The sequence below is a fragment of the Nocardia sp. NPDC005978 genome (genome assembly GCF_040614455.1).
Taxonomy (GTDB): domain Bacteria; phylum Actinomycetota; class Actinomycetes; order Mycobacteriales; family Mycobacteriaceae; genus Nocardia.
Window position 1 is genome coordinate 1 of sequence record NZ_JBEXUS010000029.1, and the last position, 55505, is coordinate 55505.

Consider the following 55505-nt stretch of genomic DNA (forward strand, 5'->3'; position numbering starts at 1 on the left):
CGTGCGCTCGCGCGCACCGGACCCGGCGCCGCCGGACCACTAGGCTGCTCACCGCAACCAAAGGAGTTCGGAATGACAACTTTCGATCGCGGTCCCTCGATGTTCCCGGCGTGGTTCGATCGGCTACAGGTCAAGTACATGAATCCGGCGATGCGCCGCGTCGCGCCCTACCTCCCGGGCTTCGCGGTCATCGAGCATCGCGGCCGCAAGTCGGGCCGGGCGTACGCGACGCCGGTCAACGCCTTCAAGTCCCGGGGCACCTTCGCGGTCGTGCTCGGTCACGGCATCACCGACTGGGCGCGCAACGCGGTCGCCGCGGGGGATACCACCGTGCGCTCGCAGTTCCGCACCATCCGGATCACCAACGCGCGGATCGTGGCCCCCGGCCAGGGCGGCGCGGAGCTCCCCAAGCCCGCCCGCCTCGCAGGCGGAAAGTTCAACATCTTCCTCGCCGACATCGCCTAGCCGCCGCGGCCCCGGCCGGTCAGAACGTCACGCCGTATTCGGCGAGCAGCGTGCGTGTGAACGCGGCCGCCGCGGGCGTGGAACGTCCGGTGGGTACGGCCAGCCCGAATTCCCATTCGATGGCCGGGGTCGTGTGGACGGTGTGCAGTTCGGGGAAGCGTTTCGCCGCCGATTCCGGCAGCAATGCGGGTCCGAGTCCACTGCGCACCAGGTCGGCGATCATCTCGAGCGCGGCGGCCTCGTACCGGAACTCGAGCCGCACATCGGCGTTCGCGAGCGCGTCGTTGATCACCTCGCTGATGATCCACTCCTGCGGCAGCGCGACGAAGCAGTCCCCGGCCAGCTCGGGCAGCGACACCGAGGCCCGCTGTTCCAGCCGGTGCCCGGGCGGGCACAGCAGCACCACGGCTTCGCGCGCCAGCGGAACCACGCGCACCCCGGGCGGCGGCTGCACGGGCCGGGCCACCAGCGCCAGGTCCAGCGATCCGTCGGCGATACTGGCCATCCGTTCCGCCGCGCGGGCGGCCGGTTGCGTCAGCCGCAGCCGCACCAGGGGATGTTCGTCGTGGAACCGGGCGAGCACGGCGGTCAGATCCACCGAGCCGTGCGAGAGCAGAATCGCGAAAGTGACCGAGCCGCTCAGATTGTCGCGATAGTCGACGACGGAGTCGGCCGCGCGGCGCGCGGCGTTCAGCACGATCCGGGCCTCCGGCAGCAGGGCGGCTCCGGCCGCGGTCAGCGAGATCCGCTGCCTGGAACGATCGAACAGCGCGGCGCCCAGATCGTTTTCGAGCTTGGCGATCGACGCCGACACCGCCGACTGCACCACGTGGACCTGTTTCGCGCCCTGCGAGAAGCTCAACTCGGTGGCGACGGCGACGAAGTACTCCAATTGCCGGAGTTCCATAGCGAGAGGCTACCAATTGTGGGGGTCGTCTCCGTGACATCCAGCGTCCGGCTCGCACGACCGGGCGGTATCGCCATCGTCGATGAGCCGAATCGCGTGCGTGCGTTGGACTCGCATCCGCGGCGGGCCGAGCCTGGGGTCGAGTAATTCGCTCAATGGTTATCGGGGCATCCTCCGGCAGCGCGGCCGACCTGAAGGCCCTGCTTCACGGGATGAGAAGTACATGATCAGCAAGCGTGCAATCTCGGTTCGTCAGCGCTCGATTCTCACGCTGGGGGCCTCGGCCACGGCACTCTCCCTGCTCTTTCTCGGCGCGCCGGCCGCTGTTGCCGATCCGCCGCTGGGCATCGACACCGGATCCGCGGGGCTCGGTGCGGTCCCGGGTTCGGCCGGTGTGGATGCCGGCCCGATCGGCGTCGGCGCGGTGACCGGCAGCGGCGACGTCCCGGGCACGGGCTCGGCGGCCACGGACACCGGCGGCGCACTCGCGCTCGGAACCGGCAGCGGCGCAGGCGGTTCGGAGGTCGTGGATGCGGGCAGCGCCGCGGCATCCGGTAGTGCCGGAGCTCTCGCGGCCGGTAGTTCGCAGGCCCTGGACGCGGGGAGCGCGGGTGCGGCGGGCAGCGCCGGTGCGGGTAGCGCGGCCGCGGCCGGCAGTACGGACGCGGGTAGCGCCGGTGCCGCGGGCAGTGCGGGCGCGGGCAGCTCGGCCGCTGAAACCGGTAGTGCCGCAGTGGCTCTGGGGCTCGGATCGGCCGGTGCGGGTGCGGGTGCCGCCGGTGCTGCCGGTGCGGGTGCCGCCGGTGCGGCGGGGGCCGGCGCCGTGGGAGCCGGTGCGGGTGTCGGCGGCGCGGCTCTCGGGAGTGCGGGTCTCGGCAGCGCCGGGGCGGGAAGCGCGGAATCCGGAAGCGCGGCGGTGGGCAGCGCCGGCATCGGCAGTGCCGCGGTGGGTAGCGCCGCTTTGGGCAGTGCCGGGGTCGGCAGCGCCGCCCTGGGCAGCGCGGCGGTCGGTAGTGCGGCACTCGGTAGTGCGGCGGCCGGCGGAGCCGCGGGCGGCACGGCGCTCGGAGGTGTGCTGCTGGGCCTCGGTGCCGGCGGCCCCGGCCGGAACGGTCAGACCGGCCCGGGTCAGAACAGCCCGGGTCAGGACCCGAACGGACAGAACCGGAACGGGCAACCGCGCGGCGTCGGTCCGGCTCCGATCCACACCGCACCGGGCACGTCCGGCCGCGATGGAACAACGCTCACCCCCGCCGAAACGGTCTATTCGCAACAGCCGGACACCGCCGGAACCCCCGGCGCGGCCGCCTATCCCGTCCCGCTCGGCCACCCCGAAACCGGTGCGGGCGGTCTGGTGACGTCCGATCGTGCCCTCCTGGCCGCTTTCGGCCTGCTCTCGCTCCTGGGTGCGGGCCTGCTGGTGTCGCACACCGTGCGCCGCCCGGCTCGCGCCGAGTCCTGACTCCGGCCCGGATACGCAGCGCATGTCCAAGGTTCGATCAGCCCTGTCCTGGGTCGTCGTCGCCCTGCTGCTGGCGGTGGGCGCTGTCCTGCTCACCGCCAACGGCGCCGTCGGGCAACGGAATCCGCCGCCCACGGCCATCGACGCCGGTTCGGGGACGCCGCCGCCCGCGGTGCCGCCGCTCGCGCGCTCGGCCCCCGTAACCCTGTCCATCCCGGCCCTGGGCCTGACCACCACGCTCGACGGTGTGGGCTTGACACCCGATGGCACGGTGCAGGATCCGGCCTCCTTCGACCGCCCGTCGTGGTACCGCCCCGGTGCGACCCCCGGCGAACGGGGATCGGCGGTCATCCTCGGCCACGTCGATTCCTATCGCGGTCCGGCGGTCTTCTTCCGCCTCGCCGACCTCCGCCCCGGCGATGCCATCGACGTCACCCGAACCGACGGCCGCACGGCCCATTTCGTGGTGACCCGCACCGAAACGGTGTCCAAGACCGATTTCCCCGCGCGGGCCGTCTACGCTGATCACGGCGTGCCCGAACTCCAATTGGTCACCTGCGGAGGCGAATTCGACATCGGCAACCGCTCGTACCTGTCCAACGTCATCATCTATTCCGCGCTGACCGACCCGCCAGCCGCCGCGACCCGCTCCGGGTAGCCGCGCCGCACACGCCGGGCGCACCGTCCGCTGCCGGACACGCGCCGCCCCCGCATACGCCGACGGCGTGGCCGCGGAATCCACGGCCACGCTGTCGAATTCGAGTGATCAGTGCGCCTGGACCGCACCCTGCTTCGGCAGTCCGAACACCACCGCAAACGACACCGCTGTCAGCGCGATCGCCACGCCGGTGACCGATCGAATCGCGGTCAGCGCCACCTCCGGCCCGTCCCCGAGCGCGAAGCCGCTGAAGAACACCGTGCCCAGCACCGCCACGCCCAGCGCCGCCGCACCCTGCTGGAAGGACTCCAACATGCCCGAGGCCGAACCGATCTCGTGATCCTGGAGCTCACCGACGATGATGCCGAACAGCGGCACGAAGATCATGCCCATGCCGAGGCCGTAGGCCAGCAGCGCCGGCGCGAGGGCCGCGGGAGTGGGCGCACCGTCGCCGCCGAACTGCGCGAACAGCGCCACGAGCCCGATCAGCATGCCCGCCAGTCCCAGGTGCAGTACCTTGCGCCCGAGCTTGGGGGCGAGCCCGGCGCTGACCCCGGAGCCCAGGAACGCCCCGACCGCCCACGGCGCCATGGTCAGGCTCGCCCGCAGCGCGCCGTATCCGAGGCCCAGCTGCAGGAACAGGCCGACCGCCAGCGAAAAGCCGCCCACCCCACCGAAGAACACGGTCACGAACCCGATACCCGACGTGTAGGAACGCTTGGCGAACACGCTCATCTCGATGAGCACGACCCGGCCGTCCCGCGCCCGCCGCACCTGGTCGAGCACGAACAGCCCCAGCACCGGAATCGAAGCGATCAGCGTCGCCACCATCCACCACGGCCAACCGGCTTCGCGACCCTCGACCAGCGGGTACAGCAGCATGCCCATGCCGAGGCCCGCGACGACGGCGCCCCGCAGATCCAGCGTCAGCCCCGGCAGCGGCGCGGCGGCGGGCAGCGTCCACACGGCCAGTGCCAGCGCCACCGCGCCGAGCGGCAGGTTCATCAGGAAGATCGAACGCCAGCCGGTGCCGAGGACGTCTGCGTCGATGAGCAGCCCGGCCACGATCGGACCCGCGATGGTGGCGATGCCGATCATCGGCCCGAAAGCCGCGTAGGCCTTACCGAATTCGCGCCCGAACAGATCGCGGATCAGCCCGAAGCACTGCGGCACCATCACCGCCGCGAACAGGCCCTGCGCTACCCGCCCGGCCAGCAGCATGTCGATCGATCCGGCGACGCCGCACAGCACCGAGGTGATCAGGAACCCGCTGAGCCCGATCAGCAGCACCCGCCGCCGCCCGAACATGTCCCCGAGCCGGCCGCCGGTCAGCAGTCCGATCGCCATCGCGAGGGTGTATCCCGCGCTGAGCCACTGCACGGTGGCGACCGAGCCGCCGATGTCGCCGCGGATCGCGGGCGCCGCCACGTTGACGATGGTGGCGTCGAGCAGATTGAGCAGCGTCGCGGCCAGGATCGCGATGAGCCCGATCCAGCGCCGCGGCATGGGTGCGTCCGAATCCGTTGTCGTCGTGCCTGTTTCGATCACTGGTTGATCGGTGGTGATTGTCACTGCGGTCTCCCTGACGACTGTCCGTTGCAGGAACGGAATGTTCGGTTCCGTTCAATTAGAACAGAATGATCCATTCCGTTCAAGTCGTATCGGGGGATAGTCCGTCCGGGTGCGCGGTCCACGAAAACGCGTAACCGATGTGTTACGCTTTTTCGGTGGACGAAGTAGCCGCCGCGATCGCCGATCCGGTGCGCCGGGAGATCCTGCTGCTGTTGCGCACGGACCGGCTCACCGCGGGGGAGATCGCCGAGAATTTCGCGATCAGCAGACCCGCGATCAGCCGGCACCTGCGGGTGCTGCGCGAATGCGGTCTCGTCCGCGACGAAGTGGCCGGGCGGCAGCGGTTCTACACCCTCGACGCCCATCCGCTGCGTGAGATCGCGGGCTGGATCGCGCAATTCGAGCGCCGCGACGCCTGGGAGCGGCACTTCGACGCGTTGGAGACCGAGGTGTACCGCACGCGCCGCGAGCATCGCGCCGCACCGGCGGACACCGGGACAGCAAGGGAGAACACCGCATGACCAATCCACCCGCCGGTCGCGTCGTGCCCACCGCGGCCGGTCGCGACCTGATTCTGCACCGGACCTTCCGCGCCCCGATCGAGGACGTGTGGGCGAGCATCACCGAATCCGACCGCACCGCCCGCTGGTACGGGCAGTGGAAGGGCGAACCCGGCGTCGGCCGGACGATCCAGGTGCAGATGGCTTTCGAGGAAGGCGCGGGCTGGTCCGACATGCGCATCGACGCCTGTGACCCGCCGCGCCGGCTCGCGCTCTACGCGGCCGACGACTACGGCGTCTGGAGCCTGGACCTGGAGCTGACCCAGCAGGACGAGATCACCACCCTGCGCTTCACCCACCACCTCGACGACAAGGCCGAAGTCGAGAACGTCGGCCCGGGCTGGGAGTACTACCTCGACGCCATGGTCTCGGCCTACAACGACGGCCCGCGGCCGAATTTCGACGACTACTACCCGGCCATGAAGGCGTACTACGAGGCCCAGGACTCGGGATCGGGCGCGAGCTGAATACCCGGTCTACGTTGCACGGTCATAGATGATCCGAATCAAGTTGCAGCACTTCTGATTTCGTCATACTTCCCGGTCCGCCGCTGGTACCGTCCGCCCCGGCGCCGCTCCCCCCGGCGCCGGAAGGAAGTAGACAATGACGAAGTCCCGCTTGGCCCTGGGCGCGGGTGTGTGCGCCGCGCTGGCCGGTTCGGCGCTGGCCGCCGGTTCCGCGCACGCCGCCATCGACAGCATCGCCGCGGTCGGGCCGACGCCGGGCGCGGCGTGCCGGGTCGGGGCGGCCTGCACGATCGTCGCGACCACCACCGGCTCCGACCGCTTCGCGACGGTGGAGTTCCTGGTCGGCGACGTGGTCGTGGGATCGGCTACGCCCGTGGCGGATACCTTCGGAAAGGTGACGGCCACGCTCCCGTGGAATCCGTCCGCGTCCGGCCTGTATCAGGTGGAAGTCCGCCAGAACGGCACCGACACCTCCATGTCCTACTACGTGAGCCCGGGCGAGAACGGCTGCTGGGCCGTGCCCGGTTCGAGCGGCACCGGGTCCGCCGGCTCGGGTTCGGGCGGCAGCGGGTCCTTCGGATCCGGTTCGGCCGGTTCGGGTTCGGCCGGTAGCGGTTCGGCGGGTTCGGGCTCCGGGGGGAGCGGATCGAGCACCGGATCGCTCTGCTGATCGGATGCCGGTGAGCCGGGCGCACCCCGTGGGCCCGGCTCTTCCCCCGCACTGTGCGATCAACCTCACTTGCGACCCCGACGCACCGGGCGGTATAGCCTTTGGCTATCCGAGTGATGATGCGCAGGAGGGGCGTTGGGTACAGATCAGACATTGCTGCATCGGTTCGTGATCTCCCAGATGACGGCGATGGGCTTGGATCGCGCTCGGCTGATTCGCGAATGCCGGGTGCCGGACTGGACTTTGACCGGCAACGGCGTTCACGTCGCGAGTGAGACCTTCTGGCGGCTGTGGGAGATCGGGGCGCGCTGGCTCGACGACCCGGATGTCGCGCTGCACGTGGCGAGTCGTTACGAGCTCAAGGCGACCGGACTGTACGACTACCTGTTCACCAGCGCGCCCACGCTCGGCGCGGGCCTGGCCACCTGCGGCCCGTACGTCAGCGCGGTGACCACCAACCATCGATTCGATCTGGTCGACGGCGGTGGGGGACCGATGCTGCGGCTCGACATGGTCGACGGGGGTGACGCGACGCGCGACTACACCCAGCTGTGGGGGCTTATCGCCGTGCTGACCCGCGCGCGGCACGTCGTCTCCGCGCCGCTGAACCCGGTGCGGGTCGCGCTGCGCCGTCCCGCACCGCGCCGGCTCGACACCTACCGGGAGGTGTTCGGCACCACCGCAATCGAATTCGGCGCCGACATCGACGCGATGACCTTCCGCCCCGCCGATATGGAGCGCCCGCTCACCACCGCCGATCCTGTGCTGGCGGCCGTGCTGCGCCCCCTGGCCGAGGCGCTGCCGCCGCCCCCGCCGCTGGAATCCGCGTGGCCCGAGCGCGTGGCCGTGGCGGTCGCTCAGGCCCTGGACGAGGGCGAGGTCTCGCTGGACGTGGTGGCGCGCAGACTGGCGACCAGTCCGCGCACGCTGCAGCGCCGGCTGGCCGACGCGGGCACGACCTGGCGACAGGAGCTGGACCGGGCGCGTTCGGCCCGGCTGGTGGCGGCCTCCACCGCGGGCCCGGTGAGCCGGGGCAGACAGGCGCAGCTGCTCGGCTACGCCGACGCGGCGTCCATGCGCCGGGCCTCGCTGCGCTGGGCCGTGGTGGCCCATGCGCACGCTCCCGCGCCGCCGCGCTAGGTCCGCAGATGGCTGGCGGCGATGCGCCAGAAGGTGGCGTGTTCCATCGTCGCGAAATCCCAATCCTCGATGAGCGCGTGTGAGGTGGCGACGATTCCGTGCACGTCGAAGTCTTCCCGGGTCGCCGTGCCCTTGGCTTCCAATGCCGCCACCACATAGGCAAGAGCACGTTCTCGGGAGTGTTGCACGTGGATCTCCTCGCAAGCGGTTCGACTCGGGTGTGCGTCCTGGACCGGCGGGCGGAAACATGCGGTGGCGGATGCCGATTCGCACCGCGTGGCGCGCCGTGGACATCCAGTGTTGCCCCGCAGTCGCTGCACGACCAGTCCAGAACGCGTCAGCATCGGGCAAACGCGTCACGGTCCGCCGAGACCGCCCGCGGGATGCGCCGGCGGCATGGTCGCCGCGCGCGAAATGCCGGTCCGCGCGGGAGCGCGCGGGCGGATCCGGCCCGGGGCAGTAGTGTGCCCTCCGTGGAAATCGAAAGCCGTTATTACGCATACGAAACCGATCTGTGGGAACGGCTGGCGGCCCTGCTGCCCACGGACCAGGACGCGGCGCGCTTTCGCGACTGCCGCGCGGCCGGTGAACAGGAAGCCGGTCTGACGCTGCTGACCAAGCGCCTGCTCGAAGATCAGGTGCCGGTCGCCGATATGGTGCGCGCCGAACTGGAGGTGCTCGCCGAGGAATGGGGTGAGCGCACGGCGCTGCATGCCGAGATCGCCTCGTGCGTCCGCGATTCCGGTGATGCGGGCGCGGTGCGCCTGGTGGCCGACGAGTGCGCGGCCCCGATCGATGCCGCCGCGCTCGGCCTCGGCGCGACGCCGCTGGCCGGCCTGCTGGTGATTCCGTGGATCCAGTGCAACCGCTGCGCCAGCCTGCTGTGCCGCGTCCACGACCGCGATCCCCGCGGCGGCCTGCGCCAGCTGGCCTCGCACTACATCATAGGCCATCGCCGCCAGGTGCCCACCGACGAGGCGGAGATCTACGCGGAGAACGACCTCTACAGCGCGTTCGAGTCGCTGCGGAACTGCACCCACCCCCGCTAGCGCGGCCCGCCGAAATTCGGTCGCGCCCGGTTCCCGGGCTCACCTAACGTCCCGGTATGAACGAAATGGACCGGGCGCACGGCGTCTCCCGGGTGGCGGTGCTGACCGGCGCCGGGATCTCGACCGGCCCTACGACGCCCTCGCCACCGCGGTGATCCGGGAGCCGATCGGTACCGCACTGCCGCGGATCTGCCGGGAGGTGGCGGCGCGCCGCACGGCGGCGGAGACGGCCGGCGCCTGAGGGTGGACGGTGTGGAACACGGAGTTTTCGATCTTGGCTCGGCGTGTGCCGTGCGCGGCTACAGTTTGGCGGTTCGCTACGGATCGACAAGAGGTGCACGGCAGTGAAGAGTTCGGCTCGGGTGCGGGTGCTCACCGCGGCGTGCGGCGCGGCCGCGGTGCTCACCGCGGTGACGCCGCCGGCCACGGCGCAGGCTCCGGACGGCAAGACCCTGGTGGTGATCGGCGATTCCTTCGCGGCCAACGGGGAGATCCTCGACCTGGTGAACACCGGGGCGGACACCGGCTGTGCGCATGTGCCGACCTCGTGGCCGACCCAGCTCACCCGGCGGCTGGAGCTGGCCCCGGACGACGTCCAGGACACCTCGTGCCAGGGCGGCACCATCGACACCTCGGGCTGGACGCTGGCGCATCAGGTGAAGCGGGCCATGGCCGACAACGCGTTCGGGGCGCGCACCCGCACGGTGGCGATTCAACTCGGCATGAACGACGCCTGGGGCGCGGAGAAACCGGTCGCGCTGTCGATGGCCTGCCTGAGTGATGTGCTCGCCGGTTGCGGTCGCGAGGCCGCCGCGCAGGGCCGCGCCCCGGACCTCGACGCGGTCACCGGCCGGGCCTACGCCGACCGGGTCCGCCAGGCGGTGACCTACATTCGCTACTACGCGCCGAACGCGCGGGTGGTTTTCGTGGGCTACCCCGAAATACATTCCCCCGGGCAAGAATCCGCTTGCGCGAGTGTGCTGGGTGTCGATGTGGTGCAGCCCCGAGCCGGGGCGGTCACCGGGTTTCTGGATCGGATCGACGCCGCCCAGCGCGAAGCGGCGGCGCTGCTGCAGGTGGATTTTCTCGATAGCCGATCGGTAACCACCGGTCACGGAGCATGCACCCCGGAGCCCTGGGTGGACGGCATCTTCGACCCGGGGACCGAACTGTTCGGATTCCCCTGGCACCCGACCGCGCAGGGCGATTCCGCGGTGGCCGGAGCCATGCAGGAGTTGATCTCCGAGGGCTGAACCCGAGCCCCCGTGGACGCCCGGAATTGTCGGTGGGTCGCCGTAGAGTTGCGGTTATGAGCAATTCGATGTGGCGGCGCGCCGAGAGCGATGAATTCAGTTGCGCGGCCGGTGGTTCGGATAGCACTGTGTTCGTCGTAAGAGATTCGCGTGCAGGGTCATGGGGAGTGACCCTCCGGGGGGAAGGAAGTAATGTCATGAACTGCAAAACGATTCGCGGAGACCATCGTGGGCCGAGGTTCGCCAAGGCCAGTTTCAGCTACGGTGGCGGCGACTGCGTCGAGGTCGCCTACCACGAAGGACAGATCGCGGTTCGCGATTCCAAGGACAGGCACAGCCCGACGCTGTGGTTCACGAAATCCGAATGGCGGGCGTTCACCTCGGGTGTCCGCGCCGGCGAATTCGATTTCGGCGACTGATGTGTGTTGGTGGTGTCGCAGCGAAATTCGCTGCGACACCACCACCCCCACATGCGGCCGACCCCTCGACGGCCGCTGGAAAATGGTCATTGGGTTGCGATGCGGTGGATTTCGTCCCGGAGTTCGGTGAGAAATTCGCGGGCATCATTGTCGAACAAAGCCATTCCCGTCAGCGCCGTCCAGCGGCGGCGATGGGCGTCGACCAGTTCGGGGCCACGGGTCACCAGGTTGCCCGCGATCGGCTCCGCGGAGGCGATCGCGTGGTCCTCGTTCTCGTAGATGACGAAACCGTGCGGGATCGTGGTGCTCGCCTCGATATCCTGCGGAATCACCCCGATCTCGACGGTATCGAGGGTTTCGATCGAGATGGTCCGGTCCAGCTGGGCGAGCAGCATGCGGTACGGTCCGGGCCGAAAACGCAGGGCCGCTTCGGTGATCAGGAATTCGAAGCGCTTGGCGGGGTCGTACAGCACCTGCTGGCGCTCGAGACGCGCGGCCAGCGCGGACGCCAGGGCGTCGGGCGCGTAGGGCGGATCGAAGGTGGCGAACACCCGGCGGGCGTAGTCGGCGGTCTGCAGCAGACCCGGCATGAGCGCGGGCTGAAAGTTGCGCACCACCCGTGCGTCCTGTTCGAAGGCCCGCACGTCGTCCTGCAGGTGCGGGCGGATCGCGAGCGACGCCGCCCAATCCTGCATCTCGGGCGTATGCGCGGCTTCGGTGAGCGCGCGTAGCGAATGCCGGCAATCATCCTGCGCGCCAACCGCTTCGGCCCAGTCGAGTACCTGGGGTAGCGGCGGCACCACCTGTCCCGCCTCGATCCGGGACAGCGTCGACTGGCTGATGCCGACGCGCTTGGCCAGCTCCCGCCCGGAAATCCCGGCCATGTCCCGCAGCCGCCGCAGCTCCGCCGCCAATTGCTGGCGCGGGCGCGACTGGTACGCAACCGAGTTCGCGGCGGATGCCGCGTCGGTCGCGCCCGGTGGCGGCTGATTCTCTGGGTTCATGATGATTCAGATCGAATCATCTCGATTCAGTCGCGTCAAGCCGGGGTGGGTAAATCGTGAATCATAGCGGAATCGCATGTCCGCCAAGGGGATTGCTGGTCCTTCCAAAAAATCCCCGGACCAGCTGAAATGTGACAATCTGCGCAATTGACCCGGTGATTCGGGTCATCGCCGACTTCGCCCGGGTCAGCGTGCATCACGTCGCCCGGGGCGTCGCGCTAGCCCGCCGATTTCGGTGATTCGAAGTCCGCGAAGTCGAATCCCGGCGACACGACGCAACTGACCAGAACCTCGTCCGCCGTTCCCGGCAGTGGTTCCGCGCTCTGCCACCACCCGGCCGGAACCAGCACCTGCGGTCGCTGCCCCGCCAGTACGTCACCCCCGAGCACGTGGTCCCGGAAGTCGTCCGGCCGGGAACCGTTGCCGCCGAGGGTGAGACGCAGCGGCAGGCCGGTGTGCCACAGCCACAGCTCGTCCGAGCGCACCCGATGCCACACCGATCGCTCGCCGGGGCCGAGCACGTAGTAGATGCCGGTGCCGGCGGCGCGCGCCCCCGGATAGCCGGACGGGGTGAACGAGTGTGCGCTGCGCCAGGTTTCCCGGAACCAGCCGCCCTCGGGGTGCGGCAGCAGATCCAGGGCGTCGACCAGGGGAGAACGGCGGTCCAGGCCGACATACGCGCCGGTGACATCGCGCCGGGCATAGCGAATTTCGGTGATCGCGGCACGTTCGACGGATCCGTCGGCGCGGACGAGCGCGGGATCGAGGACGGCGGCCACCATGGGTTCGCTCGCGTCCCGATGGGAGCCGTTCGCGATAGCCAGCAGGGTGGCTTCGTCCGGGGCGGTCCGCGACCGGCCCGCGGATTCCCGCACGGTGATCGGTCCGTCGGACGCCCGCAGTTCCGGCAGGCTCAGCAGCAGGAAGATCTGATCGCTCGGCATTGCCGCCAATTTACGCCGCGGAAGCTGAAGCGCCAGGATTCGAACCTGGACCGGCGAGGTCAGAGCTCGCCATGCTGCCGTTACACCACGCTTCATCGACAATCGGTATGCCCGGGAGGATTCGAACCTCCAACATCTTGCTTCGTAGACAAGCGCTCTATCCGTTTGAGCTACGGGCATGGGACCCCGGGCGAATGTCGTCGTTGACATCTACTCGGCACTGAGGTGCTCGGGGTGGGGGTGGGATGATTCCCGCTCGGCCGGGGCGGGTCTCGGAAAACGCAAGGGCCGCTTCGAGAATCCTCGAAGCGGCCCTGAGATGAGTTCGTGCACGGACCTCAGGTGCCACTCCGGATTCGGCGGCAGCCGGCTACGAAGAGCGTGCGCCCACGGACGCCGTCGAGCCGGATGATCTGCTGATTCCGCTGCTGTCGTGCCATTGCCTCACCCTCCTCGGAGGTCTCGTCGGTGCGTTGCCATCACGGTAGCAAGCGCGTATTCGGTTGGTAAACCGATTAATTGGGGCCCCGCCGTTCCGGTCAGGCGCGGGCCAGCTCGAGCAGGCGCCGCAGCGTGGTCAGCTGTTCCTCGAACGGGGTCTCCATCTTGGCCAGCAGGGTCGAGATCCCGGCCGCGCGATACCGCTCGATCCGCTCTGCGATCGCCTCGGGCGTCCCGACCAGATTGGTGTGACTGCCCAGCTCCAGCGGTACCGCCCGCCGGGCCTCGTCGCGATTGCCCGAGGCCCAGAGCTCGGCGACCCGCTGCACGGCCGGACCGAAACCCATGCGGCCGAACGCCTCGTTGTAGAAGTTCCGCCCGCCCGCGCCCATCGCCCCGATGGTGAACGCGTAGCCCTGGGCGTGACGTCGAATCCGTTGCGCGGCATCGGCGTCGGAGTCGGCGAACTCGACGGCGACCGGCGCGACGAGATCCAGATCGGCCAGGGTGCGCCCGGCGGATTCCGCGCCGGCGCGCAGCGGGTCCAGGAACACCTCGCCCGCTTCGGGAATGAACGCGTTGCCCAGCCAGCCGTCCGCGGCCGCGCCGGTGAGATGCAGGTTCGCCGGGCCCATGGCCGCCACGTAGATCGGTACCTCGCGCGGTGCGACCATCGGCCGCAGGGCGCGACCTGCGCTGTCGGGCAGCGGCAGGGTGTAGATCTCGCCGTCGTAGGCGAGCGGTTCGCCGCGGCTGATCAGGCGCACGATCTCGATGGTTTCGCGGGTGGTGCGCACCGGTTTGCGGAAGCGCACCCCGTGCCAGCCCTCCATGACCCGCGGCCCGGAGACGCCGATGCCGAGCCGGAACCGGCCCCCCGACAGCTCCTGCAGGCTCAGCGCCGAGGTGGCCAGCAGTGCGGGGGAGCGGGATCCGAGCTGAACCACGAAGGTGCCCAGCTCGATCGAATCGGTCTCGGCGGCGAGATAGGCCAGCCCGGTGAGCGCGTCGTAGCCCCAGACCTCCGGCACCCACAGCGAGGTGACGCCGAGCCGTTCGGCTTCCCGTGCGAAGTCCGCGGCGCCGGGCAGGCGGGGCTCGATGACGACGCCGACCCGAAGTGATTTCCGTATGGGATCCGATTCGACCATGGACTATGTTATAGATCATAGAAACTGTTGTTGGGAACCCCCGAGAGGCCGCAGCGTGCGCTACCGCGATCAACCGACCGTCGAAGTCTCCGAACGCGTCGCCTGCACGCCCGCCCGGGCCTGGGAGCTGCTCACCGACATCACGCTGTCGTCCCGGGTGTCCGAGGAACTCGCCACCGTGGAATGGCTCGGCGATGCGGACGCGGTGGCGCTGGGCGCGCGCTTTCGCGGTACGAACCGGCACGATGCTTTGGGTGCGTGGAGCACCGAGTGCGAGGTGATCGAGCTGGAGCCCGAGCGGCGCTGGGTGTGGGCGGTGCACGGCCCCGATGGCGTCAGCGCCACCTGGGGTTTCGAGGTTGACCCGGCCAATTCCGGTGTGATCGTGCGGCAGTGGGGCCGCATGGGCCCGGGTCCGTCCGGCCTGAACGTGGCCATCACCGCCATGCCGGACAAGGAGGCCCGGATCGTCGCCAATCGCCTGACCGAGTGGGAGCGCAACATGCGCGCCAACCTGGCGGCCGTGAAGGCGGCGGCGGAGGCGCGGGGGTAGTCATGGCCGAACGCGGCGCCACCAAACGCAGAATGCTGATCGGCGGTGTGGAACTGCTGCGCGAACGCGGCTCCGCCGGAGTCACGATCGACGCCGTCCTGTCCCGCACCGGTGCGCCCCGCGGGTCGGTCTACCACCACTTCCCGGGCGGCCGCCGCCAGCTCCTGAGCGAGAGTCTGGGCCTGTCGGGTGACGCGATCACCGCCCTGATCGAGTCGTCCGCGGCTGCCGGTCCCGGCGAGGCGTTGCGGGTGCTCCTGGAGTTCTGGCGAAAACTGCTCCGGGACAGCGACTTCCAAGCGGTCTGTCCCGCGGTGGCGGTGGCGGTCGGCGGCACCGAGGACGACCGCGCCCTGCACCCCGAGGTGGCCGCGATCCTGACTCGCTGGCGCACCGCCCTGGCCGCCTCGCTCCTGGCCGCCGGCGTCCCCGCCGCGCGAGCCGAAACCCTTGCGACCCTGACCCTCTCCGCTGTGGAGGGTGCGATAGTCCTGTCCCGGGTGGATCGCTCCCTGCGGCCCCTCGAACAGGTGGCCGCCGAACTGGAACCCCTGCTGCTCGCCGCGGTCCCGCACTCGGACCGGTGACGGCCACCCGAACTCGCCACGCTTTCCGGGTGTTCGATCGGGATTCGAATGCCCATGAATGTGATGTCTGTCCGATCGAAAGCCATTTTGGTAGAGCATGATTCGACATTCGTGCTTGTTGGCGCGCTTTCCCGAGCCTCGCTAGGCTGGTGTCGGTTGCCGGCCGGTATTTCGCAGCGAGGCAACACTCTTCATCCAGTACATCTCGATATTCGATGGGACGGTTCGATGAATTCAAGCACGCGCTCGGCCCTGTCACTGATAGCCGCTGTCGCCGGCGTCGCACTTACCGCCGCGGGTGCGCCCGCGGCTTCGGCCGCCCCGAACGACCCGGGGGCCGCGGTATGCACGATGAGTTACCCCGTTCCGGTGGAACCCTTCCAGACCCCGGCGTCCAGCGAGGTTTTCGCGACTTCCGGCAATGGTTCCGTCGACCTGAAGCTGCACACCGATGCGGGGACCGATTTCGCCTACGACCAGCAGTTCTCCGTCAACTGGGCGAACCTCGACACCGGCAGGAGCGGGGTGGCGAACACCTCCGCCCAGGTGAAAGGCCCCGACAACACGCTGACCATCTCCGGCGTGGAGACCAAGCCCGGCCGAATTCTGCTGAACCTGAACGTCTTCAATCACGGTGAGGGGCAGAACTACACCAACGGCGAATGCAGCGCCGAATACCAGGTGAGCTGAATCCTCGCCGGTCGCCGTTTCGGTCGTAGCGATCCGCGATATTCCATTCGGCCCGATGCGCCCGCGCACGATCCCGCGATTCGATCGGCCGCGCCGAGAATCGAGGGTGTGCGCGGCGCGCGGGGCGGGAGCCGGAGTCGTATGCTTCGGCTCTGCCCGTGGGGCGAAGAATTGCGGTGCGATGGAAGGAGTTCGGCCGGTGTCCGGAGGTTTGAGCACACTGACCGAGGATGCGAACGCGCGCTCGGCTCGGCTCGCCGCTGAAGCGGTATTCCGTCCCGTCTCGATCACCCCGCGGTCCCTGCCGGTGCGGCTGGTCGCGCGGGCGGATCCGCGCGACGCGGCTACCTCGACGCTGTCCACGGTGCGTCGGTGGCGGACCCCGCTCCTGCGAAGCCAGTGGGTAACCGTTGTGCCGGAATACGTTTCGGTCGATCCGGAGGTCTACGCCGACCTCGGCGCACCGGGTCGCGACGCACTGCTGGCGGTGGAGCTGTCCCGCGCGGAGCTGGGTTCCCGGTATCTCGAGGACTATCCGTCGCGGACCGCGACGTGGGATCGCTGGTTCGAACGCGCCGCCACCGGCCGCCCCGCGCTCGCGTTCTTCGCGGTGCTGGCCGGGGCGGCGCTGTGCATTCTCTTCGCGCCCGCTTCGTTCTCCGTGGTGGGGCTGCCCGGGTTCGTGCTGCTGGTCGCCGGGTACTGGGCGATGTCGGCGAGCGAGTCGCGTCGCGAGTACTTCCAGGCCGACGCGAACGCGGCCCGGTGGGTGGGTGGTGACGCGGTGCGCACGATGCTGCTGGCCCTGCACGCGGGCGAGCGGCCGCGGTCGCGGGCCGCGGCCGTCCATCGCCGGTGGTGGGGATTTCGCCCCACCGCCGCGCACCGGCTCGAATTGCTGGGCAGGAGTGTTCTTTCCGGCCGGTGAGGCCGTGACTCCCGGGTGGTTCGCTCAGCGATTCGATCCCGAGGCCGGTACGGTCCGGTCGGCATCGGCGGGCCGCGCCGCGTCCGGGTCGGAAGCGGCGCGGAGGTTCTCGCCCTCCACATCGATGCGCGGCAGGATCCGTTCGAGCCAGGCCGGCATCCACCACGCCTTGTCGCCGAGCAGCGCCATGGTGGTGGGCATGATGATCATGCGAACCAGGAAGGCGTCGAAGACGATGGCGACGGCCATCGACAGTCCCATCAGCTTCAGGAACGTCTCGGCCGAGAGCGTGAACCCGGCGAACACGGAGATCATGATCAGCGCGGCGGCCGTGATCACGCGTGCGCCGGCGCTGTATCCGGTGCGGATGGCGTCGATCGGGGTCGCGCCGTGGTGGTATTCCTCGCGCATGCGGCTCACCAGGAACACCTGGTAGTCCATGGCGAGACCGAAGACGATGCCGATGAGGAAGATCGGCATGAAGACCAGGATCGGCCCCCGGTCCTCGGGTTTGATCCAGCCCAGCCAGCCGTCCTGGAAGATCCCGACCGTGACGCCGAAGGTCGCCGCGATCGACAGCAGGAATCCGAGCGAGGCGATGAGCGGGATGATCACGGACCGGAAGACGATCATCAACAGGATGAACGCCAGGCCGACGACCACGAGTACGTACAGCGGCAGCTTGTCGGTGAGGGTCGAGGCGAAATCCGCGTTGATCGCGGCGGCGCCGCCGATCCCGACAAAGGTCCCGGTCGACTGCCCCACGTCCTTCGCCGCGGAACGCAGATCTTCCAGCAGCGCTTTGGTTTCCGGCGTCGACGGACCGCTCTGCGGGACGACGATGAACTGTGCCGCGTCCTGCGCGGCGTTCGGAATCGGGCCGACGACACCGCGATCGGCGATGTGCCCGAGGGTGGGGATGCGCTCACCGATGAGCTGGGTGGCCCGGGTCGCGTCGGCCGGGTTGTCCGCGCTCACCACGACGACCAGGGGTGAGGATTTGCCCGCGCCGAACGCGTCGCGCTCGATCTTGACCGCGGCCTTGTCCGACTGGGGCGTGATGTCCAGGCCGAGTTGGAGGCCGGTGATCGGCACCGCCGCCAGGGCGAGTGCCGCGACGGCGGCGATCAGGTAGGGGAGCGGCCGTTTGGTCAGTTCCACGCCCACGCGGTGCCCGACCGTGTGATCCGTGCTCTTCTCCGGTGTCCACAGCAGCGGGATTCGCGGTTTGAACACCGCCGACTTGAACAGCCCGAGCAGGGCGGGCAGGACGGTGAGCGCGACCAGCACCGCCAGCACCACCGTGATCGCGGCGCCCAGACCCATCTGGGTCAGGAAGGACATGCCCGTCAAGCCCAGCGCGACCAAGGCGATCACGACGGTGGTGCCGGCGAAGACGACGGCCGAGCCCGCGGTGCCGACCGCGACGCCGGCCGCGTGCGCTCGATCGGAGGTCCCGGTCGTCTCCTGGCGGTATCGCGAGATCACGAACAGCGAGTAGTCGATTCCCACGGCGAGCCCGATCATCGTGGCCAGGCCGGTCGTCGATGTGCCGAGCGTCAGGAACGAGGTGCCGATCGAGATGATCGCGGTCGACAGGGCGATGCCGATCATCGCGGAGCCCAGCGGCATGGCCGCGGCGAGCAGGGACGCGAACGTGATGATCATGACCACGATCGCGACGCAGATGCCGATCAACTCGGCGGGCGGCTCGGCGATGGGTTCGTTGGCGGCGCCGGCACTCTCGACGGTCAGGCCCGCGGCGCGGCCGATCTCCTTCGCCGCGGCCACGGTGTCGATCGATTCCTGGGTGACACCGCTGTCCGCGCCGTGCCGGACGGCGTCGAGGTCGAGTTTGATCAATGCCACGGTGCCGTCGGGGCTCAGGCCCGTGGCGGCCGCCTCACCGGTGGTCGGGTCGACGATCGCGGCGCGGGCCTGCGGGGTGAGCTGCGGTACCTCCCGCAGCTTCGCGACCATCTGCTCGATTGCGGCGTGATTGCCGCCGTCGTCCAGGCGCGCACCGTCGCTCGACCGAACGACGACGGTGGCCGGCTGCGCGGTCTCCTTCGCGGCGTCGGGGAACTTCTTCAGCAGCTCTTCCTGCGCGGCGACCGCCCTACTGTTCGGTAGCTCGAAATTGTCCTCGAACGGCTTCGACACCGCCGAGCTCACGATGCTCAGGGTGATCGCGGCGAGGATCCAGACGGCGAGAACCGCCCACCATCGCCGATAGGAGAACTTTCCCAGCCGATACAGCAGCGACGCCATCCGGTTCCTCCTGAGCACTGTCTCGCATTGCTGCGAGTGGTTAGCGGAAGTCAGTAGAAGAGCCTTCGGGTGACCCTACCCTTGGGTTCGCTGAATGTTCGCTGACGGGTGAGTCGGCTGCGGTCCGCGGCTGACCGTTGACATATGCAGGTAAACGCCTGCATTATTTGGCAGATGTTGGACACCACGGCGTTGCGCACCGCCTATGACCTGCTCCTGGAAGCCGCCTCCACCGCGGCTGACGCGCCGCACCTCCACACGCCCCCGCCGGGCGAATGGGATGCCGGCCGGATCCTGGCCCACGTCTGCCTCGTCACCGCGGGCACCATCGCGACGGTGGCGACCGTGGCGTCGGGGGAACACGCCACCTACGACAATCGACATGCCCTCGACACCTGGAGCATCGACCGCGTGGTCGACAGGGCAGGCGACCTCTCTGGCCTGCGCGAGCGGCTGCGCTGCCAGGCCGAAATCCTGTGCGGCTTCGGCGGATCCGCCCTGTCTGCCGCCGAGCTCGACACCCCCGTTCCGTTGCTCGGCCTCTCTGCGGGCGCCCTGCTCGCCGACACGGTCGTGCCGTTGCGCGGTTTGTTCGGAGGCTTGTCCGACGTCGAAATCCCCACGCACACAAGCCAATTGCTGGCTCTGATACCCGACCGAACGGCCGTGTGACGGCGTCGGCGGACCCGGCCGCGGGTATCGCTACATCCAGGTGCTGTCGCCGTAGACGACCGCGCTGGCCAGCCGCCCGGTGGTTTTGGAGACAACGGCCGTGTACTGGCGCAAGGTCGCGGGCCCCGCGCAGGCATTGACCACGATGTGGAAGTCGTCGATCTGCATTTCCGCCACCTGCCCCGGCTCCATATCGATCTCGGCGATCTTGATGGTCTCCACCGTGCCCGGAACCAGGGTCAATTCCGCGACGGGACCGAAGTTCGTCGGGTTGGCGTCGCCGCCCGGGCTGATCGCGTAGATGTCCGGCTCCGCTCCGAAGGAATCGCCGGTGAACGCGACCGCGCACCCCATGTGGTAGCCGATCCGCAGCTTCGCCGGGGAGTCGGTGTCGTTGCGGCCGTAGGCAACACTGCCGACGAACACCTCGCGGGTGGTGCCGACCATGTTCAACGGTGCGACCCGGGTAATGCGCTCCTCCCGGTTGCCGACCATGAGCGCACCGAGCGTCTTCTCGTGCGGGGCCATGCCGATGGTCTCCGCACCGGCGGGGGAGACGGTGAGCGCCGCAGCGGCTCCCACTACGAGTACGGCCTTCACGAGAGTCGTTGTCATGCTTGGCAGGTTAATAGCAGGGAGCTATGTTGACCGGCAGCGACATCGACTCCGAAGCGGGCGGCCGACTCTCGCGGCGGGATCTGTGGCTACTTCTCGCTGAACCGGCATGAACGACGCCGTCCTCGACCCTGCTGCCCCGATCGTTCCTCGTGTCGGTCCGTATCCGCGTGCGGGTTAGCGCGATCGGCGTCGCGCCGTACCCGGCCGCGGCTGGTCCGACCCGTTCCGTTCTGTGGTTCGGGACAAGAGTTTTGACCACGAGCACAAATGCCCGGTCAGCAGCGGGCATTTCCGTTGTGGATTTTGTTTGTTCCCCCGGCGGGATTCGAACTCGCACTGGACCGGGTCTGAGCCGGCGTCCTCTACCAATTGGGATACGGGGGATCGGGAAATCAAAAAGGCCGCTCCGTTGCGAATTCGCACGGGCGGCCCGAGGGGTCTACGGGGTAGACCTCAGGTACCGCTGCCGGGAAGGCGCAGGTGGAGGGTGTGCAACCGGACCAGGCCGGCGAGTCGCTGAGTCGATAGGTGGCTGAGCATGATTCCCGCCTTTCCGGAGTTGTTGGTGCGGTTGCTGTTTCGACGGTAGCACCGGCAGGTGGGGGAGGAAACCGATTATTCGGGTGGTGCGAAGTGTTGTTTCTTGTTGCGGGGGAGGGCGGGGATTGCGATGGTGAGGATATGGGTGGAGTGGGGCGGCATTTCGACGAGCGGCGGCATCTGCTGGGGTTCACCGAGCGAATTCTGGTGGTGTGCGCGGGGTGTGGCGGACGGGCGGTGAGCTCGCGGTGGCCGGGGACCGAGGCGGCGGGGACGTGGGCCGCGCATGAACCGCGGCGGCTCGCGTGTGCGCGGTGCGCGGTGATGGGGGAGTGGGACAAGGGGCGGGACGGGACCCGGCATTGGGGGCGGATGTGGGGGAACGCGCCCGTGGATATGCATTTCGGGCGGCCGCTGTGGTTGCAGACGCGGTGTGCGGGGCGGGTGCTCTGGGCGCTCAACGTCGAGCATGTCGAGGAGTTGGGTGCCTTCGTCGGGGCGCGGCTGCGGGAGCACGGGGCCGGGGGTTCCACCACCGCGATGCTGGCGAGTCTGCCGGGGTGGATCAAGGCGGCGGGCAATCGTGACAGTGTCCTGAAGGGGCTCGAGCGGCTGCGGGCGCTGGCGGAGGTCACCGCGCCGGAAGGCCGGCCCAGCGTCGGCTGAAGCGGCAGCACGGGATACGCCGCCGGTTGACCCCTGACCACGGTGTAGCGCGGGGTGAACGGCCCGGTCGGTGTCGGGCTCGGAGCGTTGCATGAATCCTCTCTTCGAATTCTTATTGACACTGTTTCATCTGTATGTGACAGTGTCATCATGCAGTGGACGATCGCGGAACTGGCCTCCGAAGCTGCTGCGGCGGTGGAACGCCTCGGCATCGAGGCGCCCAACGGCAAGGTGGGGGAGGTGCCGGACGTGCGCATGCTGCGCTACTACGGGTCGCTCGGACTACTCGATCGGCCCGCCGATGTACGGGGAAGGACGGCTTACTACGAGCGGAGGCATCTACTACAGGTAATCGCGGTCAAACGGTTGCAGGCCGACGGGGAGACGCTGGCTCAGGCGCAGCGCCGGCTCCTCGGGTGCACCGACGCCGAGCTCGAGACGATCGCTCGTCTAGATGAAGTCAAGCAGCGCAAGCGGTTCTGGGCTCAGGCCCCGGACCTGCACAGCGCCCCGGTCAGCGCCCCGGCGCCGGCCGAGATGTCCGTCGGCGTGCACCTGGCACCGGGTTGCACGGTCCTGTTCACTCCCGAACGCACCCTCGATGCGGCCGATCTGGCCGCCATCCGGGCCGCGGGCCGGGAACTTCTCCACACGCTCGAACGCCGCGGAATCGTTGCCGCAGAACGGAACACGCCATGACCGCCATTCCCACCGTCATCGACGAAGAACTGACCCGCATCGCCGGACCGCGCACCGGCGACGAACTCGTGACCGGCGTCCTGCGCGCCGCCGACGGCGCGAACGGCGGGCTGCCGCTGGTGGCCATGGACGTGCACGCGGCCGTCACCGGCCTGGTGGCCACGACGACCGTGCGCCAGGTGTTCCGCAATACGCTCGGAACCGGCATCGAGGCGGTGTACATCTTCCCGCTACCGGACCGCGCCGCCGTCACCTCGTTCACCGCGGATCTGGCCGGCCGCCGCATCGAGGGCGAACTCCAGGAGCGGCAGGCCGCGCGTGACGCGTACGACGCGGCGGTTTCCGTGGGCCATCGGGCCGCGCTCGCCGAGGAGGAGCGCCCCGGCGTCTTCACCACCACCGTCGGCAATCTGCAGCCGGGCGAGGAAGCCACGCTCACCCTGGTCCTGACCGGTCCGCTGCCGGTGGACGGCGGCGAAGCCACCCTGCGCTTCCCGCTGGTGGTCGCGCCCCGCTACATCCCCGGCACGCCGCTGGACGGCGCTCAGGCCGGTGCCGGCACCGCGCTGGACACCGGTGCGGTGCCCGATGCCAGCCGCATCTCGCCGCCGGTCCTGCTGCCGGGCCAATCCTCGCCCGTCGCACTGTCTTTGACCGCCACCATCGATCCGGCGGGCCTGGGTGCGGTGACGGTGCGCTCGAGCCTGCACGCCGTGGCCACCGAGTCCGAGGGCGGCACGACCGTCGTCCGCCTGCACCCCGGCGAGCGGCTGAACCGCGACGTGGTGCTGCGGCTGGCCCTCGCCGCCGAATCCGAACTCACCTGCGCGGCGGTGATCGCCGAGGACATCGTTCAGGTCACCCTGGTGCCCGAGCTGACCGCCACCCGCCGCGATCGCGACGTGGTCGTGCTGCTCGACCGCTCCGGCTCCATGGACGGCTGGAAGATGGTCGCCGCGCGCCGGGCCGCGGCCCGCGTGGTCGATACCCTCACCGACCGGGATCGCTTCGCGGTCCTGGCCTTCGACCACTACGTCGAGCGCCCGACCGGCCTGGCGACGGGACTCGTTCCGGCCCTGGACCGCAATCGATTCGCGGCCGTCGGCTGGCTGTCGGGACTCGAGGCCCGCGGCGGCACCGAGCTCGCCGGACCGCTCGAGCAATCGGCCGATCTCCTGCACGCGGACGAAGGCCGCGACCGCGTTCTCGTGCTCGTCACCGACGGCCAGATCGGCGACGAGGACCGCGTCCTGGCCCGAATCGGGCCACGCCTGAACGGAACCCGCGTCTTCACCCTCGGCATCGATCGCGCCGTCAACACGGGATTCCTGCAGCGCCTGGCCGCCACCGGCGCCGGCCGCTGCGAACTCGTGGAAACCGAGGATCGCCTCGACGAGGTCCTCACCGGAATTCACCGCCGCATCGCCCCGCCCGTCCTGACCGATGTCGTCGTGGAGATCGACGGCCGCCCCGTCACCGATCCGGCCCCCGCGCACAGCGATCTGTTCGAAGGCTCCCCGCTACTGCTCGGCGGCAGCGTCGGCGACGCGACCGGGGATGTCATCGTCCGCGCGAAAACGGCTACGGGCGAACCCTTCTCGACGAAGATCACCCCCGTCCGCACGGACGACAAGGCCGTCCGCGCGGTCTGGGCCCGAGCCCGCCTGCGCGACCTGGAAGACGCCTACGCGGCCGGAACCGGCGAGGTGACCCCGACGAACATCGTCGAGTTCTCGCTCGCCCACAGCGTATTGAGCCGCTTCACCGCGTTCATCGCCGTCGATCACAGCCGAAAGACGACCGGCGATCACACCACGGTCGTCCAGCCGGTCGAGGCGCCCGACGGCTGGGGGATGGAGGATGACGACGTAGACAAGCCCAGCTTCATGCGCGGCGTCGGCGCTCCCATGCCCGCCCACGCATACGAGGCGGCTTCCGATTCCGCCTACGGCGGGGCGCCCGCCTTCGCTCCCGGCTCCCCGGCTCCGGCGGGCCCCCCGCCGCCGATCCCCGCCCCCATGTCCGCGCCGCGCCCCATGAACCCGGCCGGTGCTCCGCCGCCCCCGCAGCCCTCCGCCCCGTGGGGGTCCCCGGCCGGAATGCCCCGCCCGGCACCGGGCTCGGCCCCGATGTTCGCCCGCCGCCGCGCCCGCAAGAGCTTCGCCCCGGCGTCCTCGGAAGCCACGCCCCAACTCGATGTCGTCCTCCCGTTCCTGGATCGCCTGCGCGCCCTCCTGGAAACTCCGGACGCCACGGCCGCGACGAACCTGGCCGATGAGCTGGCCTCCGCCGGTGCCCCCGCCGACCTGGTGAGCGCCCTGCACCGCCTGGCAGCGGCGATCACCGACACCGATGCCAAAGCAGTGACCGCGGCGATCGGCGAAATCCGAACCCTGCGAACGGAACTGGCCGCACCTCCGGTGCCCAAACCCCGCCGGGGCTTCTGGCACTGACCACGTCGCGAGTGCCCGCACCCACGGGGATGCGGGCACTTGCGACGAGTCATGAACGACCTGGCGACCGGACATGCACTCCGCACGAAGGATCGTCGCGGAGTCTTGTCGGAACAGAAGTCGGCGCAGACAGCCCGGTCGTGCTGATCATCAACCTCCGAGGCCGACCCAATCGTGCGAGTTGGTGCTGCGCGAGAGGGCGGCAATCCCGCCAGGACACAGCACCGCGGCGCGGGTGTATCGGTAAAAGTGGCCGGGGCGACATTATCTGGCCCGGCCGATGGCTCCGCGGACTTCCTCGGCCTAATCCGGTTGTGACACTGGCGTCTGTTATTGCCAGGTGCTCCGAGCCGGCGGTGTGGCCACGGAAGATCGCGCTGCGCACGCGGTCGCGGTTGGCCTCCGCGGCCGTCGCCCCGCGCGGGCGACGACGAGACCCGCGACCCGGGTCAGCGCGGTTGGCGGCTGCGCGGTGTCGTCAGCGGAACGGTCAACTCGGTGTGGGGCTGCGGGCGGAGGCCCGGGGCGGCCGTCAGCGGCCGGGGTCGCCGTCGCTGGAGGTCGACAAGCCGCTGGTGCACGAAATCGGTTATCAGCGACTGGATCTCGCGATGTACCGGTTCGTGCAGCAGGTCGTGGCCTGCGTCGGGGAACTCGTGGAACCGGGTGCCGTGCGAGCGGGAGGCCCAGCGGCGCACCGGCTCCATGGGGGCGATGCGGTCGTCCGCCCCGTGTAGCAGCAGGGTGGGCACGCGTGGGGCGGGTAATTCCATGATCACGTCGCGGGACGGTGTGCCGGTGAGTGCGAGGGCGCACAGCTGCCGGGCCGCATCCCCGCCCGCGTGCGTGGCGAGCAGCGCCACCCCCGCCCCGAGGGAGTGCCCGGCCAGCACCAGCGGCGTGTCCGGACGAGCCGTATGCGCCATGCCCAGAAACAGTTCGGCATTGGCGACCAGCACCGGGATCGGCGGCATCGTGTTCGGTTCGCCCTCGCTCAGCCCGTGCCCGGGATGGTCGAGCCCCCAGACCTCGATGCCGCCGTGGTTCATCGCCCGCGCGTATCGGTGGTACAGGGCGCTCGACTGCCCGATGCCGTGCAGGAAGACCATCACCGCGGCGGGATCGCCGTCGCAACGCCAGATTCGGTAGTTCATGCGGCCGCCCGCGCCGTCGAAAAACACTGTGAAACCTCCGCAGCGGAAAACTCATATGCCGGAATGCAGTCGAAATACGTTGGCGGGCGGCGCATTCCGGCATACGCCGGGCGCTACCGCATCGGCTCCGCCGCGCCGTTGGCTCCGCGGGACTCGCTCGCCCCGCCGACGACCCCGGACACGATCGCCATCAGCGCGTGCAGCGCGCGGTCGGCGGCCGGGACCGGATCGGGGGCGCTCGCCACGATCAGTCCCGCTTCGGTGATCGCGCTGAGCAGCAGTTGTGCCAGGACGGGGATGTCGATATCGGTCAGGCTCCCCGCCGCCCGTGCGGCTTCCAGTGGCGGAACCACCAGGCCCAGACCGTGCCGGATCTCGAACTCCCGCCACGCCTGTCTGCCCAGCACCGCCGGCCCGTCCGCGAGCGCGATCCGCACCATCTCCGGCCGCAGGCAGATGGTCAGGAACGTCCGCAGGGCGACCTCGATCAGGACGATCGGATCTTCCGAGTTCGCCGCGGCGGTCGCCGCGCCTATCTCCTCGCTGTTCTCCCGTTCCAACTGTTCGAGTACCACCAGGAACAATCCGCGCTTGTCGCCGTACTGGTATTGCAGCGCGCCGCGGGTGACGCCGGCCAGGGCGACGATCTGATCCGCGGACACGGCGGAGAAGCCGTGTTCCGCGAACAGCTGACGAGCGGCCCGTTCCAATGCGAGTCGTGTAGTGAGAGAACGCTTTTCGTGGCTACTGGTCATGCAGTCGAGTGAACTCCAAGATCATCCGGGTCAGCAACTCGGGCTGATCCTCCGGACTGGCGGTATAGGAGTCGTCGATCAGTTTCAGCGTCGCGTTCGGCAGGTCCGCGGCCAGGCGCTCGGCCAGCCGCACCGGGAACAACTTGTCCTCGCGCGCCCACGCCAGCAGCACCGGGATGTCGATCTTGTCGTACCGGGTGGCCGCGTCGAGGGTGTACTTGCGGTCGGCGGTCCGCAGGAATCGCCGCAGGTCCGCCCGGATGGCCGCCGAATTGCGGCTGGGCAGCAGGTAACTGTCGACGATCTCGTACGGCACCTGGTGTTTGGCCACCCAGCCCAGCGCCACCGGCAGCGGATGCAGCGCGCGGATGCGCAGCAACTCGGTCAGCGGCCGGATGGAGCCCGGGATCCGGGCCAGCGGCGGCAGCACGTTGAACGGCGGCGGCAGGAACCGTTCGTAGCAGTCCACCGAGGCGAGCACGACCCGCCCGATCCGCTCGGTGCTGCGGCTGAGCAGCACCTGCGTGATCGCGCCGCCGGTGTCGTTGGCCACCAGCGTGACGTCGTCGAGGTCGAGCCGCTCGAGGAAGGCCGCCATCAGATCGGCCAGTCCGGTCGGGGTCAGGTCGGCCTCGGGGACCGGAATCGAATGCGCGCCGAGCGGCCAATCCGGGGTCAGGCAGCGATATCCGGCCGCCACGATGTCCGGCACCACTTTTCGCCAGAGGTTGGCGTTGACCAGCAGCCCGTGGACGAACACCACGGGTGCGCCGGATCCGGCGTCGTAGTAGCGAACGCGGGCGCCGGGCAGGGCGATTTCCTCGGGGCGACCGAGCGATGCACTGAGCGTCATGGTTTCTCCGAACTGTCGGTGGGCGCGTTCATGGAAGTGTCGCTTGGGTTTTCACCGCGGCCGGTGCGCCACGTGCGCGGGTGCGCCGTCCGGCGAAGGCGCGCATGAGGGGCTCGTCGAGCCAGTGGAAGATCAGCGCCGCCGCGGCCGTCGAGGTAGCCAGGCTCAGCGCGGCGAATCCCAGCCAGCCCAGGACGCCGAATTGCTTTCCGCCGATGAACCATCGGGTGATCAGCACCATCACCGGGAACTGGATCAGATAGAAGGCGTAGGAGATCTTCCCGAACCACACCATGGTGCGCGTCGAGTTGAGCCCGCCGGCCCCGGCCAGATCCCGGGCGGCCAGCGTCGCCACGACCGCCACCATGGGCCCGATCAGCAGCGCCGACATCTTGTAGTTCACCGGCACCACCCAGGTCGCGAGATACGCGATCACGAGTGCGAGCAGCGGCAGCCGGATGTCGGTCAGCCGCCAGCGCCCTTCGAGCACCAGCCGGCCCGCCAGCACACCGAGGAAGAACTCCGGCAGCCGCGACAGCGGGAAGTAGTAACTCAGCCAGTATGCCTGCGGCACCGGGATATCCGCCTGCCGGAACCAGGCCTGCGAGGCGTGCAGTTCGTAGTACGGCGAATCCTCGACCGGAACCAGGCGCGGGGCGAAAGCGTTCTCGATGCCCTTGGGACCGGGCGTCCCGAGGTAGTAGACCGTGTGCAGCACGAGGATGAACGCCAGCAACCCGCCCACCCACCACCACAGCCGCGCGCTGCCGATCCGCAGAATCAGCGGCAGCAGCAGCGGAAAGCACAGGTAGAAAAGCATTTCCGAGCCCAGCGACCACGCCGGGACATTGAGCCCGCCGACGGTGGTCCACTTCGGCACCCAGGTGTGCACCAGCAGCAGGTTCGGCACCCAGACCACCGCGCGGTGCAGCGGCACGGACGCGGCGAGAATGAACACCGCGGCCGCGGCCAGATGCGTCGGATAGATCTTGAGCACGCGCCGCCAGTAGAACCTCGGCACCGAGCTGCCCGGCGTGAACGACCAGTAGATGATGAACCCGGACAGCACGAAGAAGAACGTGACCCCGGCCGCGCCCAGCTGCATCGGGATCACCTGGTGCAGTTGCCGGAACAGCTCGGACTTCTGGAAGGGGTACACCGGCAGGAACACCAGCGCGTGCAGGACGAACACCGCGAACGCCGCCCACCACCGTGCCCCGGTGAGCGACGGCAGCGACGGGCGCGCGCGGCCGGTCTCGGGCGGGGCGTGCGGCCGGGTGGCGGTGCTCTCGCCGCTCATGCTCAGCCCGCGATCATCTTCTGGAGCGCGGTCGCGACCACCGCGTCACCGCGCGTGGACGGATGCACGGGCGTGCCCATGAACTCGCTGGCGGGGTCGAGGATTCCGGCCAGCCAGGGTTCGGCCGTGCACAGGCCGTGGCCCGCGGTGACGGCCCGGGCGTCGAAGAATTCGACACCGAGCTGACGGGCGCCCTCGCGCTGGGCGGTGTCCACCCGATTCCACAGTTCGATCGCCGAACCCGCGCGCTGCTGCACGATCTGGCCGACGCCGAGCACGTTGATGCACCAGGTCTGCGAGCCCGGTGCGTTCATCTCCGGATAGCCGACGAAGATGATCCGGGCGTTGGGCGCGTAGTAGCGGACGTAGTCCACGACGGGCTTGACCCGCTTCACGTACTCGTCCGTGGTGAGTCCGCGGTAGTCGGTCGCGCGGCCTTCGGCGGCGGCTTCGGGCCCGCACCCGCGGATCACGTCGAGCACGCAGTTGAGCAGGGTCTGGCGCAGCTTCACCTGGTTGTCGCCCCAGGAGTCGTTGAGTCCGGTCTGGATCAGCACGGCCTCGGTGCGCGGCCCGAACGCGCCCTGCGCGTCGACCGTGCGCGCCTCGTGCACCAGGGTGTAGCCGGGTCCGCTCACCAGCGTCGCGCCGCGGCAGGACGCGTCGATGAAATCGTTTGTGCCCCACAGCCCCATGCCCTGCGCCAGCTGGGTGGGCCAGGAGGTGGGACCGTGCGAGCAGTCGGGCTGCGCGCCGGGCGCGGTGTTCTCCAGTGCGGCGGCGATATCGCCGTTCGCGGTGAACGAATCACCGAGGACCACAACGGATTTCCCGCCGTCCGCGGGCGCCGCCGTGGCGAGCGGCGCGGGTGCGGACAGCAGGGCCAGGGTGAGGGCGGTGGCGGTCAGCACACCGGGGAGGGTCGAATTCGTCATGCTCTTCCTTGTCGAGTGCACCGGAACAGGACCTCCGGTCGATCAGTAGCCGGCCCGCGGTTCGAACCCCGGATCGGGCAGGGCGGGCGGTTCGGCCTTGGGCGGCTGCGGCGCGGGTTTCTCCGGGGTCGCGGGTTGGTTCCGCGGCGCCGGCACGACGGTCGGAACCTGGGGCGCGACCGTCTGTGGTTCGGGCGCCGGGGGGATCGGCTCGGCCTCCGTCGCCGGGATGGAGGCCGGCGGCGTCACGGGCGCGGCCGACGATGTGGTCGTGGTCGTGGTCGTCGGCGCGGCCGTGCTGCTGACGGTCGTGGTCGCAGGACTTTCGGTGGTGTCCGACCCGCACCCGGTGATCCCGGCGGCGATTCCGCCGACGACGGCGGCGGCCAGGGTGATCCGCCCCGCCCGTGAATGAATGACGTGCTGTGGCATGGCGACTCCTGCGGTTAGAGTGCGGATTACGCGAGCAGTTCGTCCAAATTCGGCATGCGGCTGCCGATCTCGTCCCCGGTGAAGTCCCCGATCCAGCCGTCTTCGCGCTCGAAGAAGCGAATGGCGCAGAACTCCGGGCTCGCACCCATGTCGAACCAGTGCGTGGTGCCGGCGGGCACGGAGATCAGGTCACCGCGCTCGCAGACGACGGCGTAGACCTTGTCGCCGAGATGGAGGTAGAAACAGCCGCGGCCTTCGACGAAGAAGCGCACCTCGTCCTCGGCGTGGCGGTGCTCGTTCAGGAATTTCGCCCGCGCCGCGACCGCCTGCTCGCGCCACTGCGCACTGTCCGGGTCGGGCACCATCCGCACCACGTCGACGAGCCGATAGCCGCCCGCGGCGCAGACCTCGTCGATTTCGGTGCGATAGGCGGCGATGACTTCTTCCTGCCCGGCGTCCGCCGCGAGTTCGCGGGTCTGCCACTGCCGCAGCGTGATTCCGTACGGCGCGAGCAGTCCGGCGATCACCGCCGGGTCGGTGGTCCGTTCGAGCACGGAGTCGCGGTCGTCCTCCGGCATCACCTGCACGATCGTCATGGCCTTCGCTCCCTCGTCCGTAGGTGTAGTTCGCACAGCAATTCCAGGCACTCCATCCGGTTGCGGGCCGTCTCCAGATCCGGACCCCACACGGTCGCGCCGTGCCGCCGGATCAGGAAGGCGGGCGGGGCGTCCGGGTGCAGGGTCCCGGCCAGATCGGCGGCGATGCGCGGCACGTCGTCGTGATTGGTGAGGATGGGGACTTCGAACGGTCCCGGGCGGCGGGGCCCGAAACCCTTGATGATCTCGAAGTTCTCGAAGTCCACCCGCGGCCCGTACGACAGCCCGGCCACCAGGGTCGCGTGCGGCGGATGCGCGTGCACTACCGCGCCGCAGTCGGGCAGCGCCCGGTACAGCGCGGCGTGCAGGGATGCCTCTGCCGAGGGCCGCGGACCCCGATCCGAGACCGCGGCGGCGGTCTCGACATCGATGTGGACCAGGTCCCGGGCGGTGAGCGCGCCCTTGCTCAGTCCGCTGCCGGTGATGACGGCCCGGCCCGCCGCGCCCGGCAGGCGCACCGAGAGATTGCCGGAGGTGCCGTCCATCCACCCGCGCCGGTACAGCTCGCCCGCGGCTCGTGGCAGTCCGAAACCCAGTGCGGGCCACAGTGTTCTGTTCTCGGTCACCACGGCGGTGACCAGATCGCGCGGGGTGACGTCGAAAGCCGGGTTGAAGGCGTCTGTGCCCGTCGGGGCGATCTGGCGGCCCGCCAGGGACGTGACCTCCGCGGCGGCCCGCTCCTCGATCACGATATCGCCGCCGTCGCTGAGGGTTTCATCGACGGTGGACTCCGGCGCGACCACCAGGAACGGAATCCCGGCGCGTGCGGCGGCCAGGGCGAGCGGGTAGGTGCCGATCTTGTTGGCGACATCGCCGTGCGCGGTGATCCGATCGGCGCCGACCAGCACACAGTCGATCATGCCCGCGGCGACGGCGGTGGGGCCCGCCGAATCCACGCAGACGCGGTGCGGGATATCGGCTTCGGCGAGCTCCCACGCGGTGAGCCGCGACCCCTGCAGTAGCGGCCGGGTCTCGCCGGCCAGCACCGATTCGAGCCGGCCGCGCTGGGCGAGTTCTATGATCGTGCCGAGCGCGGTTCCGCCCGCCACGGTCGCCAGGCGTCCGGTGTTGCAGTGCGTCAGCACCCGAAGCCGTTGCCCGCGAGTCAGTTTCAGTACTTCATCGGCCGCGCGCACGGCCATGGTCCGGTTCACGCGCTCGTCCTCGTCGAGCAGTGCCAGGGCCTCCTGTAGCACCGCGCCGGGCCCCCGCTCCAGGTGCTCCGCCACCCGCCGCACGGCCCACGCCAGATTCACGGCCGTGGGCCGGGCGGCGGCGATGCGCCGGGCGTCGGCGGCCACCGCCGCCACGTCGGACCCGTGGGCGCGTGCGGACAGCGCCACCGCGAGCGCCCCGGCCGCCCCGATCGCCGGGGCGCCGCGAATGGTGAGGGTGCGGACCGCGGCGATCACCTCGTCGACCGTGCGCAGCTGCACGATCCGGTATTCGCCGGGCAGCGCCCGCTGGTCGACGGCGTGCACGACGCCGTCGATCCAGTCCAGTGACCGCTTCATCATCGTCCCGCCGCTACCGGTGATCCGCGCCGACGGTGAAGATCTCGAACTGGTACACGAAGGCGTAGTCGTCGAAGTACAGCTGCGCGCACAGCTCGTCCTCGCGGTGCAGCGACTGGAGCAGATCCGGCGCCGGGGTGTGCCGGGACAGGAAGTTGCGGTAGCAGATTCGCGCACCCGGCCGTGCCACCCGCACCACCTCCTTCATCAGGGTGGCGAACTGCTCGCGGTCGATGCAGCTGGTCACATCCGAGAGCGAGAACTTGTCGATCGACCCGTCCGGCAGTGCGCGCAGCCGGTCCATGAGATCGCCGCGCACGACGTTCACCTTGGTGGTGGCCGTCCGGATGGCCTCGACGTTCTCGCGAAGCAGGTAGTGCGGCAGCACATCCCGGCGCGGATAGCGGCCGTGGAACATGAACGACACCCAATCGTTCTCGCCGGCGAGATGGTTCTCGAAGGTGTGGTCGAGCCGCTCCAATACATAGTCGCCGCACGACTTCTCGTCGGTGACGACGTTGTAGGAGTCGTCGTTGAGCACCGCCTTGAGCGTGCGCTCGGTGAAGCCGTGGCGAATCATGTTGCGCCACAGCACCCCGTCGACGCGCTTGCGATAGATGCGGCGCTGGGTCTCGAGGTCGGGGGCGGCGAACAGATCGCGCATGGCCCGCCCGTACAGCACCCGCATCGCCGGGGCCACCAGGCGCACGTAGAGCTGTTCGTGCCGGCCCGCCAGCAGCACCCCGCCCACGATGGCCTTGCGGTAGCGCGTGAAGTAGGCGACCGCCTCGGGGGACAGGTCCGGCTCGAGTTCCTTGAAAAGCCGCCACCGGCTGGTGGATTCGTCCACCCCGAGGAATTCCAGCAGGGTGTCGTAGGAGAAGTGCCGGATGGCGGCCAGTTTGAGTTCGAGCAGATAGGTCTGCCCGGGCGAGCTGTCGATGGAGGTGACGGTGTGCGGATTGTTCACCACCAGGCTCAGGGCCCGGCAGCCGCTGCCGGTCACCGCGAGCACATCGTCGTTCGCGGTGATGTCCAGCGCCCGCATCTCGGAGCGGGAGTCCTCGTCACAGGTGCTGTAGAGCAGCCAGCGGTCGTCTGTCTTCTCGGCGGTAGTCACAGTCGTTCACCCTTCGCGGAGTGTGTGCGGCTCATGGCCGGTTGGCATCCGTCAGATCGATTTCGGGGTCGTCGGAGGTCACCGGCGGTGGCGGTGGTGTGGCGGGCAGCAGCGCGGCGGCGATCACCGCGGCCACGGCGCACACCGCGGTCACCACCAGGCAGGTGATCTGGAAGCCGTGCACGAAAGCGTCCTGCACGGCGGTGCGCAGTGCCGAGGCTGCTTCGGTCCGGCCCAGCCCGGCGGCCTGTTGCAGGGCCGCGCCGACGGAATCCCGCGCGGCCTCCAGCACCGTTGCGGGAACACCGTTCACGCTCCCGTCGGGCAGTTGGCCGGTGTAGAGCGAGTGGTGCACGCTGCCGACCACCGCGATGCCCAGCGCACCGCCGAGCAGCCGGGTGGCGTCGTTCATGGCGGAACCGACGCCGGCCTTGGCGGCCGGCACCACGCCCATGATCGATTCGGTGGCCGGGATGGCCACCGCGCCGATGCCGAGCCCGATCACCACCATCTGCGCCGCGATGATCGGGTAGCCGGTCGCCGCGTCGTCGAAGGAGAACCAGGCGTAGGCGATTCCCATCAGGATCAGTCCGGCCGTGACCACGGCGCGGGTACCGAGCTTGACGGTCAGCTTGCCGCCGAGCACCGAGCCGATGATGATCGCCACGGCCACCGGGATGAGCCGTACGCCCGCACCCAGCGGGGTGTACGACTTGAGGAACTGGAAGTACTGCGTCACCAGGAAGGTGAAGCCGTTCAGCGTGAAGAACGTGATGGTGATGATGCCGCAGGCCGCCGAGAACCGGAGATTGGCGAACAGCCGCACGTCGAGCATCGGTGCGCGGGCCGTCAGTTCGCGCCAGACCAGTCCGGCCAGCAGCAGCACCGCGGCGGCGAAACCGAGCAGCGTGCGCCCGGAGAGCCAACCCTGTTCCGGCGCTTCGATGATCGTGTAGACCAGCACGCCGAGTCCGGCCGTGGACAGCGCCAGACCGGGCAGATCGAGCCCGCGGCCCTGCGGATCCCGGGAATCGGGCACCAGCAGCGCGACCAGCACCAGGCACACCACGCCGACGGGCACCACGACGACGAACACACTGCCCCACCAGAAGTGGTCCAGCAGCAGCCCGCCCACGATCGGGCCGAGCACCACGCCGATGCCCGATACCGCGCCCCACACCCCGATCGCCGCCGCGCGCTCCTTGCGCTCGACGAACACGGTGGTGAGGATCGACAGCGTCGACGGGTAGATCATGGCCGCGCCGACGCCCATCACCGTGCGCGCCGCGATCAGCTGCGCGGTGCTGTCGCACAGCGCGCCCGCCCCGGTCGCGACGGTGAACACCACCAGCCCGGCGAGCAGGATGCCGCGGCGGCCGAATCGGTCGCCCAGGCTGCCCGCCACCAGCACCAGGGCCGCGAACGTGAGCGCGTAGGCGTCCACGATCCACTGCAATCCGCTGGTGCTGGAACCCAATTCGCGCACCAGGCTGGGCAGGGCGAGATTGACGATCATCGCGTCCATGTAGATCGCGATGACGCACAGGCAGAGCACCGCGAGAACCGGGCCCTTGGCCCGCGCCGGCGTCGTGGTCATGACAGTCGCACTCCTTCTTCGTCGTTCGTGCGCAGGGCGGTGGCGAGCAGCACAGCTTGGAAGGACAGCGCGATGACGTCGTTGGTCACGAGTACCGCGCCCCGGATCAGGTCGCCGAGGATGTGCAGGCCGGGTACCGGGTTCCCGGCGGCGTCGAGCGCCTCGAAGGTCGAGACGTTCACGTGCACGCCGCCCAGCGGGTGCGCGCTGAGCAGTCCGGCGTCGAGCAGCCCGGCCAGCAGCGGCTGGGTCCGCAGCGCCGCGACGTCGGTGCCCGCGCCGGTCGCGTTGATCACGACGTCGGCGAATTCGATTGTGCCGCCGTGGTGTATCGCGAAGCCGTCATCGGTGTGCCGGACCTCGCGCAGCCCGTCGGCCACCCGCAGCCGCCCGGCGTCCATGGCAGCGACCAGCCGGCGGGCGGTCTCGGCCGGAATGGGCGCGCCGTGCACCAGCAGCGGCGTGAGCCATTTCTCGAAGAACTCCGCCCGATCCGGTTCGACCAGGAGCTGCCAGGCGGGCAGCAGCGTGGGGGAGGCCCCGTTCACGATCCGCTGCCAGCCGCGTTCGATGCCGGCGTCGACCTCGGCCAGCTCCCGGGCCAGCAGTTCGCGGGTGGTCGGGCCGCCGTCGCGTACCTCGTTCCAGTCCACCGGTTCGGCGGATGCGGCCTCGATGTCGGCCATCAGCGCGCGCCCGAAATCCTCGAGCCGCAACGCGCCCGTCGCCGCGGCCCGGCCCAGGCACGCTTCGATGTGCGGAATGGGCGCGGTGCTCTCCGAACCACGCAACCGGGGCAGGCGGCCCGATCGCGAGGCGAGCAGCACCGGGCCGGTGTGCCCGCGCGCGGCCAGGGTCAGCGCGGTGTCGACCGCCGTGAGCCGGGTGCCCAGCACCGCGACCCGGGCATCGGGCGCGATCTCCGGAAGCTGCCATGGATCGGTGAAATATCCGGCCGCACCCATGATCTCGGGGTACGGCTCCGGCTGCGGCAGCATCCCGATCCCGACGACCACCCGGTCGGCCGGGAAGATTTGCCCGCCCGCGCATTCCACCTGCCAGCGCACGCCCGAGCCCGGGCGCACGCCGATCACCTCGTCGGTGACGACGTCGACCGTGACCCCGGCCGCCGTCGCCTCCTTCACGGCCTGGTCGAACATGTCGCGCACATAGCGCCCGAACCAGTACCTGGCCGGGAACTCGGTGACCGATTCGCCCGCCGCCGCGGCCTGTTCGGTGACCCAGCGCTCGTACTCGTCCGGATCTCCCAGGTTCAAACTGGATTTCGCGGCGCGCGTGTTGATCAGATGCGTCGGCTCCGGCGAACCGAACGCCAGGCGCGGCGACGCCGGATCCCGATCGATGACGACATAGCGGGATCCGGGCGGCATTCCCGGCAGCAGCTGCCGGGCCAGTGCGGTGCCGGTGGGGCCGCGCCCGATCTGGACGACCGCGTTCCCGACGTCGATGGTCATGGGGTGTGAACCTCGAATCCTGTGCTGCGGCACTGCCGGTCAGGCGACGATCAGCGGCTCGCCGGCCACGAACCGGTCCAGCGGCTCGGCGATGTTCAGGCGCGACGGCGGATGGAAGGCCAGCGCCCGGCAACCGGTGTAGAGCTGCGCGGAGTCACCGGTCATGAAGGCGATGCCGCCGAGCAGTTCGGTCGCCAGCCCGGAGGTGCGCTCGATGACCCGCTGGGTGGCGAAGCGCAGGTGCAGCGCCCGCGCCACCGTGACGGGATCGACGGCGCCCCCGGCGATTTCGGCCGCGATGGCTTCGACGGCCGCCATGGCGGTGTCCAGATCGCCGACCATGGTCATGCGCTCGGCCGCGGTGCCCTTGCGGCCGTCGAGCACCCGCTCCACCAGGCCGCTGGCCATGCCCAGGTAGCAGGCCGAGACGAGCACGCTGAAGGTCAGCCAGGCCGCGCCGAGTGCGTCGTTGAGGGTGTCGTCGGAGGTGCCGAAGAACGAGATCGCCTCGTCGGCGACCTCGACGTCGGTGAGCAGCACCTCGTGGGTCTCCGAGCCGGGGAAGATCGCGGTGCCGGGCAGCGGTCGCACCTCGAGGCCGGGGGAGGCCGCGGGAATGACGGCCAGCGCGAGCTGATCCGCGTCTTCGCCGTCCGGTCGCAGCCGCACGCTCGCGGTCAGGATGTCCATCGACTTGGACAGGCTGCACGGCTTCTTGCTGCCGCTGATCTTCCAGCCGCCCGCGACGCGCTCGCCGTGCAGCTTCGGGGTGACGACACTCGCGCCCGGAATCCCCTCGGCGAAGGCCGAAGCCAGGTACAGCCGCGCCTGGGCGACCATGTCCAGCATCATGTCGCCGGCCGGTCCCGGCGGCATGGCGGCGACCGTGCACGAGTGCATGTTCACCGCGATGGCCAGCGAGGGCGACCGTGCGCCGAGCGCCCGGTGCACCCGGACGGCGTCGACCAGATTCGCGCCGCTGCCGCCGCGTTCGGCGGCGATGAGCAGTCCGGTGCCGCCCGCGTCGCGGAACAGCGCCAGGGTCGGGGTGTCGGCGGACTCCAGCAGCTCCAGCGGCATGCCGGCGAGCTTGGCGTCGAGCCCGGGTAGGAAACGCTCCGTCGTCTCGCGTTCTCTGACCATGAAGTTCATTGCGTTCCTTCGAAATTCGGGTGAAGAAGGGCGGTGCTGCGGGTCAGACCACGAAGAGCTGGTCGGCGAGCATCTCGTCGAGGCTCTTCTCGAACGCGTGCGCCACCTGGTCGAGGTCTTCGATGGTGTGCGCGGCGCTGATCAGGAAGCTGTGCAGTTCCGGCAGATAGACCTGGTGCTTGCGCATGTAGTACGCCAGCGCGATCGTGGCCTTGAAGTTGCTGCCCGCCATGCGTTCCCGGTACAGCCCCGCCTCGCGGTGACTGAAATTGAGCGAGAAGATGGAGTTGCGGGCGTTGATCCGGCACGCGACCTCACGCTGACCGGCCGCCTCGCGCATCATGTCCGCCAGCCGCTGCGTGTTCTCCTCCAGCGTGGTGTAGATGTGCTGGTTGTCGCGCAGGTACCGCAGCGCGCCGAGACCGGCCGCGCAGGTGAGCGAGTTCCCGCTGAGCGTGCCGCCCGCGAAAACCTTGTTCTCGTAGTCGTAGTACGGATCCTGCGAGCTCTTGGCCATGTCGATGAAGCGGGCCTCGCCGATCACCGCGCCACACGGCAGCCCGCCGCCGATAACCTTGCCCAGACAGGTGATGTCGGGGTGGATGTCGGCCATGACCTGCACCCCGCCGTAGGCGACGCGGAACCCGGAGACCACCTCGTCGAAGATCAGCGGAATGCCGAGTTCGGTGCACAGCCGCCGCAATTCGACCAGGAAGTCCCGGTGCAGGGCGACCACCGAGGTGGGCATGGGCTCGAGCAGGACGCAGGCCAGCTCGTCCGCGTGCTCGCGCAGCCGCGCCAGCCCGGCGATGTCGCCGTATTGCAGCACAACGGTATTGGCCACCGCGCCGGGATCGACGCCCTGCGATCCGGCCACCGGGTCGGGCCGGTCCTTGTCGCCGGCGAACCGGAACCAGGAGCTCACCATGCCCTGATCGGAGAAGCCGTGATAGTGGCCCTCGAACTTGGCGACCATGGTCTTGCGCCGGTACCCGCGGGCCATGCGGATGGCGAACTGGATGGCCTCGGTGCCCGAATTGCACAGCAGCGCTTTGTCCGCCGCCGGGAACGCGTCCACGAGCAGTTCGGCCAGTTCGATCTCCGCGCGATTGCCGATGCCGTTGACCAGCCCGCGGGCCGTGCCCTCGGTGATGGCCGTGTTGATCGCCGGGTGCGCGTAGCCGAGCAGATGCGGGCCGTACCCGCCGGACAGATCGATGTACTGGTTGCCGTCGTAGTCGGTGACACTGCCGCCGGCGGCCTCGGACACGAATACCGGGAAACCGCTGGGGAAGAAGTACCGGTCGATATGGGTCGGAGCGACGAGCGTATCGCGAGCGCGGTCACGCAGTTCCAGCGAAGCCGGCATCTGCCGCCCGAAGTCGACCGCGAAGCGCCGCTCCACCTCCGCGTTCATGTAGGGCGAATAGCGGTCGGTGAACTTGCGGGCGTTGGCCCAGATGTCGATCGTCGGATCGATCTGGGTCGCGAAGCCCTCGCACGACAGGAAGACCAGCTCGACCTTCGTGAAGTTCGTCGTGTACCGCGAATCATACTGGCGCAGAATCGCGTTCACGTCGTTGAAGTACGAGATGGTGGACCACTGGCTGGAGCTGACGTCGAAGTGGAACTTGAGCACCTCGGCCATCTGCGCGTCGTAGGCCGCGCGTTCGCGTTCCAGCTTGTCCCCGGCGATCACGAAGTACCGCGTGAAGCGGTCGATCGCGATGTCCCATTCCTTGCGGGTGCAGGCGTAGTAGAACGACGACAGCCCCCACTTCTCGTCCTCGGTCAGCTCGACGGTGACGCCGTAGTCCAGCAGCACGAGCTTGCCGTCGGGGGTGAACAGCACATTGCCCGGATGCGGGTCGCCGTGGCAGACGCCGTGCATGTAGAGCATGGTGTAGATGACGTCCTGCAGCCGCCGCGCGAGCTGATCTCCGGGGAAATCGACCGTGCGCGAGAGCTTTCCGGGGATGCCCTCCATGAATTCCATCACCAGCATGCGCCGGGTGACCAGCTCCGGAATCACCGACGGCACCAGCACGTAGGGATGGGACTTGAAGTTCTTGTGGATGCGCTGCTGCTGGCGGGCCTCGTAGGTCATGTCGGCCTGGGGGCGCAGCAGCCGCGCCACCTCGGCGAAGCGATCGGGCAGGCCGAGGTCGCGCACCTGCGGGGTGGCCCGGTCCACCAGCTTCACCAGCGAGCCGATGGCGGTCAGGCTCTGGTCGATCTGCTCGGGCACGGTGTTCTTGACCAGCTTCACCGCGACCTTGCGCCCGTCGGGCAGCTCGCCGATGTGCACCTGCGCCACCGAGGCGCTGGCGATCGGGACGAGATCGATGGAGCGGAACGTGGATTCGAGCGGTCCGCCCAACTCCCGCTCCAGCGCCGCGCGTGATTCGGCCGGGCCCATGTGCGGGGCCTGATCCTGCAGCACCCGCAGGGTGTCGACCCAGGACGGCGGCAGCAGATCCGACCGGGTGGCGGCGATCTGGCCCATCTTGATGTAGATGGGGCCCATGCGGAGCAGGAACGCCAGGATGGCGTCGGCCCGCCGCTGCTCGGCGCCGGTGCTCTTGCGCAGGATCGATCCCACCGAGTACTCGGCCGCCCCCAGCGCGGTGTACGCGGTGGCCTTGGCTAGATGTCTGAACACTGGAAACCACCTGATCCGATCGCGCGTCAGAAAACGAAAGTGAAAGCGCCGAAAGACATTCCGGCGCTGCCGACCCAGCCGACGGCCCGGTCGCCGGGGCGCACCAGGTCCTGCTCGAGCGCGGAGGCGATGGCGGCGGGCACGGACGCGGACACCACGTTCCCGGTCTTGTCGAAGACATGGTGGATGGCCGAGCCCAGCCCGACCTTGTCCGCCATGCCCTGCCAGTAGCGCTTGCTGGAGGCGTGCGTGAACAGCGCCTTCACCTCGTCGACCGGCGGGTCGAGCCGCTCGAACACCGTGAACCCGTCCTCGGCGTGCTCGTGCATCTCGAAGCCGAAGGAGGTGAAGAACCCGACGCCGTTCGCGGCCAGCTTGTCCGACGGATCGCAGAAGCCCTCGTAACCCTCGAGGGTCACGTTGCACAGCGGCGCCAGATCGGGCCGCGAGGCGAAGCGGAACTCCCACGGCTCGTGGTCCTCGGCGGTGAGAACGGTGGCGGTCGCCGCCTCGCCCAGGGTGTAGGCGGGGAAGATCGACTCCAGCGCCTCCACCTTCGGGATGTGGAACAGGTGCGGGAACACCACCCCGCCCGAGCGCAGGTTGAACTCCGCGTTGACGATCAGCGCGGTGCGGTACTGCCCGGTGCGGAACAGGGATTCGGTGACCTGCACCGCCCGCGTCCAGCTCATACAGGCGTCGAGGATGTCGAAGCAGTGCGCGTTGTCCAGGCCGATGGCCGCGGCCGAGTGGTAGGCCCCGCCCGGTTCGATGAAGCCGCGCCCGATGCCGGTGTAGATCAGCAGATCCACATCCTGATGCCGGACCCCGGCCTGTTCCAGGGCCTTGTTCGTGGCCGTGCGCAGCAGGTCGATGGGACGCTCGCCCTCGTCCAGCCACTGGCGCGATTCCGAGCCCGCGTACTTGAGGTAGTAGTCCACCTTGCGCAGTGCGTCGTCGAGATCGCCGGTGAATCCGGCCGCGCTGTGCTCGGCGATGAGGGCGGTGATGTCGGCATTGGTGACCGTGCGCGAGGGTAGGCCGGCGACGGCGGATTTGAGCCTCATGTCAGCGTGCCCCCACCGAGGTGTCCGCGGCGGTGATGTGCCCGGCGATCGCCTCGATCATCGTCGCGATCGAGGTCGCGTCCCACATGAGTTCCGGCGGGAAACGCTTGCCGGACCAGGACTCCAGGTGTTCGTGCAGGGTCATCTGGTCCAGGGAGGCCAGCCCGAGTTCGGAGAGCGAGCGGGACTCGTCGAGTTCCCGGTCGCCCGGGTGTTCGGCGAACCAGTCCCGGGTCGCGGAGAGCAGGCCCTGCTGCACGAGCGCGCGCATCGAGGGCATCCCCGAGCCGGATTCGGTTGTGGCGGTGTTTGTTTCGGCGACAGTGTTGGTTTCCGAAGCCATGTCGGCCTCCCATCGGTAGACCTCGCTGAGCGCACCCGCGAGGTAATCGGTTCGACATTGCTGCCGGCGGAGCTTGCCGCTGGTGGTCCGGGGCACCGTGCCCTCGGTGATGAGCACGATCGCGCTCGGCGCGATGCCGTGCGTGCGTGCGACGGCGTCGTGGACGGTCGCGACCAGACGTTCGGGGTCGAGATCGCCGGCTCGTGGCTCGGCCGCCACCACCAGGCTCTCCTGGCCCGCGCGTTCGACCGCGAACGCGAGAACCGCCCCGGCGCGCAGGGATTCGTCGCAGTTCACCACCGTGGCCTCGAGATCCTCGAGGTAGTAGTTGACGCCGTTGACGATCATCAGGTTCTTGATACGACCGCAGATGTAGAGCTCGCCCCGATGGAAGAAGCCCAGGTCTCCGGTGCGCAGGTACGTGCGGCCGTCGTCGGCCCCGGTGATACGAGCGCGGAAGACCGCGGCGCTCTCCTCGTCCCTGTTCCAGTAGCCCGGCGCGACGATCGGGCCGCTGGCCCAGATCTCACCGATCTCGCCGTCCGGCACCCGCACGCCGGATTCCGGTGTGACGATGGCGATTTCGGTGGGCAGCGTGGAGGTCCCGCAGGCGACGAGCTCGGTCGCGGGCGACATGCCGCCCGGAACCACCTTGCGCCGGCCCAGCGCCTCGTTGTCGAAACGGGTCGCGACGTAGGGCGCGGCCGAGGTGCCCGAGGCCAATTTCAGGGTGGCCTCGGCCAATCCGTAGCCCGGGGTCACCGCGGTGGGTGGCAGGCCGTGCGGCAGGAATGTCTCCTGGAAACGGTCGAGCGTCGCCCTGCGCACCGGCTCGGCGCCATTGCTGACCATGCGCCAGGAGCTCAGGTCGAGCGCGGCTCGTTGTTCGGGGGTGGTTTTGTCCGCGCACAGGTCGAACGCGAAATTCGGTGAGCCACTGTGCGTTCCGCGATAGGTGGTCACCGCGTCGAGCCAGCGGATCGGATTCTTGACGAAGGTGGCGGGTGCCATCAGTACGGCTCGGATGCCGCTGTACACGGGCAGCAGCACGCCGCTGACCTGGCCGAAGTCATGGAAATGCGGCAGCCAGGAGACCACCGTGCTGTCGGTGTCGATGCCCCAGGTGTACGCCAGTTCCGCGCACTGCTGGAGCATCATCCGATGCGTGATGATGACGCCCTTCGGGGCCGAGGTGGAACCCGATGTGTATTGCAGATAGGCGATTTCGAAAGCGTGTGGAGTGAATTCGGAAATTGAATCCGGGGCGGCCTCGAAAGAATCCGAGGCAATTCGCGGAAGACCTTCGAGATATGTCTCTCCTGGCGCTTCGCGCATTCCGGACAGTATTGCCGAGGTGCTGATCACCACGCTCGCCGCACAGTCGCGAGCTACTTCGTCGATGTGATCCAAGCGTGCGCGTTGCGGTGGAAAGAGTGGTACTGCGATCACGCCGGCGTACAGGCAGGCGTAGAACGAGATGACATATTCGAGACCCGGCGGATGCAGCAGCAGTGCTCGATCTCCGGGTGAATATTTGCTGCTCAGATGGTGTGCCAGCGCCTTCGCGCGCTGGTCGAGTTCGCGATAGGTGAGTGCTTCGGACGCACGGCCCCCGTCGTCGAGAAATTCGAATGCTGCTTCCTCGCCATTCGCGGTGGCACGTTCGCCCAGCAGCTCGATCCAGTTTTCGAATGCGGCGGACTGAATTGACGCTGAATTCATCGACTACTACTCCCGTTGGTCCCCCCAAACGGAACTGAAGACTTCGCCACGAAACTGCACTGCTGCGTCGGAGATGCAATGTGGGGATTGAAATCCGAAGCCGACGTTAGACGAGGCGGAGAGGCCCGTCAACCGATGGAATTTAAATTCGAAAATATGACATCCATGTTAACTGGGCTCGGAAACCCCCCGCACGCTGCGGGTTTAGTGCATCCGAAGTGCTTGTGTTGCAACATATTCGACTAGTATTAACCTGAATACCCTTCATCTTCAGCATGTTTCAGAGATAGCGTGTGTGAGCATGTCCGATTTCTGTGACTCAGATCTGGTTCTGCTCCCCGCCGCCGAGCTCGCACAGCGGATCCGCGGCCGGCGCGTATCGCCGGTGGAGGTGGTCGAGGCGTACCTCGCGCGCATCGACGCGGTGAACCCCGAACTCAACGCCTACGTCAGCGTCTCGGCCGACACCGCGCGCGAGGAGGCGAAGACGGCCGAGCGCGAGCTGGGCGAAGGCCGGTTGCGCGGGCCGCTGCACGGCGTCCCGATCGCGATCAAGGATTTGTTCGACTTCCAGCAGGGCGTGCCGAACACCTTCGGCGTCAAGGAGTTCGCCGGCTATCTCCCCGAGGAGACCGCGCCGCACGTCCAGCGGCTGCAGCGGCTCGGGGCGATCATCCTCGGCAAGACGAACACCCCCGAGTTCGGGCACAAGGCCACCACCGACAACCGCCTGTTCGGGCCGACCGGCACCCCGTTCGCGGCCGATCACAACGCGGGCGGCTCCTCGGGCGGCAGCGCCGCGGCGGTCGCCGCCGGTCTGTGCGCACTGGCCCAGGGCTCAGACGGCGGCGGCTCCGTGCGCATACCGGCCGCGCTGTGCGGCGTGGTCGGGCTCAAGCCCAGCTACGGACTGCTGGCCGGCGTGGTCCGGCCCGACGCGTTCTTCGCCTTCAATCCGTTCATGGGCAACGGCCCGCTGACGCGCACGGTCGAGGACTGCGTGCTCATGTTCGAGGCCATGGCAGGCTTCGACGCCCGCGATCCCGGGAGCGTGCCGCTCCCGGCGCGCTCGTACCGCGAGGCCCTGTTCACCCCGGCCGCGGGCCTGCGCGTCGCCTATCTGCCCACCCTCGGCGGGTTTCCGGTGGCCGCCGATGTCGCCGCCGTCGTCGAAACCGCCGCTCGCACCCTCGAATCCGCGGGCGTCGTGGTCGAACAGCCCGAGTTCGCCCTGCCCGCCGCGCACACCGAGGTCACCGATCTCTGGCTGCGCTACACCGGCTCGGCGATGATCGGCCTCATCGAGACCTTCCGCGACTCCGGCCTCGACCTGCGCGCGGTGTCCTGGGAGAACCTGCCCCCGCAGCTGCGCGCCGCCGCCGACCGCGCCGAGTCCTTCTCCGTCGCCGACACCCGGCGCGACCAGTTCCTGCGCACCGCGATCTTCGACGCACTCGCCGCGGTCCTCGACAACTACGACGCGATCATCACCCCCACGACGGGCGTGGCCGCCGTGCCCAACGCCGCCGACGGCTGGACCGTCGGCCCGACCGAGATCGACGGCCAACCCGTGGACCCGGTCCTGGGCTGGTGCCTGACGCACCCCTTCAATTACACCGGCGGCCCGGCCATCTCGGTCCCCGCGGGCCTGACCCCCGACGGCTTCCCGGTCGGCCTCCAGATCGCGAGCCGCCGCTTCCGCGACGACACGGTCCTGACCCTGGCCGCGGCGTTCGAGCGCGTCGCCCCCTGGCACGACCGGCTGCGGTTCCCCCGCTGGGACTCGAACGACAAGGGCCTCGCCGCGGCTCCGTCGTTACGTGCCGGTGCCGCATGAGGATTCGCGCGGGTTCGCCTCTCGGTGGTGCTGCGCACGGGCGCGACGGTGCCGCCGAGCGACCAAGGTGACGGTGCCTGTTCGAGCTGCTCGCCCGTGCGGCCCGCCCGCTGGTCGTGCTGCACGTACCGGCCGCGAGTCGGCAGCGCCGCCTATCTCTCGGCGACGGTGCGACCACCCGGCCCGGAGGCGCAGCCGCCGCGGCCGAGTTCGGTGCCGCCGATGGTGGTCGGCCCGGTGGTAGTGCGGATTGTCGAGTCGTCAGCAGCGTCGCCTATCCCTCGGTGATGGTGTGGCTGCCCGGCCGGGTGCTGCCGCGGCAGCGGTCGGTGCCGGCGAGCGGTCGGCCCGGCTGCAGCGCGGCCTATCTCTCGGCGACGGTGCGACCACCCGACCCCGAGGCGCTGCCGCGGCCGGGGTCGGTGGCGGTGATCGTGGTCGGCTGGGTGGTAGCGCGGATTGTCGAGCGGGCGGGCGCGCCGTCGGACTCCGGCTCGGTGAGGGTGCTGCGGCCCGCGGTCGCGAGCACGGCGTCGTGCTCCTCTATCAACCACTTGCCGCAGACGCACCGCAGGTAGCGGACGCTGCCGTGCGCGGACACGAGGGCCGGGGCGGGCCAGGAGCAGGCGGGGCAGGTGGCGGTCATGTGGCCAGCCTGATGTAATGGGCTAGTGCATTTCAACCCTTACGGCGGTGCGGCGGTCGAGCTCGCCGTCCGGTTGGTCAACGCGCCGCCGGACCAGGACCTGACGCAGCTGCTGATCGAGTCCGACTACCGGCCTTTCGTGCCCGTCACCCCCGCGCAGGAGGTCGAACTCCGGCGCTGGATACGGGAACTCGACGCGGTGTTCCGCGCGCCCTCGGTCGAGCTGCTCAACGCGCTGCTGGCCAAAACCACCAGCCGCCCGTATATCTCGACCCATGACGGCAGGAGTCCGCATCTGCACTACTCGCAGGAGACCGCGCCCGTCGACGAGCGCGTCAAGGCGTACACCGCCTTCGGCCTGGCCGCCCTGTTCTGCGAGACGCCCACGCGGATCGGCTGCTGCGCCCGCGAGTCCTGCGACATCGTGTTCGTGGACACCTCCAGGAACGGCAGGCGCCGGTTCTGCTCCACCCGGTGCGCCACCCAGGTGCACGTCGCCGACCATCGCCGCCGCGCGTCCTGAGCCGGGTCGCGGCGACTCGCCCGCGCGGGCCGACGACGCGGCCCTGCCGATCCCGCAGCACCGCGACCCCCACCCGGCATCGGCGGGACCGTTCCCGCCTGCAAGGGTTGCGGCGTGCGAATACTGGTGACCGGCGCGGCGGGATACCTCGGGCGCGAGGTCGTGCGAAAGCTCGCCGTCGCCGGGCATACGCCGATAGCTATGGTCCGAGCCGGATCCGGGGAGATCGCCGGGGCTGGGGAGACCCGGTACGCGGACCTGGCCGATGCCGCCGCGCTGCGTGCGGCCGTCGACGGTGTCGACGCGGTGTGCCATCTGGCGGGACTGGCCCGCGCCCGGGAGTCGGTGACCGACCCGCTGCCGTTCTTCCGGGTCAACACCGAGGGCACCGTCGCGCTGCTGGAGGCCATGGCGGGCGCGGGCGTCGAGCGCCTGGTCTTCGCGTCCACCGGGGCCATCTACGGCACGCCGGAGCGTCAGCCCATGGGCGAGGACTGTCCCGACGCGCCGCCGCATCCCTACGCGAGCAGCAAGCTCGCCGCCGAGTACGCGATCGAGGCGCAGGCCCGGGCCGGGGCGCTGGGCGCGATCGTGGTGCGGCTGCTCAATGTGGCCGGCGGTGCCGACCCGGACCCGACGCGGCTGCTACCCCGGACGCTGGCCGCGGCCCGCGAACGATCGGCGTTGCGCATCAACGGCGACGGCACCGCGGTGCGTGACTACCTGCACGTCCGGGACGCGGCCGCCGCGTTCGCGGCCTGTCTCGAACGGGTGCCCGCAGCGGGGGAGTGCACCCGGTACAACATCGGAAGCGGCCGGGGCACAAGCGTTCTCGACGTGGTCGCGGCGGTCGAGCGGGTGACCGGACTGGCGGTGCCCGTGGTGCACGGGCCGCCCGCCGCCGAACCCGCGGCCCTGATCAGCGATCCCGCCAAGGCCCTGGCCGAACTCGGCTGGTCGCCCGGCCGGTCGACCATCGACGACATCATCGAGGAGATGGCCGCGAGCTGACCGCCTACTCCTCCGAGAACACGCCCATGACGGGCAGCCATTCCACGGCCCGCTTGTCCTCGATCAGCCCGAGCTTCGCGAACGGGTCCTGCGGCAGCAGGTCGGTGACGAACTCCAGGCTCTCCGCCCGGAACAGGATCAGCGCTCCGGTGCCGTCGGGGTAGGGGCCGCTGGTCAGGATCGTGCCCTGATCGACCAGGTTGTTGAGCCAGCCGCGGTGCTCGGGACGGTTCTCCAGGCGCGCGGCGGCGGTGGCGTCGGTGTAGACGTAGTGGACGGCGAAGATCGGCACGGGTGTCGCTTTCTCGGTCGAATGGCTCTGTGGGAACGAATAGTTCAGAGGGTCAACAGCATTCGGGTGTTGCCGAGCGTATTCGGCTTCACGAAGCTCAGATCGAGGAACTCCGCGATGCCCTCGTCATACGAACGGCACATCTCCTCGTAGACCTCGGCGGTCACGGGGGTCCCCTCGATCTCGGCGAAACCGTGCCGGGCGAAGAAGTCCACCTCGAAGGTCAGCACGAACAGCCGGGACAGCGCGAGCTCGCGCGCGACCTCGATCAGCTGGCGCACCAGCAGGTGCCCGGCCCCGGTGCCCTTGATGTCGGGCCGCACCGCGACCGTGCGCACCTCGCCCAGATCCGCCCACAGCACATGCAGCGCGCCGCACCCGATCAGTTCGCCGTCGCGTTCGGCGACCCAGAACTCCTGGATCGACTCGTACAGCGTGACCAGGTTCTTCTCCAGCAGGATCTTGCCCGCGTAGAAGTCGATCAGGCGTTTGATGCCGGGCACATCAGAGGCTCGGGCGCGACGGACGAGCGGCGCCGAGGCCGTCGTTCCGTCCGCAGAACCGCTGTGGGGTGCCCGTGTTGTCATGGGGTGCACAGTAGTCGGCCCGCGTACCGATAGGCTTGGGGTGTGTCGTACTTCCAACCCCTTCCGATACCGGATAACTCCGGGAACCATGGCCGCTGCCGCGGCCGGTGGGGGTGCTGGTGACGGTGCAGCGCGATGAGGTGGAAGGTCGCTGGGCAGATGCCGCTCCAGCGAGATCCGGATTTGCCCCGGCTCCCCGGACCGAACCGGGCGCGGTAGAGTCGGCGGCGGTCCCGCTGATGAACATCGCCAATGTGCTGACGGTGCTGCGCATCGTGCTCGTTCCGATCTTCCTGGCCGCGCTGTTCGCCGGCGACGGGCACGATCCGCGCTGGCGCTGGGGTGCGGCCGCGCTGTTCGGCATCGCGGCCATCACCGACCGCATCGACGGTCAGCTGGCCCGCAAGTACGGCCTCGTCACCGACTTCGGCAAGCTGGCGGACCCGATCGCCGACAAGGCGCTGATCGGGGCCGCCCTGATCGGCCTGTCCATGCTGGGCGATCTGCCCTGGTGGATGACGATCGTGATCGTGGCCCGCGAACTGGGCGTGACCCTGCTCCGCCTGGCCGTGGTGCGCCGCGGCGTCATTCCCGCCGGGCGCGGCGGCAAGCTCAAGACGCTGGTGCAGTCGGTCGCGATCGCGGTGCTGTTGCTGCCGCTGTCCGGCGGGTTCGAGTCCGCCGGAATGTCTTTGATGTATCTGGCGGTGGCGCTGACCGTGGTCACCGGCCTCGACTACGTGGTCCAGGCGGCCCGGCTCTGGTTCGGTTCGCCCGGCGGCAGCCGTGCGGCCTGAGCTCGACTCGGCCCCGAATCCCGGATCGTTCGATCCACTCACCTCCGCCGTGCCCGCCGCCGATCTGGTCGCGGCGCTGACCGCCGCCCGGCTCACCGTCGCCACCGCCGAATCGCTCACCGCGGGGTTGCTGGCCGCCGCCATCGCGGGAATTCCGGGCGCGAGCGCGGTGTTGCGGGGTGGGCTGATCGTGTACGCCACCGATCTGAAACACGACCTTGCCGGTGTGAGTACCGATACTCTCACCAGCGATGGCCCGGTTGCCGCGAGTACCGCCGAACAGCTGGCCGTCGGGGCCAGACTGCGCTGCGGCGCGGACTGGGGAGTGGGGCTCACCGGTGTCGCGGGCCCCGATCCGCAGGACGGTCGCGAGGTCGGAACGGTGTTTCTCGGACTGGCGGGTCCGGACGGTACCGCGGTCATCCGGTTGAAACTGTCGGGCGACCGGTGGACGATCAGGGTGGGCGCGGTCCGCGCGGCGATCACCGAGCTCGTCCGGAGTATTCGGGGCGGGTGAGCAAAGCCGGGAACGCAAGCCCGACGCCGGGCGTTGTCCAGTCAAACGCTGGGTCCGGCGAGACGAGTGTGAGGAGAACGAGATGACGCTGCTGCGAGAAGCGATCGGGGAAAGCCTGCGGCGTGCTCGTGTCGCCCAGAGCCGGACCTTGCGTGAGGTCTCCACCTCCGCGCGAGTGAGCCTGGGCTACCTGTCGGAGGTGGAACGCGGGCGCAAGGAAGCGTCCAGTGAGCTGCTGGCGGCCATCTGCCAGGCCCTGGATCTGCCGCTGTCACAGGTGCTTTTCGATGTGAGCGCCGCCATGGCCGACGCCGATCGGGCCCAGGGTCGCAAGACCCCGGCCGAATCGCTGTCCGCGGCCGCGACGCCCGCTCCGGCGGGTGCCGCACGCCGGGCCGAACCGGTCGCCGCCGGTGCCAAGACCCCCGCTGCCTCGGCGAATGCCAAGATTTCGACCGCCCGCAAGGGTGGGTCGGCCCGTCGCGGGGACGGCGGTTTCGGCCCCCGCATCGTCATTCCGGCCCCCAAGTCGGACCGACTGGTGCTGGTGGCCGCGAAGTGAACGATGTGCGCTGGAGCCGAAAGGGATAAATTCTCTGTAGGCTTCGTGCCGGAGGCGTCGCGCGGCCGCGAGTTCTCGGGTCGCTGCCGCGCAGTGGAGAAGTAGGGACAACCGGGTGCGTGACGGTCGCGCACTATGCCGCGCGGCAGCGCGCGGCATGTCAGATGGAGGCGGGATCAATCGATGGCTAATCCGTTCGTGAAGGCCTGGAAGTACCTGATGGCCCTCTTCGATTCCAAGATCGAGGAGCATGCGGATCCGAAGGTTCAGATCCAGCAGGCTATCGAGGAGGCCCAGCGGCAGCATCAGGCCCTGTCGCAGCAGGCGGCGTCGGTGATCGGTAACCAGCGCCAGCTGGAGATGAAGCTGAACCGCCAGCTGGACGAGGTCGAGAAGCTCAATGCCAATGCGCGCCAGGCGGTTCTGCTGGCCGATCAGGCGTCGGGCGCGGGCGACACCGAGAAGGCGATCCAGTACACCAACGCCGCCGAGGCGTTCGCGGCGCAGCTGGTCACCGCGGAGCAGTCCGTCGAGGATCTGAAGGTGCTGCACGACCAGTCGCTGCAGGCGGCCGCGCAGGCCAAGAAGGCCGTCGAGCAGAACGCCATGCTGCTGCAGCAGAAGGTCGCCGAGCGCACCAAGCTGCTGTCCCAGCTCGAGCAGGCCAAGATGCAGGAGCAGGTGTCCGCCTCGCTGCAGCAGATGGATTCGACCCTGTCCGCCCCCGGCTCCACCCCGAGCCTGGACGCGGTCCGCGAGAAGATCGAGCGCCGCTACGCCAACGCGCTCGGTTCGGCCGAGTTGGCGCAGAACTCGGTGCAGGGCCGCATGATGGAAGTTCAGCAGGCGAGCATTCAGATGGCCGGTCACAGCCGTCTGGAGCAGATCCGCGCCTCGATGCGCGGTGACGCGCTGCCCGCCGGCGGCGACCAGCAGGCCGTCCCGAACCCGGCCGCGGCGCAGCCGCAGATCAACAAGGGCCAGGCCGCCCAGCAGTAGGCAGGCGCGGCACCGAAAGGCGTTGGAGTGATGGGGAGATCGCGGGCCGACAAGGACCCCGCGACCTCCCCTGCGCGTTTTCCCCGCCTGACCCGCACGAAGAAGGCCCCGGCCCCGATCCCCGGCTTCCCGACTCTGCTGGAAGCCAATTCGCCCGCCGCGCAGGCGCCCGCTCGCGAAAGCGACTCGCCCGCGCCGGGTTCCGCGCGTGTCTCCGCTGACGGCGCACCCGCTCCGGCGCCGGACCAGGCGCACGCCCCCGCCCCGGCCCATCCGACCGAACCGCTCACGCACCCCGGCGCGACCCCCACTCGTCGCTATCCTGCCGGCTTCGATCCCGAAAACCCTTCCACGGCAAGCGATTATGCGCATCCGCCGGAGCGGCCCGCCGCGCGGGCTGCGCGCCCGCCGCACGCTCCGCCGGGTGTGGACACCGCCGACCGGCAGCGCCGGCCCGGACCCGAGGCCACCCACGGCCCCGCCCCCGTGACGGGCCGGCGAGGGGACCCCGCCGCTCGCGAGCGTCGTTCGCGGGACAGGAACGCGAGCGCAGGGCAGGCCCCGGCCGACCGCGGTTCCGTACCGGCGGGCGGTCCGCCGCATGGCGGCACGTACCGGACTCCGCCCGCACCGGCGTACCCGTCGGCCGCCGCCGGGTATTCCGAGCCACAGGTGTCGTTCGGCGACGTCCGGCCGCGCTTCGGTGAAGGACCCGGCGCGAATGATGCCGCCCGGGCATGGCCTCCAGCGGCCGATCCCGGGCGCGACGTGCCTCCCGCCGGCGCGCGATACGGGTTCGACGCGGGTGCCGCTGTCGGTGGCAAGCGCGGCAGGCGTGAGCGGGCCACGCAGGCCGCCCGAGACTTCCTGGCTCCCACCGGCGTCGAGCCGGAGGAGCTGGCGCAGCGGCTGCCCGACACCCTGCGCGGGGTGGGGGAGCAGGCGCTGGTCGCCGTGCGCAAGTGGGCCGATCCGCGTGAGCGCGAGCTGCGCAGGCGCAGGCGCTCGCGACGGCGCAGCTTCCGGCTCGGCACCGCCTCGGGATTGACCACCGCGGGGACCGTTGGGCTGGTGTTGATTTCGGCCCCGGCCTGGGCGGTGATCGTGGTCGGCGGCGGAGCGGTCGCACTGGTGACCGGCGCCGCGGTGACCACCCGCCGCTATCTGCAACTGCGCAAGGAACCGCTGCCGCAGGCCGCGTTCGTTCCGCGCAAGCTGCCACCCGCGCGTTCGGCCGCCCGGGCCTCCATCGCTCGGCTGGTGCGCGCCGAACGCGCGCTGCACGGCCTGATCGGCCAGATCGCCAAATCCCAGCGCCTGCTCGCCGACGACCTGACCGACACCGTCGACACCGCCGCCTCGGGCGCGGCCGCCCTGCACGCGCTGGCCGCCGACGTGGTCGCCATGGAGAACGCCGCGGGTGCGCTCGGCCCGCGCAATTCCCCACTGGGCGAGCACATCACCGCGGTCTCGGTGCGCCTGGACGGCGGCGTGCTCGAATTCGAGGGCATGGTCGCCGCCGCGGCGCGCGTCCTCGCGGTCCCCGAAAGCGCCCCCCTCGCCGACGATCTCGGCTGGGCCACCCTGCACCTGCGCGATGCCGCCGACCGCCTCGACGGCTGGGCCCAGGCCCTGACCGAGCTGGCCGACGGCCGCTTCCGCGCCGGCCCCTGATCCCCCCGGCCTGCTGGGCTCGGGGTGCGCAGGCGCCCGCATCGCCCGCGTCCTCCGGTAGTAGGGCTGTCCGTCGGTCCGTCGAGTCCGGCCCTCGATCGGGATCGGGGCCGGGTCAGGGGGTGTGGGTGGGAACCCTGAACTTTCCCGGATATCGGGTGTGACCTGGTGCTTTTCGGTTGGGGGGCGGCCAGTATGGAGGTTGTCGGATCGCGCTGACGGCGGTTCGGAGACATCTCCGGGAGGATTCACCATGTTGTGGAAGATCATCGGCGTCGTCGCGGTCGTCTGGATCGCGCTCGCCATCATCGGTGCGCTGATCAAGGGTCTGTTCCCGATCCTCATGATCAGCCTGGTGGTGTTCGGCCTGTACCTGCTCTACAAGGCGGTCTCGGGCTCGAACGACAAGTCGCCGCTGAGCAAGCTGTGACGGGCAGCCGCTGAGCGAGCCGTGATGCACGGACTCGGCGGTGGCGCACCGGGTGCGCGTGGCCGCGGGTGGGCCGTCCGGATTTCCGGGCGGCCCACCGGTGTGCGGGGAATCGATTGCCGCGGGGCGGCGCTACGTTGAGGTATGACAATCGCTATCGTCGCCACCGCCTACGGTGGTCCCGAGGTACTGGCCCCGCTGGAGATCGAACTTCCCGATCCGGGCCCGGGCGAGGTCAGCGTCGAGATTCGTGCGGCGGGCGTGAACCCCTTCGACTACAAGCGCTACAGCGGCGCGTTCGGCACCGATTCGAGCGCCCTGCCGATCCGGCTCGGCTCGGAGTCGTCCGGGGTGGTGACCGCGGTCGGTCCGGACGCGGTCGGGCCCGCGGGTCCGGTGCGGGTCGGGGACGAGGTGATCGTGCGCGGGGGCGCGTACGCCACCGCGGTGACCGTGCGCGCCGACCGGGTCGTGCCCAAGCCGCTGGAAATCGGCTGGGAGGTCGCGAGCGGTTTGCTCGTGGTCGGCGGCACCGCCGTTCATCTGCTCACCGCCACCGCGGTCGGTCCCGGTGACACCGTGCTGGTGCACGGCGCCGCGGGCAGTGTCGGTTCGCTGGCCGCGCAGCTCGCGGTGGCGCGCGGGGCACGGGTCATCGGCACCGCGTCGCCCGCGCGGCACGACCGGCTGCGCGCCTACGGCGTCGAACCGGTCGCGTACGGACCGGGATTGGCCGATCGCGTCCGCGAACTGGCGCCCCGGGGCGTCAGTGCCGCGATCGACACCGCGGGCACCGACGAAGCCGTGGACGTCTCGCTCGAGCTGGTCGCCGATCGCTCCCGCATCGCCACCATCGTCGCCTTCGGCCGCGCCGCGGAGTCCGGCTTCCAGGCATTGGGCGGCGGACCGGGCGCGGACCCGGGCACCGAGATCCGCAACGACGCCTGGCGCGAACTGATCCCGCTGACCGCCGCCGGAAAGCTGGATCTGGTGATCAGCGCGACCTATCCGCTGGCCGAGGCCGCCGACGCGCACCGGTTCGTCGTCGGCGGACACGCCGGTGGGAAGGTTGTTCTGCTGCCCTGATTCGTCGAATCGCCCCGTCGGGGTGACCCCGTTCGCATATGTTGTTGCCCACAACATATAGCTCGCGCACGGCCGCAATCCGGTGGCCGCCGCTCGAAAGGGTCACCCTGATGAGGTCGAAAACCCCGCTCCCGCAGTTGTATCCGGGCCGTTCCCGAGCCCGCCGCAAACACGCGTTCTTCGCCCTGGCGCTGGCCGGGGTGCTCACCGTCTCGGCCTGCGGCTCCAATTCCAGCTCCGACGACACCCCCGAATCACCGTCCGGCGGCGGCGCCAATGGCACCGTGGGCGTCATCCTGCCCGAGACAGCCACCTCCGCCCGCTGGGAATCCTTCGACAAACCCATGCTCCAATCTGCCTTGCGCGCAGAGGGTTTCGACGCCGACGTGCAGAACGCGCAGGGCGACGTGCAGAAGTTCAGCACCCTCGCCGACGGCATGATCGCCAAGGGCGTCAAGGTGCTCATCATCGCCTCGATCAACAGCGAGGTCGGCGGCGCGGTGGCCGCCAAGGCCAAGCGCGCCGGCATCCCCACCATCGACTACGACCGCCTCAATCTCGGCGGATCCTCGGACTACTACGTGTCTTTCGACAACGTGCGGGTGGGCGAGCTCCAGGGCCAGGCGCTGATCACCGCCCTGAAGGACAAGCCGGGCGCCCAGGTCGTCGAGATCGAGGGCGCGCCGACGGATAACAACGCGACTCTGTTCCATGAGGGGCAACAGAAGGCGTTGCGTCCGCTGTACGACTCGGGCGCGCTGAAGCTCGTGCGCAGCCAGGCCATCGACGGCTGGGACAATCAGAAGGGCGGCAGCACCTTCGAGCAGATCCTGACCGGCAACGGCGGCAAGGTGGACGGTGTGGTCGCCGCCAACGACGGCCTCGCGGGCGCGGTGATCACCGTGCTCAAGAAGAACGGTCTCAACGGCAAGGTGCCGGTCACCGGCCAGGACGCCACCGCCGACGGC

Annotated in this window: 54 protein-coding genes, 3 tRNA genes and 1 pseudogene (1 of these 58 running past the window's edge); 30 read left to right on the plus strand and 28 right to left on the minus strand. The window is 69.5% G+C overall.

Annotated features, from left to right (window positions below):
- Positions 1–72 precede the first annotated feature (72 nt).
- Positions 73–465, plus strand: a complete 393-nt coding sequence (locus ABZ319_RS15645; RefSeq protein WP_354987089.1) for a nitroreductase family deazaflavin-dependent oxidoreductase — start codon at positions 73–75, stop codon at positions 463–465.
- Between the two features lie 19 nt (positions 466–484).
- Here ABZ319_RS15645 and ABZ319_RS15650 read toward each other — a convergent pair whose 3' ends face one another.
- Positions 485–1372, minus strand: coding sequence for a LysR family transcriptional regulator (locus ABZ319_RS15650; RefSeq protein WP_354987090.1), 888 nt, complete (start codon positions 1370–1372; stop codon positions 485–487).
- Between the two features lie 223 nt (positions 1373–1595).
- On the opposite strand from ABZ319_RS15650, the gene ABZ319_RS15655 reads away from it, so the two are divergent.
- Both ABZ319_RS15655 and ABZ319_RS15660 read left to right on the plus strand, forming a co-directional pair.
- Positions 1596–2834, plus strand: coding sequence for a hypothetical protein (locus ABZ319_RS15655; protein WP_354987091.1), 1239 nt, complete (start codon positions 1596–1598; stop codon positions 2832–2834).
- Positions 2835–2856: 22 nt separating this feature from the next.
- Positions 2857–3492 (plus strand): class F sortase, encoded by a 636-nt coding sequence (locus ABZ319_RS15660; RefSeq protein WP_354987092.1) that lies wholly within the window; start codon positions 2857–2859, stop codon positions 3490–3492.
- A gap of 108 nt (positions 3493–3600) precedes the next feature.
- Here ABZ319_RS15660 and ABZ319_RS15665 read toward each other — a convergent pair whose 3' ends face one another.
- Complete coding sequence (locus ABZ319_RS15665) at positions 3601–5064, minus strand: MFS transporter (RefSeq protein ID WP_354987093.1); 1464 nt, start codon at positions 5062–5064, stop codon at positions 3601–3603.
- A 137-nt stretch (positions 5065–5201) separates the two neighbouring features.
- On the opposite strand from ABZ319_RS15665, the gene ABZ319_RS15670 reads away from it, so the two are divergent.
- The 4 genes from ABZ319_RS15670 (at position 5202) to ABZ319_RS15685 (ending at position 7901) form a co-directional block, all read left to right on the plus strand.
- Positions 5202–5585 (plus strand): metalloregulator ArsR/SmtB family transcription factor, encoded by a 384-nt coding sequence (locus tag ABZ319_RS15670; protein ID WP_354987094.1) that lies wholly within the window; start codon positions 5202–5204, stop codon positions 5583–5585.
- Entirely contained in the window at positions 5582–6091 is a 510-nt protein-coding gene (locus ABZ319_RS15675) for an SRPBCC family protein (RefSeq protein WP_354987095.1), read from the plus strand. Before ABZ319_RS15670 ends, ABZ319_RS15675 begins: the two co-directional genes overlap by 4 nt.
- Positions 6092–6227: 136 nt before the next feature.
- Positions 6228–6761 carry a hypothetical protein gene (locus tag ABZ319_RS15680; RefSeq protein ID WP_354987096.1) on the plus strand — a complete coding sequence of 178 codons (534 nt, stop codon included), beginning with the start codon at positions 6228–6230 and terminating at the stop codon, positions 6759–6761.
- 135 nt (positions 6762–6896) lie between these two features.
- A complete protein-coding gene (locus ABZ319_RS15685; protein ID WP_354987097.1) occupies positions 6897–7901 on the plus strand; it encodes an AraC family transcriptional regulator ligand-binding domain-containing protein in 1005 nt (334 codons plus the stop codon).
- On the opposite strand, the gene ABZ319_RS15690 is transcribed toward ABZ319_RS15685, so the two are convergent.
- Positions 7898–8089 carry a hypothetical protein gene (locus ABZ319_RS15690; RefSeq protein WP_354987098.1) on the minus strand — a complete coding sequence of 64 codons (192 nt, stop codon included), beginning with the start codon at positions 8087–8089 and terminating at the stop codon, positions 7898–7900. The genes ABZ319_RS15685 and ABZ319_RS15690 overlap by 4 nt on opposite strands.
- Positions 8090–8374: 285 nt before the next feature.
- Between ABZ319_RS15690 and ABZ319_RS15695 the strand changes: the two genes are divergently transcribed.
- The 3 genes from ABZ319_RS15695 (at position 8375) to ABZ319_RS15705 (ending at position 10622) form a co-directional block, all read left to right on the plus strand.
- Positions 8375–8950, plus strand: a complete 576-nt coding sequence (locus ABZ319_RS15695) for a hypothetical protein (protein WP_354987099.1) — start codon at positions 8375–8377, stop codon at positions 8948–8950.
- Between the two features lie 344 nt (positions 8951–9294).
- Positions 9295–10203, plus strand: a complete 909-nt coding sequence (locus ABZ319_RS15700; protein ID WP_354987100.1) for an SGNH/GDSL hydrolase family protein — start codon at positions 9295–9297, stop codon at positions 10201–10203.
- A 56-nt stretch (positions 10204–10259) separates the two neighbouring features.
- Positions 10260–10622 carry a DUF397 domain-containing protein gene (locus tag ABZ319_RS15705; protein ID WP_354987101.1) on the plus strand — a complete coding sequence of 121 codons (363 nt, stop codon included), beginning with the start codon at positions 10260–10262 and terminating at the stop codon, positions 10620–10622.
- A gap of 86 nt (positions 10623–10708) precedes the next feature.
- On the opposite strand, the gene ABZ319_RS15710 is transcribed toward ABZ319_RS15705, so the two are convergent.
- The 5 genes from ABZ319_RS15710 to ABZ319_RS15730 form a co-directional block, all read right to left on the minus strand.
- The gene (locus ABZ319_RS15710) at positions 10709–11626 is read right to left on the minus strand and encodes a helix-turn-helix transcriptional regulator (RefSeq protein ID WP_354987102.1); all 918 of its coding nucleotides are present in this window, start codon (positions 11624–11626) and stop codon (positions 10709–10711) included.
- 218 nt (positions 11627–11844) lie between these two features.
- Positions 11845–12570, minus strand: coding sequence for a cupin domain-containing protein (locus tag ABZ319_RS15715; RefSeq protein WP_354987103.1), 726 nt, complete (start codon positions 12568–12570; stop codon positions 11845–11847).
- Between the two features lie 24 nt (positions 12571–12594).
- Positions 12595–12665, minus strand: a tRNA-Gln gene (locus tag ABZ319_RS15720).
- 11 nt (positions 12666–12676) lie between these two features.
- Positions 12677–12750: transfer RNA gene (locus tag ABZ319_RS15725), tRNA-Arg, on the minus strand.
- A 359-nt stretch (positions 12751–13109) separates the two neighbouring features.
- Positions 13110–14162 (minus strand): LLM class flavin-dependent oxidoreductase, encoded by a 1053-nt coding sequence (locus ABZ319_RS15730; protein WP_354987104.1) that lies wholly within the window; start codon positions 14160–14162, stop codon positions 13110–13112.
- A gap of 55 nt (positions 14163–14217) precedes the next feature.
- Here ABZ319_RS15730 and ABZ319_RS15735 point away from each other — a divergent pair, with 55 nt between their 5' ends.
- The 4 genes from ABZ319_RS15735 to ABZ319_RS15750 all read left to right on the plus strand — a co-directional run bounded on the left by ABZ319_RS15735 (position 14218) and on the right by ABZ319_RS15750 (position 16920).
- On the plus strand, positions 14218–14715 hold the full coding sequence (locus ABZ319_RS15735) for an SRPBCC family protein (RefSeq protein ID WP_354987105.1): 498 nt from the start codon (positions 14218–14220) through the stop codon (positions 14713–14715).
- A gap of 2 nt (positions 14716–14717) precedes the next feature.
- Positions 14718–15302 carry a TetR/AcrR family transcriptional regulator gene (locus ABZ319_RS15740; RefSeq protein ID WP_354987106.1) on the plus strand — a complete coding sequence of 195 codons (585 nt, stop codon included), beginning with the start codon at positions 14718–14720 and terminating at the stop codon, positions 15300–15302.
- A 228-nt stretch (positions 15303–15530) separates the two neighbouring features.
- A complete protein-coding gene (locus ABZ319_RS15745) occupies positions 15531–15992 on the plus strand; it encodes a hypothetical protein (protein ID WP_354987107.1) in 462 nt (153 codons plus the stop codon).
- Between the two features lie 199 nt (positions 15993–16191).
- Positions 16192–16920, plus strand: coding sequence for a hypothetical protein (locus ABZ319_RS15750; protein ID WP_354987108.1), 729 nt, complete (start codon positions 16192–16194; stop codon positions 16918–16920).
- A 24-nt stretch (positions 16921–16944) separates the two neighbouring features.
- On the opposite strand, the gene ABZ319_RS15755 is transcribed toward ABZ319_RS15750, so the two are convergent.
- Positions 16945–19191, minus strand: a complete 2247-nt coding sequence (locus ABZ319_RS15755) for an MMPL family transporter (RefSeq protein ID WP_354987109.1) — start codon at positions 19189–19191, stop codon at positions 16945–16947.
- A gap of 174 nt (positions 19192–19365) precedes the next feature.
- Between ABZ319_RS15755 and ABZ319_RS15760 the strand changes: the two genes are divergently transcribed.
- Positions 19366–19863, plus strand: a complete 498-nt coding sequence (locus ABZ319_RS15760) for a hypothetical protein (RefSeq protein ID WP_354987110.1) — start codon at positions 19366–19368, stop codon at positions 19861–19863.
- Positions 19864–19893: 30 nt separating this feature from the next.
- Here ABZ319_RS15760 and ABZ319_RS15765 read toward each other — a convergent pair whose 3' ends face one another.
- Both ABZ319_RS15765 and ABZ319_RS15770 read right to left on the minus strand, forming a co-directional pair.
- Positions 19894–20478, minus strand: coding sequence for an MspA family porin (locus ABZ319_RS15765; protein ID WP_354987111.1), 585 nt, complete (start codon positions 20476–20478; stop codon positions 19894–19896).
- A 313-nt stretch (positions 20479–20791) separates the two neighbouring features.
- Positions 20792–20865: transfer RNA gene (locus tag ABZ319_RS15770), tRNA-Leu, on the minus strand.
- 297 nt (positions 20866–21162) lie between these two features.
- Between ABZ319_RS15770 and ABZ319_RS15775 the strand changes: the two genes are divergently transcribed.
- From ABZ319_RS15775 to ABZ319_RS15785, 3 genes are all read left to right on the plus strand, one after another.
- Complete coding sequence (locus ABZ319_RS15775) at positions 21163–21687, plus strand: hypothetical protein (protein ID WP_354987112.1); 525 nt, start codon at positions 21163–21165, stop codon at positions 21685–21687.
- 150 nt (positions 21688–21837) lie between these two features.
- Positions 21838–22386, plus strand: coding sequence for a MerR family transcriptional regulator (locus ABZ319_RS15780; RefSeq protein WP_354987113.1), 549 nt, complete (start codon positions 21838–21840; stop codon positions 22384–22386).
- Positions 22383–24839 carry a VIT domain-containing protein gene (locus ABZ319_RS15785; protein WP_354987114.1) on the plus strand — a complete coding sequence of 819 codons (2457 nt, stop codon included), beginning with the start codon at positions 22383–22385 and terminating at the stop codon, positions 24837–24839. Before ABZ319_RS15780 ends, ABZ319_RS15785 begins: the two co-directional genes overlap by 4 nt.
- A gap of 449 nt (positions 24840–25288) precedes the next feature.
- On the opposite strand, the gene ABZ319_RS15790 is transcribed toward ABZ319_RS15785, so the two are convergent.
- The 5 genes from ABZ319_RS15790 to ABZ319_RS15810 form a co-directional block, all read right to left on the minus strand.
- Positions 25289–26020, minus strand: coding sequence for an alpha/beta fold hydrolase (locus tag ABZ319_RS15790; protein WP_354987115.1), 732 nt, complete (start codon positions 26018–26020; stop codon positions 25289–25291).
- Between the two features lie 86 nt (positions 26021–26106).
- Entirely contained in the window at positions 26107–26748 is a 642-nt protein-coding gene (locus ABZ319_RS15795) for a TetR/AcrR family transcriptional regulator (RefSeq protein WP_354987116.1), read from the minus strand.
- Positions 26738–27601 (minus strand): alpha/beta hydrolase, encoded by an 864-nt coding sequence (locus tag ABZ319_RS15800; RefSeq protein WP_354987117.1) that lies wholly within the window; start codon positions 27599–27601, stop codon positions 26738–26740. Before ABZ319_RS15800 ends, ABZ319_RS15795 begins: the two co-directional genes overlap by 11 nt.
- Before the next feature lie 28 nt (positions 27602–27629).
- Positions 27630–28901, minus strand: a complete 1272-nt coding sequence (locus ABZ319_RS15805; RefSeq protein ID WP_354987118.1) for an acyltransferase — start codon at positions 28899–28901, stop codon at positions 27630–27632.
- Positions 28902–28903: 2 nt separating this feature from the next.
- On the minus strand, positions 28904–29836 hold the full coding sequence (locus tag ABZ319_RS15810) for an SGNH/GDSL hydrolase family protein (RefSeq protein WP_354987119.1): 933 nt from the start codon (positions 29834–29836) through the stop codon (positions 28904–28906).
- 229 nt (positions 29837–30065) lie between these two features.
- On the opposite strand from ABZ319_RS15810, the gene ABZ319_RS15815 reads away from it, so the two are divergent.
- Entirely contained in the window at positions 30066–30251 is a 186-nt protein-coding gene (locus ABZ319_RS15815; protein ID WP_354987120.1) for a hypothetical protein, read from the plus strand.
- A 43-nt stretch (positions 30252–30294) separates the two neighbouring features.
- On the opposite strand, the gene ABZ319_RS15820 is transcribed toward ABZ319_RS15815, so the two are convergent.
- Genes ABZ319_RS15820 through ABZ319_RS15860 form a run of 9 tightly spaced genes read right to left on the minus strand, consistent with a single transcriptional unit; the run spans position 30295 to position 43576 of the window.
- Complete coding sequence (locus ABZ319_RS15820) at positions 30295–30864, minus strand: cupin domain-containing protein (protein ID WP_354987121.1); 570 nt, start codon at positions 30862–30864, stop codon at positions 30295–30297.
- Positions 30861–32441 (minus strand): S-methyl-5-thioribose-1-phosphate isomerase, encoded by a 1581-nt coding sequence (gene mtnA / locus ABZ319_RS15825; RefSeq protein WP_354987122.1) that lies wholly within the window; start codon positions 32439–32441, stop codon positions 30861–30863. The genes ABZ319_RS15820 and mtnA overlap by 4 nt, the downstream gene beginning before the upstream one ends.
- Before the next feature lie 10 nt (positions 32442–32451).
- Positions 32452–33558 (minus strand): DUF3419 family protein, encoded by a 1107-nt coding sequence (locus ABZ319_RS15830; protein ID WP_354987123.1) that lies wholly within the window; start codon positions 33556–33558, stop codon positions 32452–32454.
- A 31-nt stretch (positions 33559–33589) separates the two neighbouring features.
- On the minus strand, positions 33590–35155 hold the full coding sequence (locus ABZ319_RS15835; RefSeq protein WP_354987124.1) for an MFS transporter: 1566 nt from the start codon (positions 35153–35155) through the stop codon (positions 33590–33592).
- On the minus strand, positions 35152–36630 hold the full coding sequence (locus tag ABZ319_RS15840; RefSeq protein WP_354987125.1) for an FAD/NAD(P)-binding protein: 1479 nt from the start codon (positions 36628–36630) through the stop codon (positions 35152–35154). Before ABZ319_RS15840 ends, ABZ319_RS15835 begins: the two co-directional genes overlap by 4 nt.
- A 39-nt stretch (positions 36631–36669) precedes the next feature.
- Positions 36670–37782, minus strand: coding sequence for an acyl-CoA dehydrogenase family protein (locus ABZ319_RS15845; protein ID WP_354987126.1), 1113 nt, complete (start codon positions 37780–37782; stop codon positions 36670–36672).
- A gap of 43 nt (positions 37783–37825) precedes the next feature.
- Positions 37826–40444: an aminotransferase class III-fold pyridoxal phosphate-dependent enzyme gene (locus tag ABZ319_RS15850; RefSeq protein WP_354987127.1), complete on the minus strand. Its 2619-nt coding sequence runs from the start codon at positions 40442–40444 to the stop codon at positions 37826–37828.
- 26 nt (positions 40445–40470) lie between these two features.
- A complete protein-coding gene (locus ABZ319_RS15855) occupies positions 40471–41511 on the minus strand; it encodes a 3-oxoacyl-[acyl-carrier-protein] synthase III C-terminal domain-containing protein (protein WP_354987128.1) in 1041 nt (346 codons plus the stop codon).
- Between the two features lies 1 nt (position 41512).
- On the minus strand, positions 41513–43576 hold the full coding sequence (locus tag ABZ319_RS15860; RefSeq protein WP_354987129.1) for an AMP-binding protein: 2064 nt from the start codon (positions 43574–43576) through the stop codon (positions 41513–41515).
- A gap of 301 nt (positions 43577–43877) precedes the next feature.
- On the opposite strand from ABZ319_RS15860, the gene ABZ319_RS15865 reads away from it, so the two are divergent.
- The gene (locus ABZ319_RS15865) at positions 43878–45413 is read left to right on the plus strand and encodes an amidase (protein WP_354987130.1); all 1536 of its coding nucleotides are present in this window, start codon (positions 43878–43880) and stop codon (positions 45411–45413) included.
- Between the two features lie 364 nt (positions 45414–45777).
- On the opposite strand, the gene ABZ319_RS15870 is transcribed toward ABZ319_RS15865, so the two are convergent.
- Entirely contained in the window at positions 45778–46059 is a 282-nt protein-coding gene (locus ABZ319_RS15870; protein ID WP_354987131.1) for a hypothetical protein, read from the minus strand.
- A gap of 25 nt (positions 46060–46084) precedes the next feature.
- On the opposite strand from ABZ319_RS15870, the gene ABZ319_RS15875 reads away from it, so the two are divergent.
- Together ABZ319_RS15875 and ABZ319_RS15880 are read left to right on the plus strand one after the other, a co-directional pair.
- On the plus strand, positions 46085–46582 hold the full coding sequence (locus ABZ319_RS15875) for a CGNR zinc finger domain-containing protein (RefSeq protein WP_354987132.1): 498 nt from the start codon (positions 46085–46087) through the stop codon (positions 46580–46582).
- Between the two features lie 114 nt (positions 46583–46696).
- Positions 46697–47593, plus strand: a complete 897-nt coding sequence (locus tag ABZ319_RS15880) for an NAD-dependent epimerase/dehydratase family protein (protein WP_354987133.1) — start codon at positions 46697–46699, stop codon at positions 47591–47593.
- Between the two features lie 4 nt (positions 47594–47597).
- Here ABZ319_RS15880 and ABZ319_RS15885 read toward each other — a convergent pair whose 3' ends face one another.
- Positions 47598–47885 (minus strand): YciI family protein, encoded by a 288-nt coding sequence (locus tag ABZ319_RS15885; RefSeq protein WP_354987134.1) that lies wholly within the window; start codon positions 47883–47885, stop codon positions 47598–47600.
- 44 nt (positions 47886–47929) lie between these two features.
- On the minus strand, positions 47930–48472 hold the full coding sequence (locus ABZ319_RS15890) for an amino-acid N-acetyltransferase (RefSeq protein ID WP_354987135.1): 543 nt from the start codon (positions 48470–48472) through the stop codon (positions 47930–47932).
- Between the two features lie 239 nt (positions 48473–48711).
- Between ABZ319_RS15890 and pgsA the strand changes: the two genes are divergently transcribed.
- From pgsA to ABZ319_RS15930, 8 genes and pseudogenes are all read left to right on the plus strand, one after another.
- Positions 48712–49269, plus strand: coding sequence for a CDP-diacylglycerol--glycerol-3-phosphate 3-phosphatidyltransferase (gene pgsA / locus ABZ319_RS15895; RefSeq protein WP_354987136.1), 558 nt, complete (start codon positions 48712–48714; stop codon positions 49267–49269).
- Positions 49270–49318: 49 nt separating this feature from the next.
- Complete coding sequence (locus tag ABZ319_RS15900; protein ID WP_354987167.1) at positions 49319–49786, plus strand: CinA family protein; 468 nt, start codon at positions 49319–49321, stop codon at positions 49784–49786.
- An 82-nt stretch (positions 49787–49868) separates the two neighbouring features.
- Complete coding sequence (locus tag ABZ319_RS15905; protein ID WP_354987137.1) at positions 49869–50348, plus strand: helix-turn-helix transcriptional regulator; 480 nt, start codon at positions 49869–49871, stop codon at positions 50346–50348.
- Positions 50349–50531: 183 nt separating this feature from the next.
- A pseudogene (locus ABZ319_RS15910) lies at positions 50532–51275 on the plus strand (PspA/IM30 family protein); the annotation flags it as partial.
- Between the two features lie 840 nt (positions 51276–52115).
- Positions 52116–53021 (plus strand): hypothetical protein, encoded by a 906-nt coding sequence (locus ABZ319_RS15915; protein ID WP_354987138.1) that lies wholly within the window; start codon positions 52116–52118, stop codon positions 53019–53021.
- Positions 53022–53274: 253 nt separating this feature from the next.
- Entirely contained in the window at positions 53275–53451 is a 177-nt protein-coding gene (locus ABZ319_RS15920; protein WP_354987139.1) for a hypothetical protein, read from the plus strand.
- Between the two features lie 144 nt (positions 53452–53595).
- Positions 53596–54537 (plus strand): NADP-dependent oxidoreductase, encoded by a 942-nt coding sequence (locus ABZ319_RS15925; protein WP_354987140.1) that lies wholly within the window; start codon positions 53596–53598, stop codon positions 54535–54537.
- A 110-nt stretch (positions 54538–54647) separates the two neighbouring features.
- On the plus strand, positions 54648–55505 hold the 5' portion of the coding sequence (locus ABZ319_RS15930; protein ID WP_354987141.1) for a substrate-binding domain-containing protein. Its footprint extends 303 nt past the window's final position; only the first 858 of its 1161 coding nucleotides appear in the window; it begins with the start codon at positions 54648–54650; its stop codon lies beyond the right edge, outside the window.

Excerpts from the sequence above, each read along its gene's own strand:
- ABZ319_RS15645 (WP_354987089.1), top strand. The coding sequence starts at position 73 with ATGACAACTTTCGATCGCGGTCCCTCGATGTTCCCGGCGTGGTTCGAT.
- ABZ319_RS15650 (WP_354987090.1), bottom strand. The coding sequence starts at position 1,372 with ATGGAACTCCGGCAATTGGAGTACTTCGTCGCCGTCGCCACCGAGTTG.
- ABZ319_RS15655 (WP_354987091.1), top strand. The coding sequence starts at position 1,596 with ATGATCAGCAAGCGTGCAATCTCGGTTCGTCAGCGCTCGATTCTCACG.
- ABZ319_RS15660 (WP_354987092.1), top strand. The coding sequence starts at position 2,857 with ATGTCCAAGGTTCGATCAGCCCTGTCCTGGGTCGTCGTCGCCCTGCTG.
- ABZ319_RS15670 (WP_354987094.1), top strand. The coding sequence starts at position 5,202 with ATGTGTTACGCTTTTTCGGTGGACGAAGTAGCCGCCGCGATCGCCGAT.
- ABZ319_RS15675 (WP_354987095.1), top strand. The coding sequence starts at position 5,582 with ATGACCAATCCACCCGCCGGTCGCGTCGTGCCCACCGCGGCCGGTCGC.
- ABZ319_RS15680 (WP_354987096.1), top strand. The coding sequence starts at position 6,228 with ATGACGAAGTCCCGCTTGGCCCTGGGCGCGGGTGTGTGCGCCGCGCTG.
- ABZ319_RS15705 (WP_354987101.1), top strand. The coding sequence starts at position 10,260 with ATGAGCAATTCGATGTGGCGGCGCGCCGAGAGCGATGAATTCAGTTGC.
- ABZ319_RS15710 (WP_354987102.1), bottom strand. The coding sequence starts at position 11,626 with ATGAACCCAGAGAATCAGCCGCCACCGGGCGCGACCGACGCGGCATCC.
- ABZ319_RS15715 (WP_354987103.1), bottom strand. The coding sequence starts at position 12,570 with ATGCCGAGCGATCAGATCTTCCTGCTGCTGAGCCTGCCGGAACTGCGG.
- ABZ319_RS15730 (WP_354987104.1), bottom strand. The coding sequence starts at position 14,162 with ATGGTCGAATCGGATCCCATACGGAAATCACTTCGGGTCGGCGTCGTC.
- ABZ319_RS15740 (WP_354987106.1), top strand. The coding sequence starts at position 14,718 with ATGGCCGAACGCGGCGCCACCAAACGCAGAATGCTGATCGGCGGTGTG.
- ABZ319_RS15745 (WP_354987107.1), top strand. The coding sequence starts at position 15,531 with ATGAATTCAAGCACGCGCTCGGCCCTGTCACTGATAGCCGCTGTCGCC.
- ABZ319_RS15755 (WP_354987109.1), bottom strand. The coding sequence starts at position 19,191 with ATGGCGTCGCTGCTGTATCGGCTGGGAAAGTTCTCCTATCGGCGATGG.
- ABZ319_RS15760 (WP_354987110.1), top strand. The coding sequence starts at position 19,366 with ATGTTGGACACCACGGCGTTGCGCACCGCCTATGACCTGCTCCTGGAA.
- ABZ319_RS15765 (WP_354987111.1), bottom strand. The coding sequence starts at position 20,478 with ATGACAACGACTCTCGTGAAGGCCGTACTCGTAGTGGGAGCCGCTGCG.
- ABZ319_RS15775 (WP_354987112.1), top strand. The coding sequence starts at position 21,163 with ATGGGTGGAGTGGGGCGGCATTTCGACGAGCGGCGGCATCTGCTGGGG.
- ABZ319_RS15780 (WP_354987113.1), top strand. The coding sequence starts at position 21,838 with ATGCAGTGGACGATCGCGGAACTGGCCTCCGAAGCTGCTGCGGCGGTG.
- ABZ319_RS15785 (WP_354987114.1), top strand. The coding sequence starts at position 22,383 with ATGACCGCCATTCCCACCGTCATCGACGAAGAACTGACCCGCATCGCC.
- ABZ319_RS15795 (WP_354987116.1), bottom strand. The coding sequence starts at position 26,748 with ATGACCAGTAGCCACGAAAAGCGTTCTCTCACTACACGACTCGCATTG.
- ABZ319_RS15800 (WP_354987117.1), bottom strand. The coding sequence starts at position 27,601 with ATGACGCTCAGTGCATCGCTCGGTCGCCCCGAGGAAATCGCCCTGCCC.
- ABZ319_RS15805 (WP_354987118.1), bottom strand. The coding sequence starts at position 28,901 with ATGAGCGGCGAGAGCACCGCCACCCGGCCGCACGCCCCGCCCGAGACC.
- ABZ319_RS15810 (WP_354987119.1), bottom strand. The coding sequence starts at position 29,836 with ATGACGAATTCGACCCTCCCCGGTGTGCTGACCGCCACCGCCCTCACC.
- ABZ319_RS15815 (WP_354987120.1), top strand. The coding sequence starts at position 30,066 with ATGGAGGCCGGCGGCGTCACGGGCGCGGCCGACGATGTGGTCGTGGTC.
- ABZ319_RS15820 (WP_354987121.1), bottom strand. The coding sequence starts at position 30,864 with ATGACGATCGTGCAGGTGATGCCGGAGGACGACCGCGACTCCGTGCTC.
- mtnA (WP_354987122.1), bottom strand. The coding sequence starts at position 32,441 with ATGATGAAGCGGTCACTGGACTGGATCGACGGCGTCGTGCACGCCGTC.
- ABZ319_RS15835 (WP_354987124.1), bottom strand. The coding sequence starts at position 35,155 with ATGACCACGACGCCGGCGCGGGCCAAGGGCCCGGTTCTCGCGGTGCTC.
- ABZ319_RS15840 (WP_354987125.1), bottom strand. The coding sequence starts at position 36,630 with ATGACCATCGACGTCGGGAACGCGGTCGTCCAGATCGGGCGCGGCCCC.
- ABZ319_RS15845 (WP_354987126.1), bottom strand. The coding sequence starts at position 37,782 with ATGAACTTCATGGTCAGAGAACGCGAGACGACGGAGCGTTTCCTACCC.
- ABZ319_RS15855 (WP_354987128.1), bottom strand. The coding sequence starts at position 41,511 with ATGAGGCTCAAATCCGCCGTCGCCGGCCTACCCTCGCGCACGGTCACC.
- ABZ319_RS15860 (WP_354987129.1), bottom strand. The coding sequence starts at position 43,576 with ATGAATTCAGCGTCAATTCAGTCCGCCGCATTCGAAAACTGGATCGAG.
- ABZ319_RS15865 (WP_354987130.1), top strand. The coding sequence starts at position 43,878 with ATGTCCGATTTCTGTGACTCAGATCTGGTTCTGCTCCCCGCCGCCGAG.
- ABZ319_RS15870 (WP_354987131.1), bottom strand. The coding sequence starts at position 46,059 with ATGACCGCCACCTGCCCCGCCTGCTCCTGGCCCGCCCCGGCCCTCGTG.
- ABZ319_RS15890 (WP_354987135.1), bottom strand. The coding sequence starts at position 48,472 with ATGACAACACGGGCACCCCACAGCGGTTCTGCGGACGGAACGACGGCC.
- pgsA (WP_354987136.1), top strand. The coding sequence starts at position 48,712 with ATGAACATCGCCAATGTGCTGACGGTGCTGCGCATCGTGCTCGTTCCG.
- ABZ319_RS15905 (WP_354987137.1), top strand. The coding sequence starts at position 49,869 with ATGACGCTGCTGCGAGAAGCGATCGGGGAAAGCCTGCGGCGTGCTCGT.
- ABZ319_RS15920 (WP_354987139.1), top strand. The coding sequence starts at position 53,275 with ATGTTGTGGAAGATCATCGGCGTCGTCGCGGTCGTCTGGATCGCGCTC.
- ABZ319_RS15925 (WP_354987140.1), top strand. The coding sequence starts at position 53,596 with ATGACAATCGCTATCGTCGCCACCGCCTACGGTGGTCCCGAGGTACTG.